58 protein-coding genes and 3 tRNA genes (2 of these 61 only partly in view) are annotated in these 54,823 nt (G+C 69.9%); 34 read left to right on the top strand and 27 right to left on the bottom strand.

The genetic code is table 11. The annotated features are described in order from the left end of the window. The 3 genes in view from gatB to H9633_RS10005 are tightly spaced (at most 51 nt apart) and all read left to right on the top strand, a layout consistent with a single transcriptional unit that may run on beyond the window. A protein-coding gene (gatB, locus tag H9633_RS10015) for an Asp-tRNA(Asn)/Glu-tRNA(Gln) amidotransferase subunit GatB (protein WP_191713059.1) crosses the window boundary here: on the top strand, window positions 1-198 show its end. Its footprint begins 1,317 nt before the window's first position; 198 of the gene's 1,515 nt are visible here — the last part of the coding sequence; the start codon falls outside the window, past its left edge; its stop codon occupies window positions 196-198. A gap of 51 nt (window positions 199-249) precedes the next feature. Further along, window positions 250-1,509: a DNA polymerase IV gene (dinB, locus tag H9633_RS10010; protein WP_191713058.1), complete on the top strand. Its 1,260-nt coding sequence runs from the start codon at window positions 250-252 to the stop codon at window positions 1,507-1,509. Between the two features lie 30 nt (window positions 1,510-1,539). Next, complete coding sequence (locus H9633_RS10005; protein WP_071644096.1) at window positions 1,540-2,124, top strand: nucleoside/nucleotide kinase family protein; 585 nt, start codon at window positions 1,540-1,542, stop codon at window positions 2,122-2,124. On the opposite strand, the gene H9633_RS10000 is transcribed toward H9633_RS10005, so the two are convergent. The 5 genes from H9633_RS10000 to orn all read right to left on the bottom strand — a co-directional run bounded on the left by H9633_RS10000 (window position 2,114) and on the right by orn (window position 4,189). Beyond that, window positions 2,114-2,596, bottom strand: a complete 483-nt coding sequence (locus tag H9633_RS10000) for a DUF2017 family protein (protein ID WP_318247256.1) — start codon at window positions 2,594-2,596, stop codon at window positions 2,114-2,116. The two genes, H9633_RS10005 and H9633_RS10000, sit on opposite strands and share 11 nt — an antisense overlap. Continuing rightward, window positions 2,593-2,883, bottom strand: coding sequence for an ATP-dependent Clp protease adapter ClpS (gene clpS, locus H9633_RS09995; RefSeq protein WP_191713056.1), 291 nt, complete (start codon window positions 2,881-2,883; stop codon window positions 2,593-2,595). Before clpS ends, H9633_RS10000 begins: the two co-directional genes overlap by 4 nt. Continuing rightward, window positions 2,880-3,224 (bottom strand): metallopeptidase family protein, encoded by a 345-nt coding sequence (locus H9633_RS09990; RefSeq protein WP_191713095.1) that lies wholly within the window; start codon window positions 3,222-3,224, stop codon window positions 2,880-2,882. Before H9633_RS09990 ends, clpS begins: the two co-directional genes overlap by 4 nt. 226 nt (window positions 3,225-3,450) lie before the next feature. After that, a tRNA-His gene (locus tag H9633_RS09985) sits at window positions 3,451-3,526 on the bottom strand. Between the two features lie 36 nt (window positions 3,527-3,562). Continuing rightward, window positions 3,563-4,189, bottom strand: a complete 627-nt coding sequence (gene orn / locus H9633_RS09980) for an oligoribonuclease (protein WP_071644399.1) — start codon at window positions 4,187-4,189, stop codon at window positions 3,563-3,565. Window positions 4,190-4,237: 48 nt separating this feature from the next. Between orn and H9633_RS09975 the strand changes: the two genes are divergently transcribed. Then, window positions 4,238-4,309: transfer RNA gene (locus tag H9633_RS09975), tRNA-Arg, on the top strand. Between the two features lie 5 nt (window positions 4,310-4,314). Here the strand turns inward: H9633_RS09975 and H9633_RS09970 are convergent. Then, on the bottom strand, window positions 4,315-4,578 hold the full coding sequence (locus H9633_RS09970) for a hypothetical protein (protein WP_191713055.1): 264 nt from the start codon (window positions 4,576-4,578) through the stop codon (window positions 4,315-4,317). 66 nt (window positions 4,579-4,644) lie between these two features. Between H9633_RS09970 and H9633_RS09965 the strand changes: the two genes are divergently transcribed. Beyond that, window positions 4,645-5,547, top strand: coding sequence for an alpha/beta fold hydrolase (locus H9633_RS09965; RefSeq protein ID WP_191713054.1), 903 nt, complete (start codon window positions 4,645-4,647; stop codon window positions 5,545-5,547). Here H9633_RS09965 and H9633_RS09960 read toward each other — a convergent pair. Further along, window positions 5,519-5,992: an Lrp/AsnC family transcriptional regulator gene (locus tag H9633_RS09960; protein ID WP_071644405.1), complete on the bottom strand. Its 474-nt coding sequence runs from the start codon at window positions 5,990-5,992 to the stop codon at window positions 5,519-5,521. The genes H9633_RS09965 and H9633_RS09960 overlap by 29 nt on opposite strands. A gap of 168 nt (window positions 5,993-6,160) precedes the next feature. Here H9633_RS09960 and H9633_RS09955 point away from each other — a divergent pair, with 168 nt between their 5' ends. From H9633_RS09955 to H9633_RS09945, 3 genes are read left to right on the top strand one after another with little or no spacing between them, the layout of a single operon-like run. Next, window positions 6,161-7,273, top strand: coding sequence for a thiamine pyrophosphate-dependent dehydrogenase E1 component subunit alpha (locus tag H9633_RS09955; protein ID WP_191713053.1), 1,113 nt, complete (start codon window positions 6,161-6,163; stop codon window positions 7,271-7,273). Window position 7,274: 1 nt separating this feature from the next. After that, the gene (locus tag H9633_RS09950; RefSeq protein ID WP_225211369.1) at window positions 7,275-8,300 is read left to right on the top strand and encodes an alpha-ketoacid dehydrogenase subunit beta; all 1,026 of its coding nucleotides are present in this window, start codon (window positions 7,275-7,277) and stop codon (window positions 8,298-8,300) included. Further along, on the top strand, window positions 8,297-9,661 hold the full coding sequence (locus H9633_RS09945) for a dihydrolipoamide acetyltransferase family protein (RefSeq protein ID WP_191713052.1): 1,365 nt from the start codon (window positions 8,297-8,299) through the stop codon (window positions 9,659-9,661). The genes H9633_RS09950 and H9633_RS09945 overlap by 4 nt, the downstream gene beginning before the upstream one ends. 51 nt (window positions 9,662-9,712) lie before the next feature. On the opposite strand, the gene H9633_RS09940 is transcribed toward H9633_RS09945, so the two are convergent. Further along, window positions 9,713-10,309 carry a TetR/AcrR family transcriptional regulator gene (locus H9633_RS09940; protein ID WP_191713051.1) on the bottom strand — a complete coding sequence of 199 codons (597 nt, stop codon included), beginning with the start codon at window positions 10,307-10,309 and terminating at the stop codon, window positions 9,713-9,715. A 92-nt stretch (window positions 10,310-10,401) separates the two neighbouring features. On the opposite strand from H9633_RS09940, the gene H9633_RS09935 reads away from it, so the two are divergent. From H9633_RS09935 to H9633_RS09915, 5 genes are read left to right on the top strand one after another with little or no spacing between them, the layout of a single operon-like run. Further along, window positions 10,402-11,955: a carboxyl transferase domain-containing protein gene (locus H9633_RS09935; RefSeq protein WP_191713050.1), complete on the top strand. Its 1,554-nt coding sequence runs from the start codon at window positions 10,402-10,404 to the stop codon at window positions 11,953-11,955. 5 nt (window positions 11,956-11,960) lie between these two features. Then, a complete protein-coding gene (locus H9633_RS09930) occupies window positions 11,961-13,850 on the top strand; it encodes an ATP-binding protein (RefSeq protein ID WP_191713049.1) in 1,890 nt (629 codons plus the stop codon). Continuing rightward, window positions 13,847-15,034: an acyl-CoA dehydrogenase family protein gene (locus H9633_RS09925; protein WP_191713048.1), complete on the top strand. Its 1,188-nt coding sequence runs from the start codon at window positions 13,847-13,849 to the stop codon at window positions 15,032-15,034. The genes H9633_RS09930 and H9633_RS09925 overlap by 4 nt, the downstream gene beginning before the upstream one ends. Window positions 15,035-15,043: 9 nt before the next feature. Next, window positions 15,044-15,523 (top strand): MaoC family dehydratase, encoded by a 480-nt coding sequence (locus H9633_RS09920; protein WP_191713047.1) that lies wholly within the window; start codon window positions 15,044-15,046, stop codon window positions 15,521-15,523. Then, a complete protein-coding gene (locus tag H9633_RS09915) occupies window positions 15,520-16,323 on the top strand; it encodes an HpcH/HpaI aldolase/citrate lyase family protein (protein ID WP_191713046.1) in 804 nt (267 codons plus the stop codon). The genes H9633_RS09920 and H9633_RS09915 overlap by 4 nt, the downstream gene beginning before the upstream one ends. Window positions 16,324-16,325: 2 nt before the next feature. On the opposite strand, the gene H9633_RS09910 is transcribed toward H9633_RS09915, so the two are convergent. Both H9633_RS09910 and H9633_RS09905 read right to left on the bottom strand, forming a co-directional pair. Beyond that, window positions 16,326-16,910, bottom strand: coding sequence for a histidine phosphatase family protein (locus H9633_RS09910; RefSeq protein ID WP_191713045.1), 585 nt, complete (start codon window positions 16,908-16,910; stop codon window positions 16,326-16,328). A gap of 35 nt (window positions 16,911-16,945) precedes the next feature. Beyond that, on the bottom strand, window positions 16,946-17,794 hold the full coding sequence (locus H9633_RS09905) for a Sir2 family NAD-dependent protein deacetylase (RefSeq protein ID WP_071644422.1): 849 nt from the start codon (window positions 17,792-17,794) through the stop codon (window positions 16,946-16,948). 60 nt (window positions 17,795-17,854) lie between these two features. On the opposite strand from H9633_RS09905, the gene H9633_RS09900 reads away from it, so the two are divergent. Further along, entirely contained in the window at window positions 17,855-18,664 is an 810-nt protein-coding gene (locus H9633_RS09900) for a TrmH family RNA methyltransferase (RefSeq protein ID WP_191713044.1), read from the top strand. 15 nt (window positions 18,665-18,679) lie between these two features. On the opposite strand, the gene H9633_RS09895 is transcribed toward H9633_RS09900, so the two are convergent. Next, window positions 18,680-19,507 carry an SGNH/GDSL hydrolase family protein gene (locus H9633_RS09895; RefSeq protein ID WP_191713043.1) on the bottom strand — a complete coding sequence of 276 codons (828 nt, stop codon included), beginning with the start codon at window positions 19,505-19,507 and terminating at the stop codon, window positions 18,680-18,682. A gap of 105 nt (window positions 19,508-19,612) precedes the next feature. Here H9633_RS09895 and H9633_RS09890 point away from each other — a divergent pair, with 105 nt between their 5' ends. The 4 genes from H9633_RS09890 (at window position 19,613) to H9633_RS09875 (ending at window position 23,822) form a co-directional block, all read left to right on the top strand. Then, on the top strand, window positions 19,613-21,355 hold the full coding sequence (locus H9633_RS09890) for a DEAD/DEAH box helicase (protein WP_191713042.1): 1,743 nt from the start codon (window positions 19,613-19,615) through the stop codon (window positions 21,353-21,355). 106 nt (window positions 21,356-21,461) lie between these two features. Continuing rightward, window positions 21,462-22,547 (top strand): VIT1/CCC1 transporter family protein, encoded by a 1,086-nt coding sequence (locus H9633_RS09885; RefSeq protein ID WP_191713041.1) that lies wholly within the window; start codon window positions 21,462-21,464, stop codon window positions 22,545-22,547. Window positions 22,548-22,640: 93 nt separating this feature from the next. Further along, window positions 22,641-23,096, top strand: a complete 456-nt coding sequence (locus H9633_RS09880) for an SRPBCC family protein (protein ID WP_071644432.1) — start codon at window positions 22,641-22,643, stop codon at window positions 23,094-23,096. A 12-nt stretch (window positions 23,097-23,108) separates the two neighbouring features. Next, on the top strand, window positions 23,109-23,822 hold the full coding sequence (locus H9633_RS09875) for a glycosyltransferase family A protein (RefSeq protein ID WP_318247255.1): 714 nt from the start codon (window positions 23,109-23,111) through the stop codon (window positions 23,820-23,822). A 46-nt stretch (window positions 23,823-23,868) separates the two neighbouring features. On the opposite strand, the gene H9633_RS09870 is transcribed toward H9633_RS09875, so the two are convergent. After that, a tRNA-Leu gene (locus H9633_RS09870) sits at window positions 23,869-23,953 on the bottom strand. A gap of 103 nt (window positions 23,954-24,056) precedes the next feature. Between H9633_RS09870 and H9633_RS09865 the strand changes: the two genes are divergently transcribed. After that, window positions 24,057-25,352, top strand: a complete 1,296-nt coding sequence (locus H9633_RS09865; RefSeq protein WP_071644436.1) for a M20/M25/M40 family metallo-hydrolase — start codon at window positions 24,057-24,059, stop codon at window positions 25,350-25,352. 52 nt (window positions 25,353-25,404) lie between these two features. Next, window positions 25,405-26,235, top strand: a complete 831-nt coding sequence (locus H9633_RS09860; protein ID WP_071644438.1) for an undecaprenyl-diphosphate phosphatase — start codon at window positions 25,405-25,407, stop codon at window positions 26,233-26,235. Between the two features lie 4 nt (window positions 26,236-26,239). On the opposite strand, the gene H9633_RS09855 is transcribed toward H9633_RS09860, so the two are convergent. After that, a complete protein-coding gene (locus H9633_RS09855; RefSeq protein WP_071644440.1) occupies window positions 26,240-27,085 on the bottom strand; it encodes a PAC2 family protein in 846 nt (281 codons plus the stop codon). 86 nt (window positions 27,086-27,171) lie between these two features. Between H9633_RS09855 and H9633_RS09850 the strand changes: the two genes are divergently transcribed. The 9 genes from H9633_RS09850 (at window position 27,172) to lnt (ending at window position 36,855) form a co-directional block, all read left to right on the top strand. Next, on the top strand, window positions 27,172-27,849 hold the full coding sequence (locus H9633_RS09850) for an HAD family hydrolase (protein WP_225211368.1): 678 nt from the start codon (window positions 27,172-27,174) through the stop codon (window positions 27,847-27,849). Beyond that, entirely contained in the window at window positions 27,846-28,856 is a 1,011-nt protein-coding gene (locus H9633_RS09845) for a tRNA (adenine-N1)-methyltransferase (RefSeq protein WP_191713039.1), read from the top strand. The genes H9633_RS09850 and H9633_RS09845 overlap by 4 nt, the downstream gene beginning before the upstream one ends. Window positions 28,857-28,866: 10 nt before the next feature. Further along, entirely contained in the window at window positions 28,867-29,778 is a 912-nt protein-coding gene (locus H9633_RS09840; protein ID WP_071644443.1) for a hypothetical protein, read from the top strand. 53 nt (window positions 29,779-29,831) lie between these two features. Then, entirely contained in the window at window positions 29,832-30,785 is a 954-nt protein-coding gene (locus tag H9633_RS09835; protein WP_191713092.1) for a helix-turn-helix transcriptional regulator, read from the top strand. Continuing rightward, window positions 30,782-31,777 (top strand): helix-turn-helix transcriptional regulator, encoded by a 996-nt coding sequence (locus H9633_RS09830; protein WP_191713038.1) that lies wholly within the window; start codon window positions 30,782-30,784, stop codon window positions 31,775-31,777. The genes H9633_RS09835 and H9633_RS09830 overlap by 4 nt, the downstream gene beginning before the upstream one ends. A 26-nt stretch (window positions 31,778-31,803) precedes the next feature. Next, window positions 31,804-32,037 (top strand): Sec-independent protein translocase subunit TatA, encoded by a 234-nt coding sequence (tatA, locus tag H9633_RS09825; RefSeq protein ID WP_071644446.1) that lies wholly within the window; start codon window positions 31,804-31,806, stop codon window positions 32,035-32,037. 62 nt (window positions 32,038-32,099) lie between these two features. Further along, entirely contained in the window at window positions 32,100-32,861 is a 762-nt protein-coding gene (gene tatC, locus H9633_RS09820) for a twin-arginine translocase subunit TatC (RefSeq protein ID WP_071644447.1), read from the top strand. After that, entirely contained in the window at window positions 32,858-35,329 is a 2,472-nt protein-coding gene (locus H9633_RS09815) for a DEAD/DEAH box helicase (protein ID WP_191713037.1), read from the top strand. Before tatC ends, H9633_RS09815 begins: the two co-directional genes overlap by 4 nt. A gap of 5 nt (window positions 35,330-35,334) precedes the next feature. Further along, on the top strand, window positions 35,335-36,855 hold the full coding sequence (gene lnt / locus H9633_RS09810) for an apolipoprotein N-acyltransferase (RefSeq protein ID WP_191713036.1): 1,521 nt from the start codon (window positions 35,335-35,337) through the stop codon (window positions 36,853-36,855). 1 nt (window position 36,856) lies between these two features. Here the strand turns inward: lnt and H9633_RS09805 are convergent, their stop codons facing one another. From H9633_RS09805 to H9633_RS09790, 4 genes are all read right to left on the bottom strand, one after another. Further along, window positions 36,857-37,240, bottom strand: a complete 384-nt coding sequence (locus tag H9633_RS09805; RefSeq protein ID WP_071644449.1) for an RNA polymerase-binding protein RbpA — start codon at window positions 37,238-37,240, stop codon at window positions 36,857-36,859. Between the two features lie 121 nt (window positions 37,241-37,361). Further along, window positions 37,362-38,069 carry a glycerophosphodiester phosphodiesterase family protein gene (locus H9633_RS09800; protein ID WP_318247254.1) on the bottom strand — a complete coding sequence of 236 codons (708 nt, stop codon included), beginning with the start codon at window positions 38,067-38,069 and terminating at the stop codon, window positions 37,362-37,364. Window positions 38,070-38,125: 56 nt separating this feature from the next. Continuing rightward, the gene (locus H9633_RS09795; RefSeq protein WP_083428789.1) at window positions 38,126-39,052 is read right to left on the bottom strand and encodes an SPFH domain-containing protein; all 927 of its coding nucleotides are present in this window, start codon (window positions 39,050-39,052) and stop codon (window positions 38,126-38,128) included. A gap of 7 nt (window positions 39,053-39,059) precedes the next feature. Next, window positions 39,060-39,533 (bottom strand): NfeD family protein, encoded by a 474-nt coding sequence (locus H9633_RS09790; RefSeq protein ID WP_071644451.1) that lies wholly within the window; start codon window positions 39,531-39,533, stop codon window positions 39,060-39,062. 113 nt (window positions 39,534-39,646) lie between these two features. Here H9633_RS09790 and H9633_RS09785 point away from each other — a divergent pair, with 113 nt between their 5' ends. Further along, window positions 39,647-40,411 (top strand): SDR family oxidoreductase, encoded by a 765-nt coding sequence (locus H9633_RS09785; protein ID WP_191713034.1) that lies wholly within the window; start codon window positions 39,647-39,649, stop codon window positions 40,409-40,411. A 61-nt stretch (window positions 40,412-40,472) separates the two neighbouring features. Here H9633_RS09785 and H9633_RS09780 read toward each other — a convergent pair whose 3' ends face one another. Continuing rightward, window positions 40,473-41,057, bottom strand: a complete 585-nt coding sequence (locus tag H9633_RS09780; protein ID WP_071644453.1) for an HdeD family acid-resistance protein — start codon at window positions 41,055-41,057, stop codon at window positions 40,473-40,475. Window positions 41,058-41,117: 60 nt separating this feature from the next. Between H9633_RS09780 and H9633_RS09775 the strand changes: the two genes are divergently transcribed. The 3 genes from H9633_RS09775 to H9633_RS09765 are packed head-to-tail and all read left to right on the top strand — an operon-like array spanning window position 41,118 to window position 44,383. Next, window positions 41,118-41,558: a helix-turn-helix transcriptional regulator gene (locus H9633_RS09775; protein ID WP_071644454.1), complete on the top strand. Its 441-nt coding sequence runs from the start codon at window positions 41,118-41,120 to the stop codon at window positions 41,556-41,558. Between the two features lie 10 nt (window positions 41,559-41,568). Beyond that, a complete protein-coding gene (locus H9633_RS09770; RefSeq protein ID WP_071644455.1) occupies window positions 41,569-41,985 on the top strand; it encodes a VOC family protein in 417 nt (138 codons plus the stop codon). Window positions 41,986-42,031: 46 nt separating this feature from the next. Next, window positions 42,032-44,383 carry an excinuclease ABC subunit UvrA gene (locus H9633_RS09765; protein WP_318247253.1) on the top strand — a complete coding sequence of 784 codons (2,352 nt, stop codon included), beginning with the start codon at window positions 42,032-42,034 and terminating at the stop codon, window positions 44,381-44,383. Between the two features lie 106 nt (window positions 44,384-44,489). Here H9633_RS09765 and H9633_RS09760 read toward each other — a convergent pair whose 3' ends face one another. The 3 genes from H9633_RS09760 to H9633_RS09750 are packed head-to-tail and all read right to left on the bottom strand — an operon-like array spanning window position 44,490 to window position 48,610. After that, the gene (locus H9633_RS09760) at window positions 44,490-46,073 is read right to left on the bottom strand and encodes a bifunctional phosphatase PAP2/diacylglycerol kinase family protein (protein WP_191713033.1); all 1,584 of its coding nucleotides are present in this window, start codon (window positions 46,071-46,073) and stop codon (window positions 44,490-44,492) included. A 48-nt stretch (window positions 46,074-46,121) separates the two neighbouring features. Next, the gene (locus H9633_RS09755) at window positions 46,122-47,096 is read right to left on the bottom strand and encodes an NAD-dependent epimerase/dehydratase family protein (protein ID WP_191713032.1); all 975 of its coding nucleotides are present in this window, start codon (window positions 47,094-47,096) and stop codon (window positions 46,122-46,124) included. 26 nt (window positions 47,097-47,122) lie between these two features. Then, window positions 47,123-48,610 (bottom strand): serine/threonine-protein kinase, encoded by a 1,488-nt coding sequence (locus H9633_RS09750; protein ID WP_191713031.1) that lies wholly within the window; start codon window positions 48,608-48,610, stop codon window positions 47,123-47,125. Between the two features lie 122 nt (window positions 48,611-48,732). Between H9633_RS09750 and H9633_RS09745 the strand changes: the two genes are divergently transcribed. After that, window positions 48,733-50,061, top strand: a complete 1,329-nt coding sequence (locus tag H9633_RS09745) for an MFS transporter (RefSeq protein ID WP_071644459.1) — start codon at window positions 48,733-48,735, stop codon at window positions 50,059-50,061. A gap of 8 nt (window positions 50,062-50,069) precedes the next feature. Here the strand turns inward: H9633_RS09745 and H9633_RS09740 are convergent, their stop codons facing one another. The 6 genes in view from H9633_RS09740 to H9633_RS09715 are tightly spaced (at most 56 nt apart) and all read right to left on the bottom strand, a layout consistent with a single transcriptional unit that may run on beyond the window. Further along, a complete protein-coding gene (locus H9633_RS09740; RefSeq protein ID WP_191713030.1) occupies window positions 50,070-50,897 on the bottom strand; it encodes an arginase family protein in 828 nt (275 codons plus the stop codon). Between the two features lie 56 nt (window positions 50,898-50,953). Next, complete coding sequence (locus H9633_RS09735) at window positions 50,954-51,682, bottom strand: formylglycine-generating enzyme family protein (protein ID WP_225211389.1); 729 nt, start codon at window positions 51,680-51,682, stop codon at window positions 50,954-50,956. A gap of 17 nt (window positions 51,683-51,699) precedes the next feature. Next, on the bottom strand, window positions 51,700-52,344 hold the full coding sequence (yczE, locus tag H9633_RS09730; protein WP_083428784.1) for a membrane protein YczE: 645 nt from the start codon (window positions 52,342-52,344) through the stop codon (window positions 51,700-51,702). Next, a complete protein-coding gene (locus H9633_RS09725; protein ID WP_191713028.1) occupies window positions 52,341-53,096 on the bottom strand; it encodes an SGNH/GDSL hydrolase family protein in 756 nt (251 codons plus the stop codon). The genes yczE and H9633_RS09725 overlap by 4 nt, the downstream gene beginning before the upstream one ends. A gap of 48 nt (window positions 53,097-53,144) precedes the next feature. Continuing rightward, window positions 53,145-54,497: an MFS transporter gene (locus H9633_RS09720; protein ID WP_191713027.1), complete on the bottom strand. Its 1,353-nt coding sequence runs from the start codon at window positions 54,495-54,497 to the stop codon at window positions 53,145-53,147. Between the two features lie 32 nt (window positions 54,498-54,529). Next, window positions 54,530-54,823, bottom strand: the 3' end of a protein-coding gene (locus H9633_RS09715) for a DUF885 domain-containing protein (RefSeq protein ID WP_191713026.1). 1,380 nt of this gene lie beyond the right edge of the window; only the last 294 of its 1,674 coding nucleotides appear in the window; its start codon lies beyond the right edge, outside the window — the gene reads right to left on this strand; its stop codon occupies window positions 54,530-54,532.

Below are 54,823 nucleotides of genomic sequence, written 5' to 3'. Positions count from 1 at the left end.
GCGGTCGTCTCTGACGACGGCGCGCTGATCGCCGCGATCGACGACGCCCTGGCCGCTCAGCCCGATGTGCTGGCGAAGATCAAGGACGGCAAGGTGCAGGCGGCAGGCGCGGTGATCGGCGCCGTGATGAAGGCGATGAAGGGCCAGGCCGACGCCGCGCGCGTACGCGAGCTGGTCCTCGAGCGCGCCGCGCAGTGACCGCTTCGGTGCCGCCGACGCGATGTCGGTGGCACCGGTCAGGATGGATGCATGGGACGCGGTGACGGATCGGGCCGCATCGTCTCGCCCGCGGGCGCGGACGACACCGGCACGGGCATCCTGCACGTCGACATGGATGCCTTCTACGCGGCCGTCGAGGTGCTCTACGACCCCTCGCTGAAGGGGCTGCCGCTGATCATCGGCGGCCGCGAGGGGCGCTCGGTCGTGTCGAGCGCGTCGTACGAGGCGCGTCGCTTCGGGGTGCGCAGCGCGATGCCGGTCGCCCACGCGCTCCGGCTCTGTCCCACCGCCCGCGTGGTGTCGCCGGATTTCACGCGCTACCGGGCGGTCTCGGCGCAGGTCATGGCGGTCTTCCAGAGCATCACCCCGCTCGTCGAGCAGCTCTCGATCGACGAGGCGTTCCTCGATGTGCGCGGAGTGCGCCGTCTGTGGGGGAGCCCCGGTGAGATCGCGGCCCTCATCCGGCGGCGGGTGCGCGACGAGGTCGGGATCACGTGCAGCGTCGGGGTCGCGGCCACGAAGCACGTCGCGAAGATGGCATCCACCGTGTCGAAACCCGACGGGATGCTCGTGGTGCCTGCGGTGCGGACACAGGAGTTCCTCGACCCGCGTCCGGTCGGCGCCATGTGGGGCGTCGGGCCGAAGGCGGCCGAAGCCCTCGAACGCCGCGGCATCCGTCTGATCCGCGATGTGCGCGAGGCGTCGCCCGAGGCGCTGGAGCGCGCTGTCGGCCCTGCGCTCGGGCAGCGGATCCAGGATCTCGCCCGCGGGCTCGATGCCCGCCAGATCGAGACGGAGCGCGCGGAGAAGAGCATCGGTCACGAGGAGACCTTCGACCGTGACATCGAGGATCGCGACCTGCTCCGCTCGGAGCTGCTGCGCCTCGCCGACCGCGTCGGTGCACGGCTGCGCACCTCGGGATGGCATGCGGGCGCGGTGGCGATCAAGATCCGCTTCGCCGACTTCACCACGCTGAGCCGCACCGTATCGCTGCCCGAGCCGACCGATGTCGGCCAGCGCATCGGCGAGACCGCCATCGCGCTGTTCGCGCAGATCGAGCGCCGCGACCCCGTGCGCCTGGTCGGCGTGCGGGCCGAGAAGCTGCGTCCGGCAGGCGCATCGGCGATGGCGCTGTGGGACGACGACGAAGACCAGCGACGGCTCGAGGGCACGCTCGATGACGCGCGGGCGCGGTTCGGCGTCGGCATGATCACCCGCGCGCGCCACGTCGGTGCGACCGAACGGCGGTCCGGTGGCGGCGTCGAGCCACGGCCGTTCGGTCGCGAGTGACCGGCGTCGCCGGTTCGATAGCGTGGGGTCATGCCGTCATCCGCCGCCCCTGATCCCTTCGGAGAGCGCCTCAGCGCCGCGACGCTGCGCATCTGCGACGCGGTCACCGCGGTGTCGGCATCGAACCCGGTCGTGGTCATCGACGGCCGCAGCGGGGCGGGCAAGAGCAGTCTCGCCGCTCGCGTCGCCAGGGCGTGGCCGCTGAGCACGCCCGTGCAGCTGCTCGCGCTCGATTCGGTGTACCCCGGATGGAGCGGACTCGAGCGTGGTGCGGAGATCGCCCGGGAGCAGGTGCTGCGTCCGCACGGTCGTGGCCTGATCGGCATCTGGCGCCGGTGGGACTGGGAGCTGCAGGAAGAGGCGGAGGCCCACGCCGTCGACCCGGCGCTGGGCCTGATCGTCGAGGGATGCGGTGCGCTGACGCGCGCCGCTGCGGCCCTCGCGGACGTCACCGTCTGGGTCGACGGCCCGAAGGATTCACGGCGTCGACGCGCGCTCGAACGCGACGGCGACGGCTTCCGCAACCACTGGGACATGTGGGCGGACCAGGAGGACGCCCACATCGCACGGCACGAGCCGCAGACACTCGCTCACGTGCGGGTCGCTACGCCGTAGCGGCGTCCGCATCGTCAGCGCGCTGGATCAGGTCATCCAGCCGATACCCGAGCCAGTCGTACACGTGGAACCGCGTGTCCTCCGGGTCGTGATGGTCGTCGTGGTCGACGCCGAGGCGCGACGCGACCACCAGCCGGATGGCGGCGAGCGTGCGCATCCAGGCGTCGACGCGCGCGTCGGGGATGACGACGTCGTGTGGGGCGAGGGGGTCCCCATCGCCGTCGGTGTCGAATTCGACGAGGTCCTCGCGCATGACGAGGGCGTCCTTGCGCCGGCGGTCGAACAGCTCGTCCCTGGTGCCGCGGCGGAACTCCGCTGCGGCGGCGTCGTCGTCGGGGTACGCCGTCGGAGCGAGTCTCGCCAGCGCGGGGTCGGCGCTGGTGCGCGGGCCGCCGACGAGCTCGAGGAACTCGTCGATCAGGTGCAGCAGGTTGCGTCCTTCGATCCGGGCGATCGAAATCGAGACGCTCACTGCGGAACCCGTCGGATGGTGGCCCACAGCCCGAAGTCGTGCATCGCCTGGGCGTGCACCTCCATCGTCTCCCGCGGCCCGGTGGCGACGACGGCGTGTCCTTCGTGGTGCACCGCGAGCATGAGGGCCGTCGCGTGGTCTTCGGGGTAGCCGAAGTAGCGGCGGAACACGCGCACGACGTAGCTCATGAGATTGACCGGGTCGTCCCACACGACCAGCTGCCAGGGCACGAGCGGGGCGACCGTGAGCTGATCGTCGAGCAGCGGTGTGGATGCCGGGATGCTCATGCCCACCCCAGTTCGTGCAGCTGCTCGTCGTCGATGCCGTAGAAATGCGCGATCTCGTGGACCAGCGTTGTGTGGATCTCGTCACGCAGCTCAGCCTCGTCCTCGCAGGCAGCGAGGTGCGCGTGCCGGTACACGACGATGCGGTCGGGCAGCTCGCCGGTGCCGTACTGGCCCCGCTCGGTGAGGGCGACCCCCTCGTACAGGCCGAAGAGGTCGCTGCCGTCCTCGGGCTCGTCCTCGACCACGAACACGACGTTGTCGAGTCCGTCGACCATGTCGTCCGGCAGCCTGTCGAGCTCGTCCACGACGAGCGCCTCGAACTCCTCGGCCGTCATGTCCATGCCGCCGGCGGACGGAGCCGGCGAGTCGTGATCGAGTGAGGAGGACATGCTTCGATGCTAGCCGCGGTGCATCCGCGATCGCGCGACTGTGCCGATGGTTCATAGCCTCGATGAGTACGGTCGCAATCAACCGAACCGCACCGCGCCTGCATCACCACCCTGCCGCTGAGGAAGCGCGCCTGACGCGACGAAGCCCCCGGGATCATGACGAACCCAGGGGCTTCTTTGGGGTGAGTAACGGGGCTTGAACCCGCGACCCCCGCGACCACAACGCGGTGCTCTACCAGCTGAGCTATACCCACCATGCGCCTGCCGGAGCTGGCGACTCGACAAGTCTATTACATGTTCGGAGTGAACTCTGACACCGTGTGGGCGGCGATGTCGCGCGCCTGATCGGAGGAGGGCCCGGGGGCGTCGATGAACACCGCGGAGCGGTAGTAGCGCAGCTCGCGGATCGACTCGAGGATGTCGGCGAGAGCCCGGTGACCGCCGTGCTTCTCGGGCGCCTGGAAGAAGACGCGGGGGTACCAGCGGCGGGCGAGCTCTTTGATGCTCGAGACGTCGACGTTGCGGTAGTGCAGGTACTGGTCGATGTTCGGCATGTACCTGGCGAGGAACATCCGGTCGGTGCCGATCGTGTTGCCGGCGAGCGGCGCCCTGCGCTCGAGCGGGACGAAGCGCTTGATGTAGGCGAGCGTCTGCTCTTCGGCCTCGGCGAGGCTCACACCGTTCGGGATCTCGTCGATCAGGCCCGAGGTGCGGTGCATGTCGGTCACGAAGGCGTTCATGTTCGCGAGTGCGGCATCGCTCGGTCTGATGACGATCTGGAAGCCGGGGTCGATCAGATTCAGCTCGAAGTCGGTGATCACGACGGCGATCTCGACGAGTTCGTCGACCGAGAGGTCGAGGCCCGTCATCTCGCAGTCGATCCAGACGAGCCGGTCGTTCTCAGTCGCAGAAACCATGGTTCGATCCTAGCGACGGGGCCCGACACGGTAATCTGGAGACCGCACGCCTCCTTAGCTCAGAGGAAGAGCATCGGCTTTCTAATCCGTTGGTCGCAGGTTCGAATCCTGCAGGGGGCACCTCGTCAGTTCCGCAGTGCCGCGACCGCGTCGTCCGCATCCCAGAACTCGCCGACCAGGCGGAACGCTCCGGATGCCAGGTGCAGGCGCTCCGCGCGGTAGCGGATGCCCAGGGGATCGGCGATCACGCGGAGATGCCCTCGAATGGAGCCGCGCGCGTCAACCACCCGCCACAGGTGGTCGCCTGCCCGGTCGAGGTGCTCGGAACGGCTGCGCAGGGATGGTGTCTCCCACAGGAGAGCGGGGTGCGTCTCGGTCAGCGAAGTCATGCTGTCTCCTTCCTCGATTCGAACATAAGGACGGCCACCGACATTCCGTCCCGTAGACTCGGCGGCATGCCCGCGACCTCCCCGTACGCCGCTCGCCTCGCCGAGATCCCGGTCGAACGCCGTGAGGTGGAGGTGCTGGGATCGACCACGGCGTACTGGGTGTACGGCGAGGCCGCGGAGGATGCGCCGACGATCGTCGCCGTGCACGGTTTCCGTGGCGAGCATCACGGGCTCGAGCCGGTCGTGGCGTACCTGCCCGGCATCCGGATCATCTCTCCCGACCTGCCCGGCTTCGGCGAGACACCGCCGATCCCGGATCGCGAGCACGACCTCGGGCTCTACACCGGGTGGCTGTGCGAGTTCGCCCGCGCCGTGGCCCCGGGGGCTGTCATCCTCGGGCACTCGTTCGGGTCGATCGTCGCGGCCGCGGCCGTCGCGAGCGGCCTCGAGACGCCCCGACTCATCCTGATCAACCCGATCGGGGCGCCCGCGTTGGAGGGCCCGAAGGGGGTGCTCACCCGGATCGCGGTGCTGTACTACGTGCTCGGCGCTCGTCTGCCCGAGCGGTGGGGCACGGCCCTGCTGCGTCATCCGCTCACGGTGCGCGTGATGAGCATGGCGATGGCCAAGACCCGCGACCCGGCGCTGCGCCGGTTCATCCACGATCAGCACGACACCTACTTCTCGCGCTTCGCCGATCGGGATGTGCTGCACGACGCCTTCGTGACCAGCGCGTCGCATGACGTGCGGGCCTTCGCGGGCGTGATCGACGTGCCGACTCTGCTGATCGCGGCTCAGCGCGACGACATCACGCCCATCGAGGCCGAGCGTCGCCTCGCGATGATGTTCCCTCGTGCCGAGCTCGTGGAGATCGCCGAGGTCGGCCACCTCATCCACTACGAGGCCCCGGCCGAAGCAGCCGGGGCGATCCGTCGTTTTCTCAGACTTCCCGTCGTGCGAGGCCGATGAGCCCGGCCACCCGGAAGGGGATGACCTCGCCCATGGCCAGCGAGGTCTCGGTGCGCTCGACGCCGTCGATCGACAGGATCCTGGCGTCGGTGTCGAACAGGTGACGGGCGTCGCGGCACGCGACGCGGGCGAGCAGATCGATCGACCCGCTCAGGCCGTGCGCCTGCACGATCTCGGGAACGCGTGCCAGCTCGGCGATGATCCGCGGCAGCTCCGTCTGCCGCACGCCGATGCTGATGAACGCCTGCAGGGGGAATCCCAGCACCTCGGTGGAGAACGAGCGCTCATACGACTCGAACACACCGGTCTGCTCGAGCCGGGCCATCCGGGCCTGGATCGTGTTGCGAGACAGTCGGAGGCGGTCGGCCAGCTTCACCACGGTGGTGCGGGGGTCTTCCGCGAGGGCGGTGAGCAGTTCGAGGTCTGTGCGATCCAGGACGGGCATAGTGCCACACGATAGCAGGGCGGATCGCCCCCGGATTGGGCAACCTGCTCAGGGATCGTGAACATGCTTGAGCGGGGTGCCAGGCCGACGTAGCATTCGAGGAAGCCCGACACAGCAGTCGGGAAGCCGTGCACGCCCCACGAAGGCCGCCACGTCAGGAGGACGCCGATGTCACCGAACACCAGCCCGATCGTCGACGCACAGAACGATCTCGAACTCACCGAGCGCATCATCGCTCCGGACGGCACCCGCGTGCCGAACCCCCAGCTCGACCGCTGGATCGACGACATCGACTACGTGGCGATGCGCGAGCTGCACCGCGACATGGTGGTGCTGCGGCGCATCGACTCCGAGGGCGTGGCGCTGCAGCGTCAGGGTCAGCTCGGGCTGTGGGCGCCGTGCAACGGACAGGAGGCGGCGCAGATCGGCACCGGCCGTGCGCTCGCGCCCAACGACTTCGTGTTCCCCAGCTACCGCGAGACCGGCGTGATGTACACCCGCGGCGCCGAGCCGGGCGACTACGTGCGGATGTGGCGCGGCGAGGAGGGCGCGGCGTACGACCCCGCACGGCTCGGCATCGCGCCGCTGCAGATCATCATCGGCGCCCAGACCCTGCACGCGGTGGGTTACGGCATGGGGATCCTGCATGACGGCGCCGACGAGGTCGCCGTCACCTACTTCGGCGACGGCGCCACCAGCCAGGGTGACGTCAACGAGGCGATGATCTTCGCATCGTCGTACCGTGCTCCGGTGGTGTTCGTCTGCCAGAACAACCACTGGGCGATCTCCGAACCGGTCGGACTGCAGTCGCAGTATCCACTGGCAGGCCGGGCGCCCGGATTCGGCATCCCCAGCCTGCGCGTCGACGGCAACGACGTGCTCGCCTGCATGGCGGCGATGCGCTGGGCGCTCGATCACGCGCGCTCCGGCAAGGGCCCCGCGTATCTGGAGGCGGTGACCTACCGCATGGGCCCGCACACGACGGCAGACGATCCGAAGCGCTACCGCGACGACACCGAGCTCGCCGTGTGGCGCGATCGTGACCCGATCGCGCGTGTGGAGGCGCATCTGCGCGCCGTCGGGGAGCTGACGGACGAGCACCTCGAGTCCGTGCAGCAGACCGCCGACGACGTCGCGCGGAAGATGCGTGCCGCATGCATCGGGATGCAGACCCGGCCCGCTCTCGCCGTGTTCGATCGCGTGTACGCCGAGCCGCACTCCGGTCTCGAGCGTCAGCGCGACGAGTACGCCGCGTACCTGGCATCGTTCGAGGAAGCCTGAGATGAGCCGGATGACGATGGGCAAGGCGCTGAACGCGGGCCTGCGGCAGGCGATGCTCGACGACGAGAAGGTCGTGCTGATGGGCGAGGACATCGGCACGCTGGGCGGTGTGTTCCGCATCACCGACGGGCTGAAGGACGAGTTCGGCGCGAAGCGGGTCATCGACACGCCGCTCGCGGAGTCGGGCATCGTCGGAACCGCGGTCGGGCTCGCGTTCCGCGGCTACCGTCCGGTGGTCGAGATCCAGTTCGACGGATTCATCTACCCCGCGTTCGACCAGATCGTCTCGCAGGTCGCGAAGCTGCACTACCGCACCCAGGGCCGGGTGAAGATGCCGATCACGATCCGCGTGCCCTGGGCGGGCGGCATCGGCGCGGCCGAGCACCATTCGGAGTCTCCCGAGGCGTACTTCGTGCACACCGCAGGACTGCGGGTGATCGCGGTCTCCGACCCGCAGGACGCGTACCGCTGCCTGCGGCAGGCGATCGCCTGCGACGATCCGGTGCTGTTCTTCGAACCGAAGCGGCTGTACCACCACAAGGGCGAGGTCGACCTCACCGCACCGCTCGCCGACGCTCCTCCGATGGGTCTGGCTCGCGTCGTGCGTCACGGAACGGATGCCACGATCATCACCTACGGCGCGATGGTGGGCACCGCCCTCGACGCGGCCGCCGCAGCGGAGGACGAGGGTGTGTCGCTCGAGGTCATCGACCTGCGCTCGCTCTCGCCCGTCGACTACGAGACGGTCTGCGCTTCCGTGCGGCGCACGGGTCGCGTGGTGGTGGCGCACGAGGCATCCCGTGAGGCGGGTGTGGCCGCGGAGGTCATCGCGAGCATCACGGAGTACTGCTTCGAGTACCTCGAGGCGGCACCCGTGCGCGTCACGGGGCACGACATCCCCTATCCGCCCGCGAAGCTCGAGCAGTTCCACCTGCCCGACCTGGACCGCATCCTCGACGCCGTCGACCGCGTGCTCGATCGTCCGCACAGCCTGAGCGCAGCCGACGCGAAGGGAGACGAGCGATGAACGCCGAATTCCGCCTGCCCGACCTGGGCGAAGGGCTGACCGAGGCCGAGGTGGTGCAGTGGCTCGTGCAGCCGGGTGACGCCGTCGCGCTGAATCAGACACTCGCCGAGGTCGAGACCGCCAAGGCCGTCGTCGAGCTGCCCTCGCCGTACGAGGGCACCGTCGCCACGCTGCACGCCGCCGCGGGCGACACCGTCGCGGTCGGCGCCCCGCTGATCGCCTTCGACGTCGCCGGCGAAGAGCCCCGGACGCCCGCGGCGCCCGCCGAAGCCGCTGCTCAGGAGAAGGCGCAGCCCAACCTGGTGGGATACGGCGCAGCTCCGGCATCCGGGCAGCGTCCGGCCAGACGGGCTCGCAGAGGCGGAGCGACTCCCGCGGCCGCGGCCGACGCCGACGTGCTCGTGGCCGCCCCGCACGATGTGCTTCCGCCGAGCGTCGCCGAGCCGGTGGTGGGGGAGCGGCCCCGTTCGACTCCTCCCGTGCGCGCCCACGCGAAGCGTCTCGGCGTCGATCTCGCGCTCGTCGCCGCCGAGATCGGCGACCGGGTCATCACCCGTGCGGACGTGGATGCCTATGCCGAGCGGACCGGTGCGACCGGTGCGATCGCCGTCGAGACGGCGCCCGTCTTCTCGCCTGCACCGCCCGCTGCGGCGTCGGGGGAGCGGGCCCAGACCCGGGTCCCGATCAAGGGTGTGCGCAAGCACACCGCTCAGGCGATGGTGCACAGCGCGTTCACGGCTCCGCACGTCACCACCTTCCACACCGTCGACGTCACGGCGACGATGGAGCTGATCGACCAGCTGAAGGGCGACAGGTCGCTCGCCGAGCACCGCATCGGGCCGCTCGTGGTGATCGCGAAGGCGGTGGCTCTCGCCCTCGGGCGCAACCCGTCGCTGAACGCGACGTGGGATGAGGCCGCCGGTGAGATCGTGCACAATCACTTCGTCGACCTCGGCATCGCCGCAGCGACCGAGCGAGGCCTGATCGTGCCCATCATCCGCGACGCCGAGCGGCTCTCGCTCACCGGAATGGCCGACGCCCTCGCCCAGCTCACGCAGACGGCACGAGCCGGCCGGACCAGCCCGGCCGAACTCGCCGGCGGCACCTTCTCGATCACCAACATCGGCGTCTTCGGCATCGATGCGGGCACGCCGATCCTCCCGCCAGGCCAGTCCGGGATCCTCGCCGTGGGGGCGGTGCGCCGTCAGCCGTGGGAGCACCGTGGCGAGATCGCCCTGCGTCAGATGATGACGCTGAGCCTGTCGTTCGACCACCGACTCGTCGACGGGGCCGAGGGTGCGCGCTTCCTCAAGGACGTCGCCGACATCCTCGAGCAGCCGGGCAGGGCTCTGCTGTACTGACGCATCGAGCGGGGCCTGCTCCGTCGGCGCGAGACGGCCACGCGCGCGCGGTCAGTCCGCGCCGGCGGTGAGGGCGGCCAACGCCATCGAGGCGAGCACGCGCGCGGTGTCGGCGTGCTCGCGCAGGGCGGCCGAGGTGCTGTGCGGGGTGGAGTTCAGCAGCCCGAAGCACGCCTGCACACGCAGACGCAGCTGGTCCCGCTCGCCCGCGACGAGAGAGCCGAGCGCATCGATCCACAGCCCGATGTACGCCCGCTGCAGCCGCCGCACGTCCGACTGCGACTCCTCGGACAGGTGCGAGAGGTCGCGGTCCTGCACGCGGATGACGGCGGCGTTGCGTAGCGCGAAGTCGACGTGGAAGTCCACGAGCATCGCCATGCGCGTGCGTTCGTCGGTCGCGTCCCGCACGACAGCCGTGCCACCGGCGACGAGGTCTTCGCTCACGCCGATGAGCAGGGCGCCCAGGAGCGCCTGCTTGCCCGCGAAGTGACGGTACACGGCAGGGCCCGAGACGCCCACGGCGGCGCCGATGTCTTCCAGACTGACGCATGAGTACCCCCGTGCGCCGAACAGCTCGGCGGCCGCGACGAGGATCGCATCGGTGCGCTCGGCTTTGGCGCGGTTGCGCGGCGTGACGGCCGTTGTCATTTCGGTTAATCCTCGCTAACCTGAATTGCCGGGGTTAGTGAACACTAACCTGTCTGGCGCATTTTTTCCGCAACGGTCAAGGAGGACCCGCGATGCCGGTCACCCAGCAGGCTCTCGCCGAAGAGCTGCGCAAGCGCCTCGCCGCCGCGGCACTCGGCGGTCCGCAGCGCTCCCGCGAACGGCATGTCGCTCGAGGCAAGATGCTGCCGCGTGATCGCGTCGATCGGCTGCTCGACGAGGGCAGCCCCTTCATCGAGGTCGCCCCTCTGGCTGCGCACGGACTGTACGGTGACGAGGCGCCGGGGGCCGGGGTGATCGCCGGCATCGGGCTCGTGCACGGGCGGCACGTGATGGTGGTCTGCAACGACGCGACCGTCAAGGGCGGCACCTACTTCCCGATGACGGTGAAGAAGCACCTGCGTGCTCAGGAGATCGCACTCGAGAATCGCCTGCCGTGCCTCTACCTGGTCGACTCGGGCGGAGCCTTCCTTCCAAGACAGGATGAGGTGTTCCCCGACCGCGACCATTTCGGACGCATCTTCTTCAACCAGGCGCGCATGTCCGCCGCCGGCATCCCGCAGCTGGCGGCGGTGCTGGGCTCGTGCACCGCGGGCGGCGCGTACGTGCCCGCCATGAGCGACCAGACCGTGATCGTGCGGGGCCAGGGCACCATCTTCCTCGGCGGTCCGCCGCTGGTGAAGGCCGCGATCGGCGAGATCGTCACGGCGGAGGAGCTGGGCGGGGGAGAGCTGCACGCCCGTCGATCCGGGGTCGTCGACCACCTGGCCGACGACGACGAGCACGCCATCGAGATCCTCCGTGACATCGTCGCCACCCTGCCTCAGCCGGCGCAGCCGGCCTGGCAGGTCGAGCCGAGCATCGCTCCGGCGGAGACCGGAAGCCTCTACGACGTCGTGCCCGTCGACGTCAACGCCGCCTACGACGTGCACGAGGTCATCGACCGGCTCGTCGACGCCGACAGCGTCAGCGAGTTCAAGCCCGAGTACGGCACGACCCTGGTCACCGCGTTCGCCCGGCTGCACGGCCACCCCGTCGGCATCATCGCGAACAACGGTGTGCTGTTCAGCGAATCCGCGCAGAAGGGCGCGCACTTCATCGAGCTCTGCGATCAGCGCGGCATCCCCCTGCTGTTCCTGCAGAACATCACGGGGTTCATGGTCGGCACGGACGCGGAGGCAGGGGGAATAGCGAAGGACGGGGCGAAGATGGTGGCCGCGGTCGCCACCACCCGCGTGCCGAAGCTGACCGTCATCATCGGCGGCTCATTCGGGGCCGGCAACTACTCCATGTGCGGCCGGGCGTACTCGCCGCGGTTCCTGTGGAGCTGGCCGTCCAGCCGCATCTCGGTGATGGGCGGTGCGCAGGCGGCATCCGTCCTCGCCACGGTGAAGGAGGATCAGCTCGCCGCGGCCGGGACACCGTGGACCCCCGAGCAGCGGGCCGACTTCGAGATGCCCGTCCGCAGCCAGTACGAGGCCCAGGGCGAGCCCTACTACGCCACAGCGCGGCTGTGGGACGACGGGATCGTCGATCCCGACCAGACCCGCGACCTGCTCGGCCTCGCGCTCGACGTCGTCTCCCGCACGCCCCTGCCCGCCCCGCGCTTCGGCCTCTTCCGGATGTGATCGCCATGACCATCGACACCGTCCTCGTCGCCAACCGTGGCGAGATCGCCCGCCGCATCATCCGCACTCTGCGCGAGCTCGGAATGCGCAGCGTCGCCGTGTACAGCGACGCCGACGCGCACGCACCGCACGTGCAGGAGGCCGACCAGGCCGTGCACATCGGCGGCTCCGCCGCGTCGGACTCGTACCTGAACGTCGCCGCCATCATGGCCGCCGCGGCGGCATCCGGGGCCCAGGCCATCCACCCCGGGTACGGCTTCCTCTCCGAGAGCGTTCAGCTGGCCCGCGCATGCGCCGCCGCCGGTGTGATCTTCGTCGGCCCCGGCGAGCGCGCGCTCGAGATCATGGGCGACAAGGCGACCGCGCGCGACCACGTCGCGCTCCACGGCGTGCCCGTGGTTCCGGGGTTCACCGCCGCGGGCATGGATGAGGACGAGATCCGGGCTCGCGCCGACGAGGTCGGCTATCCGCTGCTCGTGAAGCCCAGTGCGGGCGGCGGCGGCAAGGGGATGGAGATCGTCCGCTCGGGCGACGAGCTCGCCGGAGCGCTCGCGACCGCGCGCCGCGTGGCGACCGCGGCTTTCGGCGACGACGCGATGGTGCTCGAGCGCCTCGTGCAGCGACCACGGCATATCGAGGTGCAGGTCTTCGGCGACACGCACGGCACGGTCATTGCCCTGGGCGAGCGCGAATGCACGCTGCAGCGGCGTCATCAGAAGGTCATCGAGGAGGCGCCGGCCGCCACCCTCCCCCACGCCGTGCGCCGTCGCCTGCTCGACGCTGCGGTGGCCGCGGCGACGAGCGTCGAGTACGTCGGCGCGGGCACGGTGGAGTTCCTCGTCGAGGCGGATGCCGTGGACGACGTGTTCTTCATCGAGATGAACACCCGTCTCCAGGTCGAGCATCCCGTCACCGAGGAGGTGACCGGCCTCGACCTGGTCGCCCTGCAGCTGCACATCGCCGCCGGAGGCGCGATCGAGGCGCCCCCGGCCGTGCGCGGTCACGCCGTCGAGGCGAGGGTGTACGCGGAATCGCCCGAGAGAGGGTTCCTGCCGTCCACCGGACGCGTCCTGCTGTTCGATCCTCCGCGCGATGTGCGCGTGGATGCCGCGATCGAGACCGGTTCGGAGATCAGCGGCTTCTACGATCCGATGATCGCGAAGGTCATCGCGTACGGTGCTGACCGGTTGACCGCGCTGCGTCGTCTGGACGCCGCGCTGGCCCGCACGGTCGTCCTGGGCGTCGAGACGAACATCGCATTCCTGCGCGCTCTGATCCGCGACGACCGGGTGCGTCGCGGCGACCTCGACACGGGTCTGATCGAGACGATGCTGCCGTTCACCGCTCCGCAGCCGACACCCGCGATGCTCGCGGCTGCCGCGCAGGCCGCCCCGCTCGGCCGTCGTCCCTCCGCCGCCGACATCTGGCACGAGCTGCCGGGCTGGCGCATCGGAGGCTCGGCGGCGCCGCCGCCGATCGCGTTCGTCACCGATGACGACACCATCGTCGAGGCGCCGACAGCGTACGCGCACGGCATCCCGACGGCCGTCGACGATGACGGCGCCGTCTGGGTCTTCGCCGACGGCATGACGACGCGCCTGCGTCCGCTCTCGCGTCGGGAGCGCATGCGACGCCGTCTCGCCGAGCGCGAACGCGCATCAGCGCCCAGCCGGCCCGAGGGCCGGGCACCGATGCCCGGCAGCATCGTGGCGGTCCACGTCGCGGACGGCGACATGGTGCGAGCGGGAGACCCGCTCGTCTCCATCGAGGCGATGAAGATGGAGCATCCGGTGCTCGCGCCCCACGACGGCACGGTGCACCTGCTGGTCGCCCTCGGCGATCAGGTGCGACGGGACCAGCCCGTGGCACGAGTCAGCGAACAGGAGACAGCATGAGCGCCCAGACCGAACTGACCGGTGTCGACCTCACCGAGGAGCAGCGCGAGCTCGCCGCGATGGTGCGCGAATTCGCGGAGGGGGTCGTCGCGCCGCAGGCGTACGAGGCCGATCGCACGCACACCCTGAACCTCGACGTCGTACGGCAGATGGGGGAGATGGGACTCTTCGGTCTGCCGTTCTCGGAGGAGTACGGCGGTCAGGGCGGCGACTACCTGGCGCTCGGCCTCGCGATCGAGGGCATCGCCCGTGTCGACCAGTCGCTGGCGATCACCCTCGAGGCCGGCGTCAGCCTGGGGGCCATGCCCGTCTACCGCTTCGGCACCGAGGCGCAGAAGCAGGAGCACTTGCCCGCGCTGCTGGCGGGCGAGGCGCTGGCGGGCTTCGGTCTCACCGAGCCGGAGGCGGGCAGCGATGCGGGTGCCACCCGCACGACGGCGCGTCTCGACGGCGGCGAGTGGGTGCTCAACGGCAGCAAGCAGTTCATCACCAACTCCGGCACCGACATCACCCGTTTCGTCACGATGACCGCCGTCACCGGCACCGTGCCACGCGCCGACGGCGGCGAGCGCAAGGAGATCTCGACGATCATCGTCCCGAACGGCACCCCGGGGTTCACCGTCGAACCGGCGTACGACAAGGTCGGATGGAATGCATCCGACACGCATCCGCTCACCCTGGACGACGTGCGCGTGCCCGCGGAGAATCTGCTCGGCGAGCGCGGCCAGGGGTTCCGCAACTTCCTCAGCATCCTCGACGAGGGACGCATCGCGATCGCGGCTCTCGCGACGGGTGCGGCCGAGGGATGCCTGGAGGCCGCCGTCGACTACGCCAGCAAGCGCACGGTGTTCGGCGCGGCCCTCAGCACGAGGCAGAACGCCCAGTTCACGCTGGCTCGCATGCGCGCCCGCGTGCACACCGCACGACTCGCCTGGCATCACGCCGCACGCCTGCGCGACGCGGGCCGCCCGTTCGCCGAGGAGGCGGCGATCGCCAAGCTCGTCTCGGGCGAGGCCGCGATGGACAACGCGCGCGACGCGACGCAGATCTTCGGCGGCAACGGCTTCATGAACGAGTACTCCGTCGCGCGGCACTACCGCGACTCGAAGATCCTCGAGATCGGCGAGGGCACCACCGAGGTGCAGCTGCTCGTCATCGCCCGCTCGCTCGGCCTGGTCGGATAGCGCGCGAGCATGACCGATATCGTCCAGCGCGGCCTGTACTTCGAGGAGTTCGAGGTCGGCGCGCGTTATCTGCACCGGCCGGGTCGCACGGCGACCGAAGCCGACAACGTGCTCTTCACCACCCTCACCATGAACACGCAGGCGCTGCATCTGGACGCTGCGTTCGCCGATGCGCAGCAGCCGTTCGGCCAGCGTCTGATGAACTCGATGTGGACCCTGTCGACGATGGTGGGCGCGTCGGTCGCGCAGCTGACCCAGGGCACGCTGGTCGCGCAGCTGGGATTGGGTGACATCTCCTTCCCGCATCCCCTGTTCCACGGCGACACGCTGTACACCGAGAGCGTGATCGTCGACAAGCGACTCTCGGCATCCCGTCCCGGTCAGGGCATCTGCACGATCGAGCACACCGGGCGCAACCAGGACGGCGTCGTCGTGGCGACGGCGACACGCACCGCTCTGATGCTGTGTCTGCCGGAGGGCGAGCGATGACCCTCGACATGGGCCCTGCGCTGCTGTTCTGCCCCGCCGACCGCCCCGAGCGGTTCGCGGGGGCGCTGCAGAAGGCGGATGCCGTGATCCTCGATCTCGAGGATGCGGTGCTTCCCGATGCCAAGGCGCAGGCGCGGGAGAACATCGTCGCCGCCGACCTCGACCCCGGTCGCGTCATCGTGCGTGTGAACGCACCCGAGACCGCGGAGTTCGCCCGCGACGTCGGTGCGCTGCGACGCACGCCGTTTCGCACGGTGATGGTGGCCAAGAGCGACGACCCGGCGGCGTTCGATGCGTTCGGCGCCGAGTTCGGGCTGATCGCCCTGTGCGAGACCGCCCGTGGGGTGCACCGCGCCGGCGAGATCGCCGCCCACGAGCGCGTCGTCGGCCTGATGTGGGGCGCCGAAGACCTGGTGGCCTCGCTCGGCGGCTTGTCGAGCCGCTTCTCCGACGGGCGCTACCGCGACGTCGCCCGCGCCGCCCGGTCTCAGATCCTGCTCGCGGCGGGGGCGTACGGCCGCACGGCCGTCGACGCGGTGCACCTCGACATCGACGATGTCGACGGTCTGGCCGCCGAGGCCGCGGATGCCGTGGCATCCGGGTTCGGGGCGACCGCGTGCATCCACCCGAAGCAGGTCCCGGTGATCCGCGACGCATACCGGCCCGACCACGCGACGATCGCCTGGGCGGAGGCCGTGATCGCCGCCGCCGAGGGGGAGCGGGGGGTGTTCCGCTTCGAGGGGCGGATGATCGACGAGCCCGTGCTGCGGCACGCCAGAGCCGTCATCGAGAGGCGCTGAACTCAGACCGGGATCGTCTCGAGGAGGCGCAGCGTGCCGGGCTCGGCGACGAAGCGGTGCACCGAGCCGTTGTGCAGGGAATCGCCCACCCGGGGCAGCGACCCGCCAGACACGTGCATGAGCAGCGAGCGGATGACTCCGCCGTGGCTGACCACGATGATCGACTCCGCGCGCGGTGCCGACCGTCGACGCGAGGCGCGGACGATCCGCTCGAGCGAGTCCAGCGCGCGCTCACGCACCTCCTCGAGGGTCTCCGCCCCGGGGACGGCCGAGGTCCAGTCACTCCACGTCTTCAGGTAGTCCTCGACGAGCATGCCCTCGCCCTCGCCGAAGGTGCGCTCGCGCAGCCCGCGAGTGAGCGCCGGCGAGCCGAGGCCGAGCTCGTCGGCGATGATCTCAGCCGTCTGCTGCGCGCGCACCAGCGGACTCGCATAGATCGCGTCGTACCGCTCGTCGGCGAGGGCGGCGGCGGCTCTGCGGGCATCGTCGCGCCCGGTCTCGTTGAGCGGGATGTCGGTCGTGCCCTGGATGCGGCGAGCGAGGTTCCAGTCGGTCTGTCCGTGGCGTACGAGTGTCAGCAGGGTCACCACTCGAGCCTAGGCGACGCCCCGATGTGCACCGCTCAGAGAGCTCCGAGACGGGCGGCGAGCGCGGTGAGCACCTCGGTCGTGCCGCCCTCGATGACCTCGTCGGCCCAGGCATCCGCCCTCGTCGGCTCGTGATTGACGATCACGATCGGCATGTCGCGCCGTCGTGCGCGCTCGATCACGCGGATGCCGGAGTTCACCGTGAGAGATGTGCCTGCCACGACGAGCGCGGCCGAGGCGTGCACGAGCGATTCCGCGAGCGCGAAGCGCGCGGTCGGCACGAACTCGCCGAAGTACACCACGTCGGGCTTCAGCATCCCGCCGCAGATCTCGCAGGTGGGGATGACGAATCCTGCTGTGCTCTCCGGCGACACGTCGCCGTCGGGGTTCAGCACGATGTTCTCAGGAACGAGGACCCACGGGTTGAGCTGCTCGATGCGCTCGGCGATCGCCCGGCGGTCGTACACCTGCCCGCAGTGCAGGCAGAGTGTACGGTGCATGGTGCCGTGCAGCTCGATCACGCGGCGGCTGCCGGCGCGCAGGTGCAGTCCGTCGACGTTCTGGGTGACGACCCCGGTCGCCGCGCCAGCGCGCTCCAGCGCCGCGAGGGCACGGTGGCCGCCGTTCGGGTCGGGCGCGGTGAAGGCACGATAGCCGAGATGACCGCCGAGCCAGTACCGCCGACGCGCGGCCTCATCGGAGAGATACGTCCGGATGGTCATCGGGGTCGAGCGCGGTGGTGCGCCCGCGCCGCGGTACGCGGGAATGCCGGAATCGGTCGAGACACCCGCGCCGGTCAGCACGGCGAACGGCCGGTCCTGCAGCAGCCCGACCGTGCGCTCGACGGCGTCGGAGGCGGTGTCCGAGAGCTCGAGCGACTGCACCCCGAAAGTCTATGCGGAGGACGGCGCGTCGGGGCCGTCTCGACCTGACAGCATGGACGGATGCAGCTGCATCACCTCCGCGACGCGCACGACCCGGTGCTCGACGACTACCGCTCGCTCACCGACACGGCCCTGCGCCGGGTGCGCGAGCCGGCCGGCGGGCTGTACATCGCCGAATCGGCGAAGGTCATCGAGCGCGCTCTGCAGGCGGGGCACCGCCCCCGGTCGATGCTGACGCAGCAGAAGTGGACGGATGCCGTCGCCGAACTGCTCGGGCAGCGCGACGTGCCCGTGTACGTCGTGACCGACGAGGTCGCCGAGCAGCTCACCGGATTCGCGGTGCACCGTGGGGTCATGGCGGCCATGCACCGGCCCGAGCCGGCACGCCTGCAGCACCTGCTGTCGCAGATCGACACGGAGCGCTCGCGGATCGCCGTCCTGGAGGGGCTCACCGACCACACCAACGTCGGGGCGATCTTCCGATCCGCCGCGGCACTCGGCGTCGACGCGGTGCTCGTCAGCCCCACCTGCGCCGACCCGCTCTATCGCCGTGCGGTGCGCGTGTCGATGGGCACCGTGTTCCAGGTGCCGTGGACGCGGATCGACCGCTGGCCCGACGGCATCGACGACCTGCGCTCAGCCGGGTACCTCGTCGCCGGGATGACCCTGGGACACGGCGCGATCACGCTCGACGATCTCGTGGCGCAGTCACCCGAGCGGCTCGCGCTGATCTTCGGCACCGAGGGCGACGGCATCCGGCCCGAGACCGACCGTCTGCTGGATCGACGGGTGACGATCCCGATGATGGGAGGGGTGGACTCGCTCAACGTCGCAGCGGCGTCGGCGGTGGCGTTCTACGCGACGCGCTGAGCAGCGGACCCGCCCTCAGTCGAGGTCGCGGCGCAGGTACGGCATCGCGTCGGGACGCTTCGCGGCGATGGTGTCTCCAGACGACTGGTGCCGCAGACGCCGCAGCACCCACGGCACGAGGTGCTCGCGTGCCCAGCCGATGTCTTCGGTGCGCGCCTCGCGCCAGGTGCGCACCGGCATCGGATCCGGCTGCATCGGCTGCAGGGCGTTCGGCACGTTCAGCGCACGCAGCACCATGCGCGCGACCTCGTGATGGCCGAGCGCGTTCAGGTGCAGCCGGTCGTCGGCGAAGAACCGGGTGTCCTGGATCACCTTCAGCGCCCACTGATCGGCCACGATGCAGTCGTGGCGCTCGGCGATCGAGCGCACGTTCTCGTTGTAGATCGCGACCTTGCCGCGGAACGGCCGGAACACGGGTGTGAACTGCGTGTCGATGCCGGTGAACAGCACGACAGCGGCGCCGGTGGAGGCCAAGCGCTCGACGGCGCGTTCGAGCTGAGCGGCGATGTCGTCGGGGTCGGTGCGCGGACGGATCACGTCGTTTCCTCCGGCGCAGATCGACACGAGGTCGGGCTTCAGGGCGACAGCCGGCTCGATCTGCTCCGCGGCGATCTGGGCGATGAGCTTGCCGCGCACGGCGAGGTTCGCGTACGCGAAGTCGTCGACGTCCTGGGACAGCACCTCCGCGACCCGATCGGCCCAGCCCCGGTGACCGCCCGGCGCGCGGTGGTCCGGATCGCCGATGCCCTCGGTGAACGAGTCGCCGACCGCGACGAATCGTCGCCACGGATGCGGACCCTGGTTGGCGACGTACGGGGTGCGCGTCGAATCCTGATCGAGCATCGTCTCTCCTTCGACAGGAAGTGCCGGGGGCGCCCCGAGCACAGCATCCGAGCCTACCCCCGGCCTCGAACCGAACTGTCGGCGGGCTGGATTATCGTAGATGCGATGCTCTCTCCGTCCTTTCCTCAGCGCGCGCCGTGGGGTACCGCCGACAAGCTGAGAGCATGGCAGCGCGAGGCGCTCGAGCAGTACTTCCAGGCCGATCAGCGCGATTTTCTCGTCGCCGCGACCCCCGGCGCCGGAAAGACCACCTTCGCCCTGACGCTGGCGGTCGAGCTGCTGCGCATGGGCGAGGTGAACCGGATCATCGTCGTCGCGCCCACCGAGCACCTGAAGACGCAGTGGGCTGATGCCGCCGCGCGGGTGCACATCCGCCTCGACCCGCGATTCCGCAACAGTCATTGGGTGCCGTCGCGGCAGTACCACGGAGTGGTCGTGACCTATGCGCAGGTCGCCGCGAAGTCGTCGGTGCACCGCCATCTGACCGAAGACGCGAACACGCTCGTGATCCTCGACGAGGTGCACCACGGCGGTGACGCGCTGAGCTGGGGCGACGCGATCCGCGACGCCTACGGTCCGGCGAAGCGGCGGCTGCTGCTCTCGGGCACGCCCTTCCGCAGCGACACCGCGCCGATCCCGTTCGTCGAGTACCTGCCCGACGAATCGGGAGCACGGGTCTCCAGCACCGACTACGCCTACGGCTACGGGCGCGCCCTGGAAGACGGCGTCGTGCGCCCCGTGCTCTTCCACATGTACTCCGGGAAGATGCGCTGGCGCACGAGCGCCGGCGACGAGCTCGAGGCGCACCTCGGCCAGGACAACACCAAGGACGTCACCTCGCAGGCCTGGCGCACGGCGCTGGACCCGGAGGGGGAGTGGATGCCCGCGGTGCTGCGCGCCGCCGACCGGCGCCTCTCCGAGATCCGCCACCACGTTCCCGACGCCGGCGGGCTGGTGCTCGCCACGGACCAGACCGTGGCCCGCGCCTACGCGAAGATCCTGCACAGCATCACCGGGCAGCAGCCCACCGTCGTGCTCAGCGACGACGCATCGGCGTCGGAGCGGATCGAGCGCTTCAGCGCCGACGACCGGCGGTGGATGGTCGCGGTGCGCATGGTGTCGGAGGGTGTGGACGTGCCCCGACTCGCGGTGGGCGTGTACGCGACCTCATCCTCGACGCCGCTGTTCTTCGCGCAGGCGATCGGGCGCTTCGTGCGCGCCCGCCGGCGTGGTGAGGCGGCGAGCGTGTTCCTGCCGAACGTCCCCGTGCTGATGACGCTCGCGAACGAGATGGAGAAGCAGCGCGATCACGCGTTGGACCGTCAGACCAAGGACGACGACGGCCTCGAGGACTCGCTCCTGGAGAGCGCCAATCGCGAGGACGATGCGTCGGATGCCCTGACGCAGGAGTTCAGCTACCAGGCGATCTCCTCGCTCGCGCACTTCGACCGCGTCGTCTTCGACGGCAAGGACTTCGGCCAGCTGGCCGAACCCGGCACCCCGGAGGAGGAGGAGTTCATCGGGCTTCCTGGGCTGCTCGAGCCCGAGCACGTGCACGACCTCCTCATGCAGCGTCAGGCTCGGCAGAGCAAGCTGCGCCAGGCGCGTGAGGCGGCGGCTCCTCCCGAGCAGGAGTCGACCCTGCCGGCGCCGCTGCACCGCACCCTGCGCGAGCAGCGGCAGCTGCTCAACAGCCTGGTCGGCCTGTACGCCAGGCAGACCGGCGAGCCGCACGGTGCGGTGCATGCCGAGCTGCGGCGCGTGTGCGGCGGACCCGCCGTCGCGCAGGCGACCGTCACTCAGCTGCAGTCACGGATCGACGTGCTGCGCAAGCGCGTGCGCTCCTGAGCGGCCTGCGCTTCGGGCATCCGAAATCCTGTCAATCGCTGTCCTGACGCGGTTCCTGCGCGTGGCCGTCGATACCGTTGACTGTTCCCCACAGCACGGAGGATGCATGAACGCGCCCGCACAGCCCACCCCCGCCGATCGCCGGCAGTGGGCACGCTATCTGGTCGAAGAGCGCGCCGAAGGCGCCGTCTACACGAACCTCGCTGCACGTCGCCACGGAGAGGAGCGCGAGATCCTGCTCTCGCTCGCCGACGCGGAGCGCCGTCACGAGCAGCACTGGCTCGACCTTCTCGGGGGAGAGCCGCAGAGGCTGCCGAGGGCCGGCCTGCGCTCGCGGATGCTCGGCTGGATGGCCTCGCGCTTCGGATCGATCTTCGTGCTCGCCCTCGCGCAGAGCGCCGAAGCCCGATCGCCGTACGACACCGAGAGGTTCGCGACGGCCGCGATGCGCGCCGACGAGAAGGTGCACCACGAGGTGGTCCGCGGGCTCGCCGCGCGCGGACGCCGACGACTGTCGGGCTCGTTCCGCGCGGCCGTGTTCGGCGCGAACGACGGTCTCGTCTCCAACCTCGCGCTGGTGCTCGGCATCGGCGCCACCGGCGTGAGCGGCCCGTTCGTGCTCTTCAGCGGAATCGCCGGACTCCTGGCGGGTGCCCTCTCGATGGGTGCCGGCGAGTTCGTCTCCGTCAGATCGCAGCGCGAGCTGCTGGCATCCACCGAGGAGAACAGCGATGCCGATGCGAACGCGGGCGACCTCGACATCGACGCGAACGAACTGGCCCTCGTCTACCGCGCGCGCGGCATGGGTCAGGACGAGTCGCTGATCCGCGCGCAGCGCGTCGTGCAGGCCGCGCAGGCGGGCATCCGCCGCGACTCGACAGGACCGATCGGAACGCACGCCGACCACGAGGTGATCGGCAGCGACTGGGCCGCGGCGATCTCGAGCTTCCTGCTGTTCTCCTCCGGGGCGATAATCCCCGTGCTGCCGTGGATCTTCGGCCTCAGCGGCACGACGGCGATCATCGTCGCTCTCGTGCTGGTCGGGATCGCCCTGCTCGCCACCGGCGCGATGGTGGGCATCCTCTCCGGCGGGCCGCCCCTCAAGCGCGCCCTGCGCCAGCTGGCGATCGGCGTGGGCGCGGCGGCGATCACCTACGCGCTGGGGCTCGTCTTCGGCGTCGGCGCGGTCTGAGTCGACCCTCGCGGGCCCTGCCGTCAACCCCCTCCCGCGCCGCCCGCTGATCGGGCTCACTGGGAGGTCCATCCCCGAAGCGAGGAGTTGAAGATGCCCCAGATCATCGAGACCGTCGACGTGAACGTCCCCGTGACCGTCGCCTACAACCAGTGGACGCAGTTCGAGAGCTTCCCGCACTTCCTCGACGAGGTCGTCTCGATCACCCAGATCGATGACACGCACAACCACTGGGTCGTCAAGGTCGGCGGTGCGCAGCGCGAGTTCGACGCCGAGATCACCGAGCAGCACCCCGATGAGCGCGTCGCCTGGCGCAGCGTGGGCGGCGAGACCGAGCACGCCGGTGTCGTCACCTTCCACAAGCTCGACGACCGCACCACGCGAGTGACCGCGCAGATCGACTGGGACCCGCAGGGTCTGCTCGAGAAGGTGGGCGCACTGGTCGGTGCCGGTTCGCACGCGGTCAAGAAGGATCTCGACAACTTCAAGAAGTTCATCGAGGGCCGGGGCGGCGAGACCGGCGCGTGGCGCGGCGACGTCGAAGCCTGAGCGTCGTTGCGAGTGTCGGTCGTCATCCCGGTGCGGGATGACGCGGAGCTGCTGACGCGCTGTCTCGACGCCCTGCGCGAGCAGACGCGACCGGCCGATGAGGTGATCGTCGTCGACAATGCATCCTCGGATGCGTCGGCGGCGATCGCCGCGTCCGCCGGCGCGCGTGTGGTGACGTGTCCCGAGATCGGCATCCCTGCCGCGGCTGCAGCCGGGTACGACGAAGCCGCCGGAGACCTCATCCTCCGCCTGGACGCCGACTGCGTGCCGCCGCCGACGTGGGTGCACGACGCAGTGGCGTCGTTGTCCTCGACGGCGACCGTCGCGGCGACCGGCGGTGCGCGATTCATCGACGGACCGCGTGCCCTACGCTGGACGGCGGAGGTCTACCTCGGCGCGTACACGGCCGCCGCCGGCGCGGCGCTCGGACATCGTCCGCTGTTCGGCTCGAGTCTGGCGATGCGGACGGATGCCTGGCGCGCGGTCCGCGCCGACGTGCACCGCCACGATGCCGAGACCCACGACGACCTCGACCTGTCCTACCACCTCGGCGAGGTGGGGCGCATCGGTCGGATCAGGGGAGGACGGATGGGCATCTCGATGCGTCCGCTGTGGCGGGGTCGCGGCTTCCGCCGCCGGGTGAGGCGCGGATTCCGCACCGTGCGGATGCACTGGCCGGAGGACTTCCCGCCGTACCGCTGGCGGCGTCTGCGGGAGCGGAGCTGAGACGAAGAAGACCCGGATCCTCAGGACCCGGGTCTTCTTCGTTCTGTGCGCGAGGGGGGACTTGAACCCCCACGCCCTATGCGGGCACTAGCACCTCAAGCTAGCGCGTCTACCTATTCCGCCACCCGCGCAGATGTTCGCTGCCGAACGAAGATCGACTCTAGCACGCCCCGCGCACCTGTTCGAACCAGCCCGACTCCCGGGCGCGCCACCCGGGTTGGGTAGCCTGGGCACATGCCCGAGTCTGAGCTGCCCGAAGTCGTCCGCATCGCCCGCGACCTGATCCGCATCGACACCTCGAACTACGGGGGAGGCCGGGCGAACGGCGAGCGCGAGGCAGCCGAGTACGTCGGCGCGTACCTGACCGATCTGGGCCTCGAACCGGAGTACTACGAGCCGATCGAGCGGCGCACCAACGTCATGGCACGCGTGCGCGGCCGCGATCCCGAGCGTCCGGCGCTGGTCGTGCACGGGCACCTCGATGTCGTCCCGGCTGTCGCCGCCGACTGGAGCGTCGACCCGTTCGAGGGTCTGGTGCGCGACGGGATGCTGTGGGGGCGCGGCGCCGTCGACATGAAGAACATGAACGCGATGATCCTCACCGCGGTCGCAGACATCCTGCGGGCCGGCGAGCAGCCCGAGCGCGACCTGATCCTCGCGTTCTTCGCCGACGAGGAGAACGGCGGCGTCGAGGGCTCGGCCCTCGTCGTGCAGGAGCGTCCGGACTGGTTCGCCGGCGCCACCGAGGCGATCAGCGAGGTCGGCGGATATTCGATCACCGTCGACGATCACCGCGCCTATCTGCTTCAGGTGGGGGAGAAGGCGATGCTCTGGCTGCGGCTGGTCGCGAAGGGGCGTGCCGGGCACGGCAGCCGCTATCACGACGACAACGCGGTGACGCGGCTCGCCGAGGCGGTGGCAGCGATCGGGCGCACCCGCTGGCCGATCCGACTCACCCCGACGACGCGGGCGCTGCTCGACGGGCTGAGCGCCCTCACGGGCCGGTCGACCGACGACCCGGATGCCCTGGCCGCCGCGGCCGGTCCCGCCGAGGCGTTCCTGCGCTCGACGTTCCGCACCACGACCAACCCGACGGCGCTGACCGCGGGGTACAAGCACAATGTGATCCCGGAGACGGCAGAGGCGCTCATCGACGTCCGCGTCATCCCGGGGACCGAGGACGACGTGCTCGCCGAGCTGCAGCGCATCGTCGGGGACGACGTCGAGATCCAGACGGTCGTGCGCGACATCGGCATGGAGACCGCATTCGAGGGAGACCTCGTCGACGCCATGGTCGCAGCGCTCGGGCGTCACGACCCCGGAGTTCCCGTGATCCCGTATCTTCTGGGTGCCGGCACCGACAACAAGGCGCTCGCATCGCTGGGCATCACCGGATACGGATTCGCGCCGCTGCGTCTGCCCGCGGATCTGGACTTCACCGGGATGTTCCACGGAGTCGACGAGCGCGTCCCCGTAGAATCGCTTGTCTTCGGCCAGCGCGTGCTGGCCGATCTGCTGCGCGGCTGCTGACCAGCCCGCGCTCGCGACCCGTCTCCACCAAGCCCCTGTCAGAAAGCGACGCATGAACCTGCTCGAAGCGCTCATCCTCGGCATTGTGCAGGGACTCACGGAGTTCCTGCCCATCTCCTCGAGCGCGCACCTGCGCATCGTCGGCACCTTCCTGCCGTCCGGCGAGGACCCGGGCGCCGCGTTCACCGCCATCACACAGATCGGCACCGAGGCCGCGGTCGTCGTGTTCTTCTGGCGGGACATCGTGCGCATCATCACCCAGTGGTTCCGCTCCCTCACCGGGAAGGCGCCGCGCAACGATCCCGACGCGCGGATGGGCTGGCTGATCATCCTCGGCAGCATCCCGATCGTCGTGCTGGGGCTGCTGTTCCAGGACTCGATCGAGACGGTGTTCCGCTCCCTGTGGATCGTCGCGATCATGCTGATCGTGTTCGGTGTGCTGCTCGGCGTCGCCGACCATGTCGGTGCGAAGCGCCGCAAGCTCGACCAGCTCACCTACGGGCACGGCGCGGCGTTCGGTTTCGCGCAGGCGCTCGCACTGGTGCCCGGTGTGTCCCGCTCGGGCGGCACCATCACGATGGGTCTCTTCCTCGGGTACGAGCGCGCCGCGGCCGCCCGGTACGCGTTCCTGCTGGCGATCCCCGCCGTCTTCGGCAGCGGTTTCTACCAGCTGTTCAAGCACGGGGGAGACCCGGATCAGCATTTCGGGCTGGGTGAGACCTTCGCCGCCACCGGCGTCGCGTTCGTCGTCGCGCTCGGGGTGATCGCGTTCTTCATGAACTGGATCTCGAAGCGCAGCTTCCTGCCCTTCGTGATCTACCGCGTGCTGCTCGGCGTCGTCCTCATCGTGCTGCTCGCGACCGGCGTCGTGCCCGCCGTCTGATCGATCAGCGCTTGTCGAAGCCGTCGCCCCGGCGGCGCAGATAGCGCTCGAACGCCTGCGCGATGGCGTCGCCTGACGCTTCGGGGGAATCCCACGCGTCGCGGGTGCGCTCGAGCTGGCGGATGTACTCCGCCATGTCCTCGTCCTCCGCGGCCGCCGCGTCGATGGATGCCTCCCACGCCGCGGCCTCGGTGCGCATGTGCTCGCGCGCGGGGCCCACACCGGTCAGCTCCTCCAGACGATCCAGCAGCGCCAGCGTCGCCTTCGGCGACGGGGCGGCCGTCGCGACGTAGTGCGGCACGCTCGCCCACAGGCTCGCCGCCGGGATCTCTGCCTGGCTGAAGAACTGGTCGAACACGCTCAGGATGCCCACCGGGCCCTCGTAGCTGGACTTGTCCAGCCCGTGCACCTCGCGCACCCGCGCATCCTGACTCGAGGCGAACACCGAGATCGGGCGGGTGTGCGGCACGTCGGAGAGCATCGCCCCGATCGTGACCAGACCCGTGGCGTCGTCGCGCAGTGCGACATCCAGGAACTCGTTCACGAACGCCTGCCACGCGCGCGCCGGCTCGGAGCCGGTCAGCAGCCAGAGCTCGGGCCCGGCGTCGACGGGTCGGGTCGGCCGCCACAGCGTCGCCTCCGGCCACCGCAGCTCTCGACGCCCGTCGGCGTTCAGCTGCGTCGAGGGACGCGTGTACTGGTAGTCGAAGTACAGCTCGGGGTCGACGGCGTGCACCTGTTCGTACTCGCCGGCCGCCCGCAGGGCCGCGATCGCACCGCTGGCCGCCTCGCCGGCATCGTTCCAGCCGTCGAACGCGGCGACGATGATGCGAGAGCCGAGGACGTCCATCCCTCTCCTTCCGGAAGCCGAGTCGATCCCTCCAGGCTAGACCTCACCGTGAAGCGAGGCGCGTCGACCCGGCTAGCATGGGTGCAATGAGCAGAAAGCCCGCCGCAGTCCTGTGGGACATGGACGGAACCCTCGTCAACACCGAGCCCTACTGGATGTCCGTCGAGACGGAGCTGGTCGAGTCCTACGGGGGCACCTGGACGCACGACGACGCGATGCAGCTGATCGGCAGCGGTCTGCTCGAGAGCGGGCGCGTGCTGCGGGAGGCGGGGGTCGACCTCGAACCTCAGCAGATCGTCGACCTGATGACCGATCGTGTCGCGGAGCTCCTGCGCACGCAGGGGGTGCCGTTCCGACCGGGCGCGCGCGAGCTTCTCGCCGACCTGCGGGCGCAGGGCATCCCGACGGCACTGGTGACCATGTCGCTTCGTCGCATGGCGCTCGACGTCCTGGATCAGATCGACTTCCCCGCGTTCGACCTCGTCATCGCCGGCGACGAGGTCGACAGGCCCAAGCCGTTCCCCGATCCGTACCTGGCCGCGGCCGCCCAGCTGGGCATCGACATCGTCGACGCCGTCGTCATCGAGGACTCGCCGACCGGTGTGGCCGCCGGCGCGGCATCGGGCGCGGTCACCCTCGGCGTGCCGCACATCGTCGCGCTGGACGGGTGCGGTGCCGACGAGCTGTGGTCGACCCTCGAGGGCCGCACGACGGCCGACCTCGCAGACCTGCACGCCCGATTCGCGAAGGAGGGTGCTCGATGAGCGCCGCACGTCCCAGCGGTCCCTTCCGGGAGGGCGACCGCGTTCAGCTCACCGGACCGAAGGGGCGCCTGCACACCATCACGCTGCGTGCCGACGGCGAGCTGCACACCCATCATGGGGTGCTGCGTCATGCCGATCTGATCGGCCAGCCCGACGGATCCGTCGCGACCAACAGCTCGGGCCACGACTACCTGGCGCTGCGCCCTCTGCTCCGCGACTTCGCGATGTCGATGCCGCGCGGCGCGGCGATCGTGTACCCGAAGGACGCCGCGCAGATCGTCATGCAGGCGGACATCTTCCCCGGCGCCGTGGTCGTCGAGGCCGGTGTCGGCTCGGGTGCGCTGTCGTTGGCGCTGCTGCGCGCGATCGGCTCCGAGGGCACCCTCACCTCGTTCGAGCGCCGTGAGGACTTCGCCGAGGTCGCGAAGGCGAACGTCGAGACCTTCTTCGGCGAGACCCCCGCGACATGGCAGGTCGTGGTCGGAGACCTGGCCGAGGAGCTGGGCGCTCACCACCCGGCCGGCACGGTCGATCGCGTGGTGCTCGACATGCTCGCTCCGTGGGAGTGCATGGACGTCGTCGCTGAGGCGCTCACCCCCGGGGGAGTGGTGATCTGCTACATCGCCACGGCCACCCAGCTGTCGCGCGTCGCGGAGTACATCCGAGGCACCGGGCTGTTCACCGATCCGGATGCGTCCGAGACGATGGTGCGCGGCTGGCACGTCGAGGGCCTCGCCGTGCGCCCCGATCACCGCATGGTCGCGCACACCGGCTTCCTGCTCACCGCACGTCGCCTGGCGCCGGGGGCCGTGCCCCCCGAGGTGCGTCGTCGCGCGTCGAAGTCCAGCTACGGTGACGAGGACGTCGAGCTGTGGACGCCAGGCGCGGTCGGCGACCGTGAGATCACCGACAAGAACCTGCGCAAGCGCGTGCGGGAGGCGCAGAAGGCCGCGGGCGGCGCGCGGGTCGCGGCGGCGTCGCGCGAGGGCGAGCGGGCATCGGAATAGACTGGGGCGCGTGCGTAAAACGACCGCTGCCCTCTCGGCCCTCGCCCTCTCCACCCTCGTCCTGACCGGGTGCTCGGCCGCGGCGCCGACTTTCGACGGAGCCGCGTGCGAGCGCGACAGCTCGGCGGCGCTGGAGAGATCGGTGACGGTGACCGGAGATCTCGGCGCTCCGCAGGTCGAGATCGAGCTGCCCGTGCACACCGGAAAGCCCGCATACGCCGACATCATCACCGGTGACGGCCGCGCGATCACCGACAGCCGCCAGGAGGCGATCCTCACCCGGGTGCTGGTGAACGGCACGACCGGACAGACGCTGGACGCCCAGCTGAAGCTGTGGAGCCCGGAGTCCGCCGGCGCCGAGCTGTCGGGTGTCGACGAGGCGTTGGCGTGCGCGACGGCAGGCAGCCGCATCGTCGCATCGATCCCCGCTTCGGAGCTTCCCGAGGGCGCCGCGCAGCAGATCGGGCTCGATGCGAACGACAGCCTCGTCGCCGTCTACGACGTGCGCTACACCGCCCTGGCCAAGGCGGACGGCTCCGCGGTGTTCAACGACGCACCCGGCCTCCCTTCGGTGGTGCGCGCACCCGACGGTCGCCCCGGCGTGATCATCCCCGACACGGCCGCGCCGAAGAAGACGATCACCGAGACGCTGCTGCAGGGAGAGCACGAGAAGGTCGGCGACGGCACCGCCCTGATCCGCTCCACCTCCGTCGGCTGGACGAGCCGCAGCGTCGGCCAGACCACCTGGGACGCCACTCTCACCGGCACCGACGGTCTTCCTGCCGAGGTCGTCGACGCGGTCTCGAGCTCGCGGGTGGGATCGCAGCTGATGGTCATCGTGCCGACCGAGTCCGGTGACGACGCCACCGTGTACGTCGTCGACGTGCTGGGCGTCATCCCCGAGGAGCTGATGGGCCGGTGACGCCTGCCCGGATCCCCGCCGAAGAGCGCCTGACGAATCTCGTCGTGGCGCTGATGGCCACGGAGATCGGGCTCACCAAGCAGCAGATCATCGAGAACGTGTCCGGCTACCGGCAGCGCGTCGAGGCAGGCGCGAGGACCGATGCGCTGGAGAAGATGTTCGAGCGCGACAAGGACGAGCTGCGTTCGCTCGGCGTTCCGATCGAGACGATCGGCGATCCCGCCGATCCGCACGATCTGCGCGAGGCCCGCTACCGCATCCCGCAGGCCGAGTACGACCTGCCCACCGACATCGAGTTCACACCGGCCGAGCTCGCCGTGCTGCGTCTCGCCGGGAGCGTGTGGAGCACCGAGTCGGTGTCGATGGATGCCCGGTCAGGAGTGCGCAAGATCCGCGCACTCGGCATCGACGGCGACGAGCCGATCATCGGCTTCGCACCGCGCATCGCCGCCCGGGATGCTGCGTTCCCCGCGCTGCAGGAGGGGATAGAGCGCAGCAGGGTGGTCGTCTTCGAGTACCTCAAGCCGGGGGAGAAGTCGCCCACCCGCCGACGCGTCCGTCCGCTCGCGCAGGTGGAGTACGAGGCGCGCTGGCATCTGTTCGGGATCGACGTCGACGCGGACGCCGAGCGCACCTTCCTGCTCAGCCGCATCGTCAGCGATGTGAAGGTGACAGCGCAGACCTTCGACGTCGCGCTGCGTGAGGGCGCCGCGGCTCGTGCACTCGCGGGTCTGGAGGACGTCGCGGCCGCCCAGCGCGCCCTGCTCGAGGTCACGCCGGGCACCGAGGCCGCGCTGCGGCTCGGCCGTCGCGCCACACCGCGCGCACAGGGCATCGCCGTCGGATACGTCGACCGCGACATCTTCGCCGACGAGCTGGCGTCGTACGGGCCAGAGGTGCGGGTGGTGGATCCCGAGGATCTGCGCGGTGCCGTGATCCAGCGGCTTCGGGCGATCGCCGAGCGCCACGCCGCCGCCCTGGACGGCGCCGATCGGGAGGAATCATGAGCACCCAGGGCGCCCCGCTTCTCGCTGCCGAGCAGGTTCGGCTCTATCTCACCCTCGTGCCCTACCTGCTCGAGCGCGGGCAGGTGACGCTCGACGAAGCCGCCGCCGATTTCGGGGTGACCCGCGAGGCTCTCCGGGGGATGGTCGAGAAGCTGACGGTCATCGGCCTGCCCGGAGACTCCGGCTACTGGCAGCTGCCGCAGGAGATGTTCGACATCGATTGGGAGCTGCTCGACGAGCACGACATCATCGAGATCACCAACGACGTCGCGCTGCGGCGCGTGCCGCGTCTGACCGCGCGCGAGGCTGCTGCGCTGCTGGCGGGACTGCAGATGGTCGCATCCGTGCCGGCGGTTGCCGAATCGGGCCTGGTCACCGGTCTCATGGCCAAGCTGTCGCGCGGCTCGGCCGGTGCCCCACCCGACCTCGTCGTGGCGCCGGCCGCGGTGACGGAGGTGCAGCGCGTGGTCTCGCAGGCGCTGCACGACGGTGTCGCCGTGTCGTTCCGCTACCAGGCTCCGGACGCGCAGCCCACCACACGCACCGTCGATCCCGCTCAGATCCGCATCGACAACGGCCAGTGGTACCTGCAGGGCTGGTGTCACCTGCGCACCGCGATGCGCACATTCCACCTCGACCGGGTCAGCGACGCGCGGCTCACCGACATCCCGATCACGCACGGCGACGCCGCCGTCCCCGCCGAGTTCGGCGACGGCGACGGCCCGGAGGGTGAGGTGACCGTGCGGATCCCGGAGCGGCTGGTGCCGCTGATCGGATCGTTCCCGCAGGAGGAGGTCGATCGAGGCGCGGGCCTCGTGACACTCCGCATCCGGATGGCCGACCCGCGCGGCATCAAGCGCGTCGCCGCACGCTTCGGCGGTGCCCTCGAGGTGCTCGACCCGCCCCTCGCGCGCACGACGACCCGCGACTGGGCCGCGGCGGGACTCGACCTCTACAAGACGTCTGAGCGGCAGCACGCCCAGGTAGACTGACCGCAACCTCGATCTAGGAGTCCTTCATGCTCGGCAACCTCAACGGATGGCACCTGGTTATACTCCTCGTCGTCATCCTTCTTCTGTTCGGTGCGGCGAAGCTGCCGGCGCTGGCCAAGAGCATGGGCCAGTCGGCTCGTGTCTTCAAGGGCGAGATGAAGGCCATGCGCGAGGAAGACGCCGCCGACCCCGCCAAGAAGAAGGACGCCGTGAGCGACGTCGACCCCGACGCGCCCGCCGGGCCTGATCGCACAGTCTGATCAGCGTGGCTGCGGTAGATTCCCACGCCGCGAAGGACAGCCAGCCACGCGGCGAACGGCGCATGTCGCTGGGAGCTCACCTTCTCGAGTTCCGCAAGCGGCTCATGCTCGCGGCTGCCGGCCTGCTGGTCGGCATGATCGTCGCGTTCCTCATCACCGACCCGATCATCGCCTTCATCACCGAGCCGATCAACCAGGTCGCGAAGACGAGCGACACGCTCGTCGCGCTCACCTACGATTCGGTCACGGCGCCGTTCGATCTGCGGATGCGCATCGCCTTCTCCATCGGCATCTTCCTGTCGGCACCGATCTGGATGTGGCAGCTCTGGGCGTTCATCATGCCGGGGCTGACACGCAAGGAGATCAGGTACACGGTCGGTTTCCTGGGCGCGGCCCTGCCGCTCTTCTTCGCCGGATGCTACGTCGGCACGCTGGTCGTCCCGCACGTCATCGAGCTGATGGCATCCTTCACAGCCGAGGGCGCCACCAACCTGTACGAGGCGAAGAAGTACTACGACTTCGTCTTCAAGATGATGATGGTCATCGGCGTCGCCTTCGTGCTGCCCGTGTTCCTCGTGGTGCTCAACTTCGCCGGCGTCCTGTCCGGGAAGGCGATCCTCAAGGGATGGCGGGTCGCCGTGCTCATCGCGACCACATTCGCGGCACTCGCGACGCCCGCCGCAGATGTCGTGAGCATGCTGATGCTGGCCGGCATGCTCACGGTGCTGTACTTCGCGGCCGCGGGCCTCACCCTCCTGCTCGACAGACGGCGGCGCAAGCGACGGATCGCCGAGGGCCTCGACCCGGACCTGCGCACAGCATGAGTTCACCCGCCGAGCGCTATGCGGCCGCCCGCGCCGCGGCCGAGCACCCGCACACACAGGCGTTCGCCGCGCGGCAGCGCTTCGCGCTCGATCCGTTCCAGGTCGACGCCTGCTATGCGCTCGAGCGCGGCCGCAGCGTGCTGGTGGCCGCTCCCACGGGTGCGGGCAAGACGATCGTCGGCGAGTTCGCGATCCACCTCGCGATGCAGACGGCCGGCGATAAGGCGTTCTACACCACGCCCATGAAGGCGCTGTCGAACCAGAAGTTCCGCGAGCTGGTCGACGTGTACGGCGCGGATCAGGTGGGGCTGCTCACGGGCGACACGAACATCAACGGCAACGCGCGCATCGTGGTGATGACCACCGAGGTGCTGCGCAACATGCTGTACGCCGACTCCGACGCGCTGCGCGGGCTGCGCTACGTCATCATGGACGAGGTGCACTACCTCGCCGACCGGTTCCGCGGTCCGGTGTGGGAGGAGGTCATCCTGCATCTGCCCGAGCAGGTGCGCCTCGTCTCGCTCAGCGCGACCGTGTCGAATGCCGAGGAGTTCGGCGACTGGCTCGACACCGTCCGCGGCGACACCGACGTGATCGTGTCCGAGCTCCGTCCGGTGCCCCTCGAGCAGCACGTCCTCGTGCGCGATGACCTGCTGCCCCTCTTCGACGAGCGCGCGGGCATCGCGACCGCCCAGGTGAACCAGGAGCTGCTGCGCATCCGCTCGTTCACCGGCTCCCGCCACGAGAGCAACCGCCGCGCGCAGGAGCACCGCAGCAGCAGACACGCCGGCAGGGAGGCGCACCGGGCGCCCCGGGGCGGCAAGCGCCCCGTGCGGCCGTCGAACATGGGCCGCGTCGAGCGGATGGACCGGCCCGAGGTGGTGCGGCTGCTCGAGCGGGCGAACCTCCTGCCCGCCATCTTCTTCATCTTCAGCCGGGTCGGCTGCGATGCGGCCGTGCAGCAGGTGCGCCGCTCCGGCGTGCGTCTGACCACGCAGGAGGAGCGCACGCTGATCCGCGAGATCGTCACCGATCGCACCCGTGCATTGCAGGACGAAGACCTCGACGTGCTCGGCTTCTGGCAGTGGCGCGACGACCTCGAGCGCGGCGTCGCCGCCCATCATGCGGGCATGCTGCCCGCGTTCAAGGAGGTCGTCGAGGAGCTCTTCCAGCGCAAGCTCGTCAAGGCGGTCTTCGCGACCGAGACGCTCGCTCTGGGCATCAACATGCCGGCGCGCACGGTGGTGCTCGAGAAGATGGAGAAGTTCAACGGCGAGGCCAGGGTCGCCATCACGTCGGGGGAGTACACCCAGCTCACCGGCCGCGCGGGACGCCGTGGGATCGACATCGAGGGTCACGCGGTCGTCCAGTGGACCGAGAGCATGGATCCTCAGGCGGTCGCCGCCCTGGCATCCCGCCGCACGTATCCGCTCAACTCCAGTTTCCGACCGACCTACAACATGGCGGTCAATCTCATCGATCGGTTCGGCAGGGCACGGGCACGCGAGATCCTCGAGTCGTCGTTCGCGCAGTTCCAGGCCGACAGGTCTGTCGTGGGCCTCGCGCGCAAGGTGCGCGAGGCGGAGGAATCCCTCTCCGGCTACCGCGACGCGATGACGTGCGAGCACGGCGACTTCCTCGAATACGCCGCGATGCGGCGCGAGCTCAGCGATCTTGAGAAGAAGGACCGACGGGATGCCGGAGGGCGTGCCGCGCGTGACAAGCGCCTCAAGAAGATCCAGGGGCTGCGCACGCGCATGCGTCGGCATGCCTGCCACAGCTGCCCCGACCGTGAGGCGCATGCGCGCTGGGCGGAGCGGTACTTCTCGCTCAAGCGCGACACCGACCGCATCCGCCGACAGATCGAGACGCGCACCGGCACGGTTGCGCGGATCTTCGACCGGGTGATCGACGTGCTCCAGGTCGTCGGCTATCTCGACGGCGAGGGCGATCGCCTCTCGCTCACCGACGCGGGCCGCACCATGCGCCGTATCTACGGTGAGCGCGACCTGCTCGTCGCCGAATCCCTGCGCCAGGGGCTGTGGCGCACCCTCGACGCGCCGTCGCTCGCCGCGATGGCCAGCTGCCTGGTCTACGAGCCGCGGCGCGACGAGCAGAACATGGGGGAGCGGGGCCTGCCGCGCGGCGCATTCCGCATCGCGTACGACGCCACGACGAGGCTGTGGGCAGAGCTCGACGATCTCGAGCACGACTACTCGCTGCCGCGCACCGAGCCGCTGGCGCCGGGACTTGCCGCAGCCATGCACGCGTGGGCCCGCGGCGGATCGCTCGATCGGGTGCTGATCGACGCCGACATGGCGGCCGGCGACTTCGTGCGCTGGGCCAAGCAGACGATCGATCTGCTCGACCAGCTCTCGATCGTCGCCGAGGACGGCGACCTGGCCCGCACGGCTCGCCGAGCGCTCGACGGGGTGCGTCGCGGCATCGTCGTCTACACCGCGGTGTGAACCGGATGAACGACACCGACCCGCCTTCGGCACGCCCCGCCGTGCCGCTGTGGGCGGCTGCCGGAGTGGCCGCGGTCGCGGGGCTGCTCATGGCGCTCGCGTTTCCTGCGGCGGCCATCTGGCCCCTCGTGTTCGTTGCGTTGGCGCTGCTGCTGCCGATGCTGCGCGGACGCCGCGTCGGCGGTGCGCTGCTGGTCGGCTTGGCATACGGACTGGTGTTCTTCGCCCTGCAGGTGTCCTTCACGGCGCGCTATCTCGGTCCGGTGCCGTGGATCGCGCTGACGGTCGTGGAGGGCGTGCTCACGGCGGTGGCGCTCGTGCCGATCACGCTGGCGTACCGCTGGCTTCCGCGCGTCTGGCCCCGTAGCGCACCGGTTGTCCTGCCCGTGGTCGTTGCGGGTCTCTGGACCACGCACGAGCTCTTCCTCGGCAACTGGCCGTACGGCGGATTCCCGTGGTCGCGGCTGGGCATGACCCAGGCGCAGGGTCCGTTCGCGCCGGTCGCCTCGTGGCTGGGCGTGAGCGGGCTGACGTTCCTGATGGTCGCGCTCGTCGCGCTGCTGATCGAGCTGTTCCGGATGCGCGGACGGATCCGTCCGATGCACCTCGTCGCTCCTGCCGTGACGCTGATCGTGCTGCTGCTGACTCCGCTGTTCCCCACCGCGCGATCCGGCGAGATGCGCATCGCCGCGGTGCAGGGCAACGGCACCACGGGCTACTTCGACGAACGCGAGCCGTACGGGGTGATCAGCGCTCAGACGGACGCCACCAGGATGATCGACGATGCGGACGTCGACCTGCTCGTCTGGCCCGAGGGCGGCATCGACTACGACCCGTTCCAGGACGAGACGACGGCGCGGCGGCTCACCCGCCTGGTGAACGAGTTCGATGCACCGCTGCTGGCCAACACCGCCACCGAGCGCGGTGAGCAGATCTTCAACACGTCGTTCCTGTGGACGAAGGACGGCGACGCCACGCAGCTGCACGACAAACGCCATCCGGTGCCCTTCGGCGAGTACGTGCCCGACCGCGACTTCTACTACGCGCTCGCCCCCGACCTCATCGGGCTCATCGGCCGCGAATACACCCCCGGCACCAACCCGCCGCTCGTGCAGGTGGGCGGGACCGGAGTCGGTCTCGCGATCTGCTTCGACGTGATCTACGACGAAGTCATCCGCGAGAGCGTGATGCAGGGCGCCGAGGTGCTCGTCTTCCAGACCAACAACGCCGACTTCCGCGGGACGGACGAGAACCTGCAGCAGCTCGCGTTCGCGCGCATGCGCGCCGTGGAGACCGGCCGCAGCGTGGTGAACGTCTCGACCGTGGGCACGAGCCAGATCATCCGGCCGGACGGGTCGACGGTGTCGACCCTGGACGCCGATGAGGCCGGAGCGCTGCTCGAGGAAGTCGAACTGCGCTCCGGCCTCACGGCTGGGGTCGTGCTGGGTCCGTGGATTCAGCTGGGGATGCTGATCACGCCGGCTGTGCTCGTCGTCGCGGGACTGCTGTCTCGGCGGCGACGCTGAGTCACGCGCCGATGCGGTGGCGGGTGGGGTCGTCTCCCGCACCGCGACGGGCGCGGACGTAGGCGAGCCGCTCTGCGAGCAGCTCCTCGAGTTCGTCACGCGTGCGGCGCTCGAGCAGCATGTCCCAGTGGGTTCGCGCCACCTTCTCGTCGCTGTCCTCGAGCTTGACGGACGCGCCGTCGACCTGCAGCACCGCCTCGGCGCCGCAGTGACGGCACTCCCAGGTCTGCGGTGCCTCGGCGTCCGCCGCGAACATCAGGGTGGTCTCCTGACCGCACGTGTCGCACTTGTACTCGGTGGCGCGTCGCTCCATGAACACGACGCCCTCCTCGCTCTGAAGGCTCTGGGCACCCAGCCGGATGCCGCGAAGGCTGCGATCTGCCATTGTGTGGTCCTCTCGTCGCTGTCAGGTATAACGCTCGCGCCTGTGCGCTTCATCCACAGCGGCGACAACCGGTGCGAACTCACAGGGTAATCCCAGGGCCGCACGCGTCGGCGGCAGGTCGTCAGGAGAGTGCGCGCACGGCCACGTCGGCGCGGTCGGTCACGATGCCGTCCGCACCGCCGGCGACCAGTCGCGTCATCTCGTCGGGGTCGTTGACCGTCCAGACGTGCACTTCGGCTCCGCTGCGGCGTGCGGCCCGTAGCAGGGCGGGGGTGAACAGGCGGATGCCGCGGTGCGACTCCGGGATCTGCACCGCGTCGATGTCGCGCAGCGCGCGGGCGGGGGAGAGGCGGGCAGCGGAGAGTGCGCGCAGACGCGCGATCACCGATCGGCCACCCGATGTGGCGGGGCGGATCTCCGCTCCCGCGTCCATGGTCGCCCGCAGCGCGTGCAGACGGTGCCGGTCGGAGAAGCTCGTCACCAGCACGCGGTGCGCGTGCGGAGCGAGCACCGCGCCGAGCGGGGCCGACGCCTCGGCGGTCTTCACGTCGATGTTGAACCTCGTGTCGGGAAAGGCGTCGAGCGCGTCCGCCACGGTGAGCAGTCCGCCGTGCCCGGCGAACATGTCCGCCAGCTCCCTCGTCCTCACCGAACGCACCGCGCGCGGGTCGCCCGCGACGCGCTGCAGCGTCTCGTCGTGGAAGAGCACCACATCACCGTCTGCCGTCACCCGGCAATCCGTCTCGATGTACTCCGCACCGGCTGCGTGGGCTGAGGCGAACGCCGCCGCCGTGTTCTCCCAGACCGTGCTCCGGGTGTCAGGGAGCACTAGACCGCGGTGAGCGAAGACCCGCGGGTGCCTGCTGCCGGCGAAGAACGGGTGCGTCACTGGGCGCGCGGCGGCTCGTCGGCCGCCTCACCGCGGGGAGTGAACGCCGACCCGATGCCCTTGAGAGCCTCGGTTAGCTCGCTGGGGATGATCCAGAGCTTGCTCGACTCGCTCTCGCTGATCTTGGGCAGCATCTGTAGGTACTGATACGCGAGCAGCTTGTCATCGGGCCGGCCCTGGTGGATCGCCCCGAACACGTTCTGGATCGCCTCCGCCTCACCCTGGGCGCGCAGCACGGCGGCCTGCTTGTCGCCCTCCGCCTTGAGGATCGCCGCCTGGCGCTGACCCTCCGCCTCCAGGATCTGGGACTGCTTCGACCCTTCCGCGGTCAGGATCGTGGCGCGACGCTCGCGCTCGGCGCGCATCTGCTTCTCCATCGAGTCCTGGATCGACACGGGCGGGTCGATGGCCTTCAGCTCGACGCGGGAGACGCGGATGCCCCACTTGCCGGTCGCCTCGTCGAGCACGACGCGCAGCTGGCCGTTGATGTTGTCGCGGCTGGTGAGCGCCTCCTCGAGGTTCAGCCCACCCACGACGTTGCGCAGCGTCGTCGTGGTGAGCTGCTCGACCGCACCGAGGTAGTTCGCGATCTCGTAGGTCGCGGCACGGGCATCCGTCACCTGGAAGTACACCACCGTGTCGATCGACACCACCAGGTTGTCCTCGGTGATGACGGGCTGAGGCGGGAACGAGACGACCTGCTCGCGCATGTCGATGAGCGGACGCAGCCGGTCGATGAACGGCACGAGGAGGTTCAGCCCCGGCTGGAGCGTCTTGTGATACCGGCCGAGGCGTTCCACGACGCCGGCCGTCGCCTGCGGGATGATCCGGATCGCGCGAGCGATCGTGACCAGCACGAAGATGATGACCGCGATGGCGAGGATCCACGCGATGGCGGTCGGAACGAACGAGGAGTCGTTCATCATGCTCCTATTCGGTGACGGGTCGGACGATGGCGGTGGCGCCGCTGATGTCGACCACGGCGATGCGGGTGCCGGTGATGATGGGCGCGCCGTCGACACTGCGCGCGGTCCAGATGTCGCCGTTGCTGAGCTTGACCTGGCCGGTGATCTGGGTGATGTCGAGAAGCGCTGTGCCGCGGAGGCCCATCAGCGCATCCACGTTCGATTTCGCCGGGTCCTCGCCCCGCCGCAGGCGGTGCAGCAGCGGAGGCCGCAGGAAGAAGATGAACATCGCGGCGGCGACGGCGGCGACGATCAGCTGGGCCCACCAGGGGAGCCCGAGGAGCCCTGCCACGAGTCCGACGAGACCGCCGAACGCGAGCATGAGGAACGTGAAGTCGAGGGTGAGCATCTCGATCACCAGGAAGAGGGCGATGAGCACCAGCCACGCGATCCACGCCCACTGCCCGATGTCGGCTAAGAATGTCGCCAGACCGTCCATGCGCCCTCCTGAGCGTCAACCTACCACGGGGCTCACGACCCGGTCCGGACAGCGCACCGTTGTAGGGTGGAATGTCGCCATCCGGGCGATTTCGCGCATCCCGAGGAGCAGAGATGACCCAGGTCCTTCCCGCCGGATCCCTCGACGGCAAGGTGGCTCTGGTCACCGGATCGTCGCGAGGCATCGGCGCCGATACCGTCCGCTACTTCGCCGAGGCGGGCGCCGACGTCGTCATCAACTTCCGCAACAAGGCTCCGCGCGCCGAGAAGCTCGCGAACGAGCTGCGTGCCCTCGGCCGTCGCGCTCTGGTCGTGGGCGCCGATCTCACCGATCCTGATTCCGTGTCGGCGATGTTCGACCGCGTGCGCGAGGAGTTCGGTCGTCTGGACGTGCTCGTGCTCAACGCCTCCGGAGGCATGGAGTCGGGGATGGCCGAGGACTACGCCCTGAAACTCAACCGCGACGCGCAGGTGAACGTGCTCCAGACTGCTGAGCCGCTGCTGGGCGACGGGGCGAGGGTCGTGTTCGTCACCAGCCACCAGGCGCACTTCATCCGCACCACGCCTACCATGCCGGAGTACGAGCCCGTCGCTCGCTCGAAGCGCGCGGGTGAGGACGCTCTGCGTGAGCTGATCCCCGGTCTCGCGGAGAAGGGTGTCGGGTTCACCGTCGTCTCCGGCGACATGATCGAGGGCACCATCACGGCGACCCTGCTCGAGCGCGCGAACCCCGGGGCGATCGCCGGGCGTCGCGAATCGGCGGGAAAGCTCTACAACGTCTCGGAGTTCGCCGCCGAGGTCGCCAAGGCCGCCGTCGAGCCGGTGCCCGCCGACAACACGCGCCTCGTCGGCGACACCTCGGACTTCGCCGCCGAGTGACGCTCCGGCGAAGAGGGAGGCCATCCGTCGGTGGCCTCCCTCTTCGCGTCGCGGGTTCGGCTCAGATGAGCACGTCCGGCGTCTGCACGGCCTCGGCCTGTGTGAGGGTGAATGCCCGCACTAGCTGCACGACGCCCAGCGCGACCAGGGAGACCCCGAGGATCAGCCAGAGCACCGTCGCGGCGTAGAGCGGCGAGAGCAGCACGGCGATGCCCGCGACGATGCCGAGCAGGGCGTACAGCAGCGTCCATGCCCTCGACGCATCGTGGCCCATGAGGCTCAGGGCCACGACTCCGTCGGCGATCCAGCTCACGCCGATGAAGATCGCCACGATGATCGCGAGCGTGACCGTCGCGGCGCTGAGGTTGGCGAAGGCGACGACGCCGGTGACCACGTACAGCAGACCCAGGACGACGTGCCCGGCGCGCACCCAGCCGCCCCCTCTGCCCGAGAACACGGCGAGACCGAGATATACCAGCCCGCCGATGATGAGGTAGCTCGCGAAGATGCCGGTGACGATCACCGCCGACTTCGCGGGCCAGATGAGCAGCACGATCCCGGCGATGAGCGTGATCGCACCGGCGATGGCGAGAAAGAGACGGACGGAGCGCAGGAAACCCGGCTCGGTGAAGCGGAACGTGTCCATGGTGGTCCTTTCGTACGACGGGCCCTTCGCGCACACGCTATCGGATGCCAGGATCGGGATGTGGCACACGATGTGGAGGACGAGTACCGACTCGCCGAACTGATCAGACTGCGGCGGGTGCGCGATCGGATCGATCGCGAGTACGCTCGCCCACTGGACGTCGAGACGCTGGCACGCGGAGAGCACATGTCCGCCGGTCATCTCAGCCGGCGGTTCCGCCAGGTGTTCGGCGAATCACCGTATTCGTATCTCATGACGCGACGCATCGAGCGGGCCATGGCGCTGCTGCGCCGCGGTGACGTGAGTGTGACGGATGCCTGCTTCGCCGTCGGCTTCTCGTCGCTCGGCACGTTCAGCACCCGCTTCAGCGAACTCGTCGGCCTCTCACCGAGCGCCTACCGACGCGAGCCAGGGCTCGGCCCCGGCATCCCGTCGTGGATCGAGAAGCAGGCGACCAGACCGATCAGGAATCGAGAAGCGGCGTCGCACGGGCGTGAGTAGCGTCGAGGTCATGAACAGCATCACCATCAGCGTCAGCTTCCTCCCGCACATCGATCCGGAGGCATCCCTCGCCTTCTATCGCGACGTGCTCGGTTTCGAGGTCCGCAAGGACGTGGGATACGAGGACATGCGGTGGATCACGGTAGGGCCGGCCGGTCAGCCCGACACGTCGATCGTGCTCACCCCTCCCGCGGTCGACCCGGGCATCAGCGATGACGAGCGTCGGACGATCCTCGAGCTCATGGCGAAGGGAAGCTACGCCGGCATCGTGCTCACCGCCGACGACGTCGACGCCGCCTTCGCGGAGATCGAGGCGAAGGGCGCGGACGTCGTGCAGGAGCCGATCGATCAGCCGTACGGCGTGCGCGACTGCGCATTCCGTGACCCAGCCGGTAACTTCGTGCGTATCAACCAGGCCGTCGCCTGACGCGTTCGCCGCCCGGCATCCGATCCCATCCGACGAAGGAAGCACCGTGCCGCAGGACCACCCCGCCGACAGCCACGACGTCATCCGCGTCGAGGGCGCGCGCGAGAACAATCTCAAGGACGTCTCGGTCAGCCTGCCCAAGAGGCGCCTCACGGTGTTCACCGGCGTCTCCGGGTCGGGCAAGAGCTCGCTCGTGTTCGACACGATCGCCGCGGAGTCGCGCCGGCTGATCGACGAGACGTACAGTGCGTTCGTGCAGGGGTTCATGCCGTCCGTTCCCCGCCCCGACGTCGACGTGCTCGAAGGGCTGACCACCGCGATCATCGTCGACCAGGAGCGTCTGGGCGCCAATCCGCGCTCGACGGTGGGCACGGTCACCGACGCGAACGCGATGCTGCGCATCCTGTTCTCGAAGTTCGGCGCGCCGCACATCGGTGGACCCACCGCGTTCTCGTTCAACATCCCCACCCAGAAGGCCAGCGGGGTGATGACCGGTGCGAGAGGCGAGAAGAAGATCGTCAAGGATGCCGTGTACCTCGGCGGCATGTGCCCGAGGTGCGAGGGCAGGGGAGCGGTGTCGGACATCGACCTGACCCAGGTGATCGACGAGTCGAAGTCGCTCGACGACGGCGCCATCATGGTGCCCGGGTACACGGCGGACGGATGGATGGTGAAGGGCTTCTCGCAGTCGGGTTTCTACCCCGCCGACAAGCCCATCGCGGAGTTCACCGAGAAGCAGCGGCACATGTTCCTATACGGCGAGGTCACCAAGGTGAAGATCTCGGGGATCAACATGACCTACGAGGGCTTGATCCCCAAGATCACGAAATCGATGCTCTCGAAGGACATCGACGCCCTGCAGCCGCACATCCGGGCGTTCGTGGAGCGGGTGGCGACCTTCACGACGTGCCCGGAGTGCGACGGCACCCGGCTCACCGAGGCCGCGCGATCATCGAGGATCGACGGGATCAGCATCGCCGACGCCTGTCGCATGCAGGTCACGGATCTGGCGGCGTGGGTGCGCGGCCTGTCTCTGAGCGGGGCGGGTCCGCTGCTGGGCGCGCTGCGCGCGAACCTCGATGCGTTCGTGACGCTCGGGTTGGGCTACCTGAGCCTCGAGCGTCCGTCGGGCACCCTCAGCGGGGGAGAGGCGCAGCGCATCAAGCTGCTGCGTCACCACGGCTCGTCGCTGACCGATGTGACCTACGTGTTCGATGAGCCGACGATCGGCCTGCATCCGCACGACATCCAGCGCATGAACACGCTTCTGCTGCAGCTGCGCGACAAGGGCAACACCGTGCTCGTCGTCGAGCACAAGCCCGAGACGATCGCGATCGCGGATCGCGTCGTCGACCTCGGACCGGGAGCCGGCAGCGGCGGGGGAGAGGTCTGCTTCGAGGGCACCGTCGACGAGCTGACCCGCAGCGACACGCTCACCGGTCGTCATCTGCACGACCGCACATCCCTGAAGAGTGCCGTGCGGGCGGCGACCGGCGCGATCCAGGTGCGCGGCGCCGACGCCAACAACCTGAGGGACGTCGACGTGGATGTGCCCACCGGGGTGCTGACCGTCGTGACCGGCGTGGCGGGTTCGGGCAAGAGCTCGCTGGTGCACGGTTCGATCAGCCCGATGGACGGCGTGGTCGCGATCGACCAGACGGCGATCAAGGGATCACGCCGCAGCAATCCCGCCACCTACACGGGGATGCTGGAGCCGATCCGCAAGGCGTTCGCGAAGGCCAACGGCGTGAAACCGGCCCTGTTCAGTGCGAACAGCGAGGGCGCCTGCCCGAGCTGCAAGGGCTCGGGCGTGATCGTCACCGAGCTCGGATTCATGGACACGATCGAGACGCCGTGCGAGGACTGCGGCGGCAAGCGGTTCCAGCTGGGCGTTCTCGAGTACAAGCTGGGCGGGCTGGACATCACCGAGGTGCTGGACCTGCCGGTCGCCGAGGCGCGGGAGTTCTTCTCGGCATCCGAGACGAGGATCCCCGCCGTGGTCTCTGTGCTGTCGCGGATGACGGATGTGGGCCTCGGGTACCTGACCCTCGGTCAGCCGCTGTCGACGCTGTCCGGCGGTGAGCGACAGCGCCTGAAGCTGGCGATCCAGATGGGTGAGGACGCCGACGTCTATGTGCTGGACGAGCCGACCACCGGCCTGCATCTCGCCGATGTCGAGAACCTGCTCGGTCTGCTCGATCGCCTCGTCGACTCGGGAAAGACGGTCATCGTCATCGAGCACCATCAGGCGGTGATGGCGCACGCCGACTGGATCATCGACATCGGACCTGGCGCCGGTCACGACGGCGGACGTGTCGTCTTCGAGGGGACGCCGGCGGCCCTTGTCGCCGATCGATCGACGCTGACCGGCGAGCATCTCGCCGAGTACGTCGCGTGAGCCCGCCGGGCCGCATCGACGCTGCTGGGGCGTTCGCACGGAATAACCGATAATGCACATTATGTCAGAACATCTGATTCGGCCGCTCTCCCGCTGTCCGAGACCCCTACGCACTCACGCTCGACGCGGGAGCGCCGTAGACGTTTAGTCCACCGGGAACGATGCGCACCGTCGCCACCGTGCTGCCCTGTTCGAGCACGGACACCTCACCGTCATGCGCCACGTTCACCGCCTCGCCGGTCGACGATCGTGCCTCGATCCGCACCTGCTCGGCGGTGAACGCCTCGATCGTCGCGAGGGCAGCACGCCCAGGCACCCGGTCGAGAAGAGCGGATGCCTTCACCCCGAACGCCAGTGCGACGAGTCCGCGCAGCCGCGGCATCCGACCCCGCGCGTGCAGCACCCGGACGTCGAGAACACCGTCGTCGAGGCGGCGACGCTGGAGCGGCACCATCGACGCCGACGAGTTCTGCCCCGCGGCCACCGCGATCGACCACACCCGCGCTGCGCGCCCGTCGACGCGCACGTGCAGCGTGTGCGCCCGTGCCAGCACCCGCACCGCGGCGATCAGCGCCGCCACGGGCTTGCCCAGCGCCCCTTCCATCTCCTCGCGCTCCGCGACGAAACCGGGATACACCCCGACCGAGGCCACGTTCATCACGGTCACCGGCGGCTCGTCGTCGATGATCAGCTCGGCGACATCGACGCGCCGCCCCGCACCGTCACGCACTGCCTGCACGGCGGCGTCGATCGTCTCCGCGCCGGCCGTGCGCGCGAAGTGGTTGAACGTCCCGCCCGGGAAGATCAGCAGCGGAAGGCCGGCACGGCGAGCCGCGTCGGCCGCGGAGGCGACCGTGCCGTCGCCGCCCCAGACACCGATGACCCGGGGCGGGTTCGTCCCCGTCAGAGCATCGCGCACGAGGTTCGAGATGCGCTCGCCCTCCTCGAGAACGTGGATGTGTGCGCGAGGAAGCTCGCGGGAGATGAAGTCACGCGGCTCCGGGCGCAGCGGATCGATGCCGGATGCGACGTTCACGAAGATCAGCGCGCCGTCGCCCTCGGGCAGTGACGGCAGGTCGATCGTCGGGCCGAGATGCGCGGGTTCAGACCGAGCAGGTGCCGGCACGAGCACCCGCCCGACGACGGCGACGGCGGAGCCCAGCGCCGCTCCCCCGATCACGTCCGACAGCCAGTGCGCCCCCGTGTGCAGACGCGAGTAAGCGACGGCGGCGCCGAGCGGCGCGAGCACCGCACCGGAGCGGCCCGATTCGAGGGCGACACCCGTGACGAAAGCCGCCGCCGACGATGAATGCCCCGACGGGAACGAGCCGGAAGTGGGTGTCCGCTTCAGCCGGCGAGGCACCGGCACGTCCTTGAGCAGCGGCCGATCACCGCCGAAGATCCGCTTGCCGACGAGGTTCGCCAGCGCACTGCCGACGATCAGCGATGCGATCCCGCGAACGGCACCTCGGCGCGGCTTGCCCCCGAGCAGGTAGAGCGCAGCCGCGATCTCGAACCAGAGGCGACTGCGATCCGCGCGATGCGACAGGCGTGCGAGCCTGCGGTCGATTGCGGGCAGGTGGCGTTGGCGATTCACCGCATGCGCCGCCCGCGCGTCGATGTGCCGTATCCAGCGCGGCAGGATGCGCACGCGCCGCAGCGCGATGATTGGATGCGAGTGCCCCTTCATGATCTGAGAGTAGTCCCGCAGAGAGGTGCGGCGTACCGGGCTTGCGGGTCAGCGCAACGGTGCCCGCACGGGCAGCCGGTTCTGTTCGATGAGCCAGCGCACCGACTCCAGGATCGCTGCTTCCGGCTCGTAGCGCGGCTCGTAGCCGAGACGCGCCCTCGCCTTCTCGATGCTGAACACCTGACTGCGCTCCAGGTGACTCCGACTGACGTCCGCGTGCTCGGGCGTCGTCAGCTCGCGGAAGCGATCCCAGCTCACGCTGCGCAGCGCCGAGGCGTGCCCGAACCAGCCCGAGGCGATCTGGATGTATCCGCGGACGTTCAACGCGGTCGGCGCGACGATGTTGAAGTCCTCCCCCGCGGCTGCGTCCCGGTTCGCGACAGCTCGCTCGAAGGCCTGCGCGACGTCGTCGGCATGCACGTGATGCAGCGTCTCGGTGCCGCTGCCGGGCACGTCGATCGTCCGGCCCGATGACAGCGCCGTCCACAGCGTCTCGTCCACGTTGCCGACCGGGCCGATCGGATGCCAGCCGGGCCCCACGATGTGGCCAGGGTGGATCGAGGTGGTGATCAGTCCCCCGTTCCCGTTCTCCCGCTTCAGCAGATCGGCGATCCGCGCCTTGTGGATGCCGTACTCATCGTGCGGCTCATCGGTGCACGCCGAATCCTCTGTGATCGGCAGCTTGCGGCTCGCGCCGTACCTCCACACGGACCCGCAGTGCAGCAGGTGGTCGACGCCGCCCCGGAGTGCGGTGACGAGAGCTGCCGCCGATTCTTCGGTGAAGCAGATCAGATCGATGACGACGTCGGCGCGCTGGGCGAGCACCGTTCGTCCGAACGACCCGTCGGCTTCCGCCGCTCCCCTGTCGACGGCGACCGGGATCACCTCACCCCATTCCGGGCCGTCGGTGTAGGGGCCGGCCTGGCCTCTGCTCATCGACACCACCTGGTGACCGGCGCGGACGAGACGGGGAACGAGGTAGGAGCCGATGTGGCCGCTGCCTCCGATGACGAGGATTCTCATGACGAGAAGCTACGCGCTTCTGCTCGTCACGCGGTAGGCGAGGGCGACGGCTGCTCCGTCGTATCCTCGACGTCTTGCGTCGTATCCTCCGCATCCTCCTTCGCCTTCTCCGCTTCCTCCTGTGCCTTCTCGGCGTCCTTCGCGGCCTTCTCGGCAGCCTTGCGCTGCTCCTCGGCCGCCTTCTCTGCGGCCTTCCGCTGCTCTTCCGCGGCCTTCTCGGCCTCCTTCGCCGCCTTCTCCTGCGCCTTGCGATCTGAATTCGCGCCCTGGTCGGGCTGCGGCTCGGCGTCCTGGTCGGGCGTGCTCGCGGGCACGGGCGGCGTCGCCGGAGCGGACGACCGGGTATCCGCCGGGTTGGTCGACGCAGGCTCGGGTGCGGCGCCACCCGTCATCCACACCCCGGCGACGACGGCAGCGGCAGCCGTCACCGCGGCTGCCGCTGCGACGACGCCGAGTCGGCGGCCCCTGGCACCCGGGGCGGCAGCGTCTGCCTCGCCGGACGCCGGCGGCGGCACCGGGGTGGCGGGAGGCGCCCCGGTCTCCGCCGCGAGCAGGCGGGTCGGAGCGGTCATCGCGGCTGTCTGAGCCTCGGCACCCGCCGACGGCACCGCACCTGCCGCCAGCGCGGCCGCGGCGACGGCGGCCGGTACCGTCGGTCGCGGCGGCGACGCGGGAGCGGCGGCGAGAGCCGATGCCGCGTCGAACACGTCCGACGCGCTCGGCCGCTCGCCCGGGTCGGTGGCGGTCATCGCGGTCAGCAGGCTCGACCACGCCGGCCCGAACTCGACCGGCACGTCCGGCGCTGACGTCAGTCTCGCCATCGCCGCGCCGATGCCCTCCGACTGGGGGAACGCGCGACGGCCGGTCAGCGCCTCGAGCATCACCAGCCCCAGCGAGTAGATGTCAGCTGCAGGCGCGGGCATCGCCCCGTGCAGCTGCTCGGGGGCGATGTAAGCCGCGGTGCCGATCACGATCCCCGGCGAGGTGAGGCGCGCCGCGTCGACCAGGGCGGCGATGCCGAAATCGGCGAGCTTCGCACCCGAGCGGCTGGCGGGGAACGCGGCGTCGGAGAGCAGCACGTTCGACGGCTTGATGTCGCGGTGCACGATACCCGCGCTGTGCACGACGTGCAGTGCCTCAGCGAGGTCGGCCGTGAGCGCGGCGACATCCGAGGGGGCGAGGGGCCCCTGGGCGATGCGGGCGGCGAGCGTCGGTCCGTCGACGAACTCCATGACCAGGTATTCCGGTCGCCCCGGCTGCAGCTGCGCGTCGTAGAGCGTGACGAGCGCGGGGTGGTTGAGCGACGCGAGTGCGGTCATCTCTCCCCGCGCACGCCCGGCCGACGCGTCGTCGCCGTCGAGCTCGCCGCGAAGCAGCTTGATCGCCACGACCCGTCCGAGAAGCGTGTCCTTTGCGCGGTACACCCGTGCCATGCCGCCCTGGCCGACGCATTCGAGGATCTCGTACCGCGCGTCGAGCATGCCCGACGTGGGCAGCGAATCATCGTTGGTCATCGAGTCCTCCCGTCGCCTGTCCGGTGCCCGGCGACGACACCACTCTAGGTCGACGGGAGCGGCGGGCTGATGGCCTTGACAGCTGCGTCGTGTCACCCGCTCGCCAGGACTAGCCTTGACGGGTGAGCCATACTCCCCTCCCCCGCGCGACTCCCGGCTGGAGAGGCTGGCTGGTGTGGGGTGTGGCCGTTGCCGCATACGTCCTGGCGATCACCAACCGCAGCTCGCTCAGCGCGGTGGGCGTCGACGCCGCCGAGCGCTTCCAGGCCGACGCGGCGACGCTCTCGCTCTTCGCGGTCGTGCAGCTCGCCGTGTACGGCGGCCTGCAGATACCCATCGGGGTGCTGCTCGATCGGTACGGGTCGCGTCCGATCATGGTGATCGGGATGCTGCTCATGGCCCTCGGGCAGTTCGTGATGGCGGTGTCCCCGAGCATCGGCATCGCTCTGATCGCGCGCGTGCTGCTGGGCGCCGGAGACGCGGCGGTGTTTCCCGCTGTGCTGCGCCTCGTCGCCACGTGGTTCCCCGCCCAGCGCGGACCCGTGATGGGACAGCTGACGGGCCTCGTCGGCCAGACCGGCCAGCTCATCGCGCTCACGCCGCTGGCCGCGCTGCTGCACTCGACGAACTGGACCATCACTTTCGGCAGCGTCGCCGGGCTCGGTCTGCTCTTCGCCATCCTCGTCTGGATGCTCGTGCGCAACCACCCACCCGAGCGCAGCGCGGACGTCACGGTCAACACCGAGACGGGCGTGGTTCAGGTGATCACCTCGGCGATCGACACCGGCGTCGGCATCCGCGCCGCCTGGGCGCATCCCGGCACCCGACTGGCGTTCTGGTCGCACTTCACCACCCCGTTCGCCAGCACCGCCTTCCTGCTGCTGTGGGGCATGCCCTTCCTCACCGCAGGGCAGGGGCTCTCCCCCGCAGGCGCCGCCGGCATCCTGTCGGTGAACGTGCTCGTCAGCATGGCCCTGAGCCCGGTGCTCGGCATGCTGTCGCGACGCATCCCGACCCGACGCTCGCTCGCCCTCGTGCTGCCGAGCATCCTCGTCCAGGTGGTCGCGTGGAGCACGGTAATCCTCTGGCAGGGACCGGCACCGATCTGGCTGCTCATCGTGCTCGTGGTGTGCCTGGCCGCCGGCGGACCGGCATCCATGATCGCGTTCGACCACGCCCGCACGCACAACCCCGCCCACCGGCTCAGCACCGCCACCGGTGTGACCAACTCCGGCGGATTCCTCGCGGCACTCATCGCGATCTTCTTCATCGGCCTCATGCTCGACCTGCAGGGCGCCGGCACGCCGGACACCTATTCGCTCGAGGCGTTCCGCTGGGCGTTCGCGACCCAGATCCCGCTCTGGCTGCTCGGGGCGTCGTTCATCATCCGCGAGCGCAAGAGCACCCGCATCCGGATGGGGCTCGACCCCGAGCGTGGAGGGCGTCGCTGACCCGGGCGTCAGCCGCGCGGGACGCCGAGACGCAGCGCCTGGAACGTCTCCAGGATCAGTTCGACGCTGAGGTGCGACGGGATGCCCTGATCGCCGTCCTCGAATTCCGCCAGCTCCACGCCGAGCACCCGCGCGGGGTCGAGCGCGGCGAAGATCGCGTCGATCTGATGCGGCAGCAGTCCGGCATCCACCCGGTAGGCGGCCGGGATGTAGCCGGGCTCCAGCACGTCCCAGTCGACGTGGATCCAGACGTCCCGACCGGCCACGATCTCGGCGATCCGCTCTGGTGAGCTCTCGTCCGGTGACAGCACGATGACTCCGTGCTGATCGAGCAGCATCCGCTCGTCGGGGTCGATGTCGCGTCCGCCGACGATCACCACCTGGGCGGGATTCAGACCGGCTCCGTGTCCGCTGTCCCAGAGGCCGCACGCCGCCGAGACGACCATTCCCCCGAGGTAGCCGGATGCCGTGGTCGCCGGCGTGTTGAAATCGCCGTGCGCGTCGATCCACAGCACGACGGCCTCGGGGAAGCGCTGCGCGACAGTCGGCAGGGTTCCGATGCTCGCCCCGCAGGTGTTCGTGGCGAGCACGGGGGTCGCATCGCGGTCGAAGGCGTCGCGGACCGCGTCGCGCAGCGCGTGCAGCGTCTCGGCTGCGGCGGGCAGGCACTCCGACCAGTCGTCCTCCTGCGCCGGGGCGGGCGTGCCGACCACTCGAGCCTCGATGTCGAGCATCCGCGACAGCGCCCGACCGGCTCTCAACGCGCCCGGAAGCGCCCCGGTCGTGCGGTCGCCGACGCGTCCCTGCGAGATGACGATCTCGATCGGCTTGGTCATGAGTTCTCCTTCTCGGATCGGTGCGTGTCGTGGGCGACGCGGGCCAGCCGCGCGGGTCAGCGACGCGGGGCCCTGCCGAACGGGCGCGATCCCCCGCGCCCGCCGCGCTCGACATCGGCGCGCGCGGACCAGCCCTGTGCGGCATCCGATCCGTCGAAGCCGCCGCGCGCGAGCCGCATGCCGACGTCGTCGTGATGGGTGCGGGGAGCTCCCCCGCGGCGAACGGATGCCCGGACGCTCCACGTGTCGTCGGTGAAGCAGCCGCCACGGAAGACACGGTGGTCGTCGTGCAGTTCGGGGTCGAGGAGGTCCCAGCACCACTCCCAGACGTTGCCGAGCGTGTCGAAGAGGCCGTTCAGGTTCGGCAGCTTCAAGCCGACATCCTGCGGCGCTCCGACCGCATCGCGTGATGACCACGCGATCTCGTCGAGCGGACCGTACTGCGGCCCGACTGATCCGGCGCGGCAGGCGTACTCCCACTCCGCCTCGGTCGGCAGGCGGTACCCGTCGCTGTCGACGTGCCAGGTGACGTCCTCACCGTCGAAGGAGTATGCCGGATCCAGGCCCTCCCACTCCGATGCGGCGTTGCAGAACCTGATGGCGCGGAACCAGCTGAGATCGCGCGCCGGGCGTCTCGGGTGCTGGGCGGCGATGCCCAGCACCTCGGCGAACTGGCCCTCGGTGACGGCGAAGGCGCCGATCTCGAACGGCTCGAGCTGCACGGTCGTCTGCTCCCCGCGGCGAGCACCGTGCCGTGTCACGACTCCGCCGGGCAGCGCCCGCATCTCCCACAGTTCCACGCTCAGCCCTGCACAGACACGGGGCCGGTGCTCGGTGCCGGCCGCGAGGACCGCGGCACGGCGAAGATCCGCAGGAAGAACTCGCAGAGCGGACCGACGAGCAGCGCGAACAGCAGCGTGCCGATGCCGACGGTGCCGCCCAGCGCCCATCCGACGAGCACGACCGTCACCTCGAGGCAGGTTCGCACGATCCAGATCGGGCGACGCAGTCGCACGTGCAAACCGGTCATCAGCCCGTCGCGCGGTCCGGGACCGAAGTGCGCGCCGATGTACATCCCCGTCGCGGCCGACAGCACGAGCAGACCGATCGCGAAGAGCAGGGCCTGCTGCCACACATCCCTGCCGACCGGGATGAAGAGGAACCCGACGTCGGCCGACGGGCCGACCAGGAGCGCGTTCACGACCGTGCCCGCGCCGGGCTTCTGACGGATGGGGATCCACAGCAGCAGCACGATCGCGCTGACGAGGGTCGTCACGATGCCGAAGCTCAGCGGCACGTGCCGGGTGATGCCCTGGGTCAGCACGTCCCAGGGCGCTGCGCCGAGCCCGCTGCGCACGATGAAGGCGATGCCGATGCCGTACAGGAACACGCCGATCAGCAGCTGCGCGACGCGACGCGGCAGGCGTCTGCCGGTGAGAGCGGTCACCTCGGCATCGTCTCGACCCAGGCGGGGAACTTCGCGACCCGTCCATCACCCGACGACGTGCGCGTCACCCGCCGCCGCACCCAGGGCCCGACGAACTGCCGGTAGTACGCGAGACCGACAGGACCTGCCGGGTGATCCGTGCTCGGCGTCCACCATTCCTCGGGCGGCTCCAGGCCGAGCGCGTGCAGCACACGCGCGGCGACCCGGTGGTGGCCGTTCGCGTTCATGTGCAGGCGGTCCTGCGACCAGTAGCGGGGGCGGGACAGCTCGGCATCCGGCCAGTTCAGCGCGCGGACGACATCGGGACGATTCTCGACGCGCCGCAGCACCGCGGCCGACAGCGCGTCGCCCCGGCGCTGGAAGAGCGGCCCCATGGGCAGCTGCGCGCTCGGGTTCGCGCCGGACAGCAGGATCAGAGTGACGCCCTCCTCATCGCAGCGTCGCAGCACCCGGGAGAACGCATCGGCGATGTGCTCGATGTCGGCGTTCGGTCGGAGGATGTCGTTGCCGCCGCCGTTGAACGACAGGTGCGTCGGCCGAAGCGCCAGTGCGGGCTCGAGCTGCTCTTCGACGATGGGCCAGATCAGCCGCCCGCGAATGGCGAGGTTGGCGTACTGGATGGGCTCGGCGACGGCATCCGCCCACCCTTGCGCGACCAGGTCGGCCCAGCCCCGCACGCGCCCGTCGGGCAGCTCGTCGCCCACGCCCTCGGTGAAGGAATCCCCGATCGCCACGAACCGCACAGCCGCCATGCTCTCAGCCTATTGCGGTGAGGACCCGACCCAGGTCGCGTGACGCGATCAGCGCTCGTCGAGCGCGCGACCGCGAAGATCCGCGAGGCCCCACGCCGCGACGGTCGCCACGACGAAGAAGGCGGCGAACGTCGTGAAGGCGAGCGGCGCGCCGCCCGTGGCGAGCAGCACGGGCACCAGCAGCGGCGCGACGATCGACGCCAGACGACCCACGCCGGCCGCCCACCCCGAGCCCGTCGCACGCAGAGACGTCGGGTACAGCTCCGGAGTGACGGCGTACAGCGCTCCCCACGCGCCGAGGTTGAAGAACGACAGCGCCATCCCCGTCGCGATGATCGCGCCCTCCGTGCTCGCGGTGCCGAACAGCATCGCCGAGACCGCGGATCCGGCGAGGAACACCGACAGGGTCGCCCGGCGCCCCCAGACCTCGATCAGCCACGCCGCGACGGCGTACCCGGGCAGCTGGGCGAGGGTGATCAGCAGGGTGAACCCGAACGAGCGCACCAGGTCGTACCCGGCCTGCACGAGGATGCTGGGGATCCAGATGAACGCTCCGTAGTAGGCGAAGTTCACGCAGAACCAGACCAGCCAGATGCACAGCGTGCGCGTGCGGAACTCGGCAGACCACAGCGCCCCCACCCGCTGTGCGGCGCTCACCGCGACCGGTCGCACCGCGGCATCCGCCCGCGGTGCCCGAGTGCGTCGCAGGTCGGCTGCCGTCTCGAACGTCGACACGATCCGCTCGGCTTCGGCCAGGCGTCCTCGAGAGGCCAGCCAGCGTGGCGACTCGGGCAGTCCCCACCGCACCACGAGCGCGTACGCCGCGGGGATCGCCCCGAGGGCGAACGCCCATCGCCAGCCGTCGGCGGACGCCGGGATGACGAAGTAGCCGATGAGGGCGGATGCCGTCCATCCGACGGCCCAGAACGCCTCCAGGACCACGATCACGCGGCCTCGGATCGCCGCGGGGGCGAATTCGCTGACGTAGGTGGACGCGACCGGAAGCTCCGCCCCCAGACCGAGTCCCACGAAGAAGCGCAGCACCAGCAGCATCGCGATTCCGCCGACCAGGGCGCTGGCGCCGGTGGCGAGGCCGTAGATGAGGAGGGTGATCGCGAACACCTGCCGTCGGCCGAGGCGATCCGCGAGCAGGCCTCCGACGCTCGCGCCGATCGCCATCCCGACGAACCCGATGGACGCGATCCATCCGGTCTCCCCCGGCGTCAGCTGCCACTGCTGGGCGAGCACCGCGATGATGAACGAGATGAGACCCACGTCCATCGCATCCAGCGCCCATCCGAGGCCCGACCCGGTGAGCACACGCAGGTGGGGCCGGGCGAAGGGCAGCGCGTCGAGTCGGGACGCGATGGATGCACGGCTCGGGAGCTCGGTGTGCGGCATCCTCTCATCGTAGGGGCGCCGCACCGCCGCGCTCAGCCGGTGACGGCGGTGCGGAGGGTGTCGAGCCCGACCCCGCCGATGTCGAGGGCGCGCTTGTGGAAGTCCTTGAACGAGAAGGCGTCGCCCTGCTTCTGCTGCACGGTGTCGCGCACCTGCTCCCAGATCCGCTGACCGACCTTGTACGACGGCGCCTGTCCCGGCCACCCGAGGTACCGGTTGACCTCGAACCGACGGAACTCGTCGGGCATGTTCACGTTGCGCCGCATCTGCTCCAGCGCGTAGTCGTGATCCCAGATCCCGTCGCCGTCCAGCCGCGGCTTGCGCAG

The sequence above is a fragment of the Microbacterium commune genome (assembly GCF_014836945.1).
GTDB classification, from domain to species: Bacteria; Actinomycetota; Actinomycetes; order Actinomycetales; family Microbacteriaceae; genus Microbacterium; species Microbacterium commune.
Note: the sequence above shows the minus strand (reverse complement) of the source record. Positions and strands in the feature narration are given on the sequence as shown.

Coding starts and splice junctions, on each gene's coding strand:
- H9633_RS09940 (WP_191713051.1), bottom strand. CDS start 10,309: ATGACAACGGCCGTCACGCCGCGCAACCGCGCCAAAGCCGAGCGCACC.
- H9633_RS09935 (WP_191713050.1), top strand. CDS start 10,402: ATGCCGGTCACCCAGCAGGCTCTCGCCGAAGAGCTGCGCAAGCGCCTC.
- H9633_RS09990 (WP_191713095.1), bottom strand. CDS start 3,224: ATGGACATGACGGCCGAGGAGTTCGAGGCGCTCGTCGTGGACGAGCTC.
- tatC (WP_071644447.1), top strand. CDS start 32,100: ATGTCGCTGGGAGCTCACCTTCTCGAGTTCCGCAAGCGGCTCATGCTC.
- H9633_RS09925 (WP_191713048.1), top strand. CDS start 13,847: ATGAGCGCCCAGACCGAACTGACCGGTGTCGACCTCACCGAGGAGCAG.
- H9633_RS09790 (WP_071644451.1), bottom strand. CDS start 39,533: ATGGACGGTCTGGCGACATTCTTAGCCGACATCGGGCAGTGGGCGTGG.
- H9633_RS09760 (WP_191713033.1), bottom strand. CDS start 46,073: ATGAAGGGGCACTCGCATCCAATCATCGCGCTGCGGCGCGTGCGCATC.
- H9633_RS09750 (WP_191713031.1), bottom strand. CDS start 48,610: ATGACCAACGATGATTCGCTGCCCACGTCGGGCATGCTCGACGCGCGG.
- H9633_RS09890 (WP_191713042.1), top strand. CDS start 19,613: ATGCTCTCTCCGTCCTTTCCTCAGCGCGCGCCGTGGGGTACCGCCGAC.
- H9633_RS09855 (WP_071644440.1), bottom strand. CDS start 27,085: ATGGACGTCCTCGGCTCTCGCATCATCGTCGCCGCGTTCGACGGCTGG.
- H9633_RS09915 (WP_191713046.1), top strand. CDS start 15,520: ATGACCCTCGACATGGGCCCTGCGCTGCTGTTCTGCCCCGCCGACCGC.
- H9633_RS09835 (WP_191713092.1), top strand. CDS start 29,832: ATGGCCACGGAGATCGGGCTCACCAAGCAGCAGATCATCGAGAACGTG.
- H9633_RS09955 (WP_191713053.1), top strand. CDS start 6,161: ATGTCACCGAACACCAGCCCGATCGTCGACGCACAGAACGATCTCGAA.
- H9633_RS09885 (WP_191713041.1), top strand. CDS start 21,462: ATGAACGCGCCCGCACAGCCCACCCCCGCCGATCGCCGGCAGTGGGCA.
- H9633_RS09920 (WP_191713047.1), top strand. CDS start 15,044: ATGACCGATATCGTCCAGCGCGGCCTGTACTTCGAGGAGTTCGAGGTC.
- H9633_RS09720 (WP_191713027.1), bottom strand. CDS start 54,497: ATGCCGCACACCGAGCTCCCGAGCCGTGCATCCATCGCGTCCCGACTC.
- H9633_RS09860 (WP_071644438.1), top strand. CDS start 25,405: ATGAACCTGCTCGAAGCGCTCATCCTCGGCATTGTGCAGGGACTCACG.
- H9633_RS09895 (WP_191713043.1), bottom strand. CDS start 19,507: ATGCTCGATCAGGATTCGACGCGCACCCCGTACGTCGCCAACCAGGGT.
- H9633_RS10005 (WP_071644096.1), top strand. CDS start 1,540: ATGCCGTCATCCGCCGCCCCTGATCCCTTCGGAGAGCGCCTCAGCGCC.
- H9633_RS09865 (WP_071644436.1), top strand. CDS start 24,057: ATGCCCGAGTCTGAGCTGCCCGAAGTCGTCCGCATCGCCCGCGACCTG.
- H9633_RS09735 (WP_225211389.1), bottom strand. CDS start 51,682: ATGCGGGCGCTGCCCGGCGGAGTCGTGACACGGCACGGTGCTCGCCGC.
- H9633_RS09815 (WP_191713037.1), top strand. CDS start 32,858: ATGAGTTCACCCGCCGAGCGCTATGCGGCCGCCCGCGCCGCGGCCGAG.
- dinB (WP_191713058.1), top strand. CDS start 250: ATGGGACGCGGTGACGGATCGGGCCGCATCGTCTCGCCCGCGGGCGCG.
- H9633_RS09740 (WP_191713030.1), bottom strand. CDS start 50,897: ATGACCAAGCCGATCGAGATCGTCATCTCGCAGGGACGCGTCGGCGAC.
- H9633_RS09880 (WP_071644432.1), top strand. CDS start 22,641: ATGCCCCAGATCATCGAGACCGTCGACGTGAACGTCCCCGTGACCGTC.
- H9633_RS09795 (WP_083428789.1), bottom strand. CDS start 39,052: ATGAACGACTCCTCGTTCGTTCCGACCGCCATCGCGTGGATCCTCGCC.
- H9633_RS09725 (WP_191713028.1), bottom strand. CDS start 53,096: ATGGCGGCTGTGCGGTTCGTGGCGATCGGGGATTCCTTCACCGAGGGC.
- H9633_RS09850 (WP_225211368.1), top strand. CDS start 27,172: ATGAGCAGAAAGCCCGCCGCAGTCCTGTGGGACATGGACGGAACCCTC.
- H9633_RS09960 (WP_071644405.1), bottom strand. CDS start 5,992: ATGCCCGTCCTGGATCGCACAGACCTCGAACTGCTCACCGCCCTCGCG.
- H9633_RS09830 (WP_191713038.1), top strand. CDS start 30,782: ATGAGCACCCAGGGCGCCCCGCTTCTCGCTGCCGAGCAGGTTCGGCTC.
- H9633_RS09780 (WP_071644453.1), bottom strand. CDS start 41,057: ATGGACACGTTCCGCTTCACCGAGCCGGGTTTCCTGCGCTCCGTCCGT.
- H9633_RS09785 (WP_191713034.1), top strand. CDS start 39,647: ATGACCCAGGTCCTTCCCGCCGGATCCCTCGACGGCAAGGTGGCTCTG.
- H9633_RS09965 (WP_191713054.1), top strand. CDS start 4,645: ATGCCCGCGACCTCCCCGTACGCCGCTCGCCTCGCCGAGATCCCGGTC.
- H9633_RS09930 (WP_191713049.1), top strand. CDS start 11,961: ATGACCATCGACACCGTCCTCGTCGCCAACCGTGGCGAGATCGCCCGC.
- H9633_RS09945 (WP_191713052.1), top strand. CDS start 8,297: ATGAACGCCGAATTCCGCCTGCCCGACCTGGGCGAAGGGCTGACCGAG.
- lnt (WP_191713036.1), top strand. CDS start 35,335: ATGAACGACACCGACCCGCCTTCGGCACGCCCCGCCGTGCCGCTGTGG.
- H9633_RS09900 (WP_191713044.1), top strand. CDS start 17,855: ATGCAGCTGCATCACCTCCGCGACGCGCACGACCCGGTGCTCGACGAC.
- H9633_RS09770 (WP_071644455.1), top strand. CDS start 41,569: ATGAACAGCATCACCATCAGCGTCAGCTTCCTCCCGCACATCGATCCG.
- clpS (WP_191713056.1), bottom strand. CDS start 2,883: ATGAGCATCCCGGCATCCACACCGCTGCTCGACGATCAGCTCACGGTC.
- orn (WP_071644399.1), bottom strand. CDS start 4,189: ATGGTTTCTGCGACTGAGAACGACCGGCTCGTCTGGATCGACTGCGAG.
- H9633_RS09950 (WP_225211369.1), top strand. CDS start 7,275: ATGAGCCGGATGACGATGGGCAAGGCGCTGAACGCGGGCCTGCGGCAG.
- tatA (WP_071644446.1), top strand. CDS start 31,804: ATGCTCGGCAACCTCAACGGATGGCACCTGGTTATACTCCTCGTCGTC.
- H9633_RS09805 (WP_071644449.1), bottom strand. CDS start 37,240: ATGGCAGATCGCAGCCTTCGCGGCATCCGGCTGGGTGCCCAGAGCCTT.
- H9633_RS09845 (WP_191713039.1), top strand. CDS start 27,846: ATGAGCGCCGCACGTCCCAGCGGTCCCTTCCGGGAGGGCGACCGCGTT.
- H9633_RS09755 (WP_191713032.1), bottom strand. CDS start 47,096: ATGAGAATCCTCGTCATCGGAGGCAGCGGCCACATCGGCTCCTACCTC.
- H9633_RS09970 (WP_191713055.1), bottom strand. CDS start 4,578: ATGACTTCGCTGACCGAGACGCACCCCGCTCTCCTGTGGGAGACACCA.